Origin of the sequence: Planococcus glaciei, assembly GCF_900099655.1 — a bacterium.
GTDB classification, from domain to species: Bacteria; Bacillota; Bacilli; order Bacillales_A; family Planococcaceae; genus Planococcus; species Planococcus glaciei.
On the sequence record NZ_FNDC01000009.1, the window covers coordinates 1 to 57,671 of the forward strand.

The window sequence follows — 57,671 nt, forward strand, 5'->3', positions numbered from 1 at the left end:
CATTTTTCTTCGTACATCATGCCTTTTTTCGGTTTGATGATCGAAGATGGGAGTTCACTTTCATCGCCATACTTTTTGGCCGTCCGCCAGTTAATTTGAAGGGTATTCGCAATTCGATCGATGCTCAACCCTTTTTCATTTCGTAAGTGTTTGATACAATTGATATCGGACATTGTAAGCATTCCTTTCTAACCTCCACCTGTTATGAGTTCGCACTTTAACAGTAGAGGTTGACTTGGGCGGCTTGCAAGTCCATTTTTATTTGCATGAATTTCTCATGCAGAACTCTGTACAAATTCGTTGCAAAGTTCTGTACTTCTATTTTGCATTACACACCTTCATAAAAAAGCATAAGGAACCTAACCATTACTGGTTTTGCTAGGTTCCTCATGCAAGATTGGTGTATCGTGAATTGTGTTTAACACAGGGGCGCGATTTATTAACTGTTCCCTTTCCATCACGAATCGCCACGCCTTCCCAATAGCTCTCTGCTTCTACTCCAAGTTCTTTGGCCATCTTTCCGTTATAGCACGCCAGACAGATTCGCTCCTCATCGAAATGGGTATAAGCATTGTCCCTTCCACACAGTTGGCATTCCGCCATCCCCGCCACCTCTTTTCACATCTTTTACTCTCTTCTTACCATAAAACAAAGCCGCTCCGCTTACAATTGACCAAAATTGGCTCAATCAAGAGACGGAACTAGTTAGGGACAGGAAAAGCGGCAGTTCTTGGAGAAAAGAGACAATCAGTTTCTGATATTTAGCGAATATTTGAAATAATTTCTATCTAATTCCTTTTTTCCAGCAGTCCCCATTTTGTCCCTGTGTGCGAAACAATTATGGAAATTCTTCGACTCCCATAAACATGCAAAAACCGCAGCTGAAAACCGTTGCGGTTCTTGAGTCCGGTATCTTCTTCAGGCAATTGTCGTGAATAAGCAAAATCTTTTCGTACACAGGGGCGCGATTTTACTAACCACTACCACCTGTTGATTAAGGCGGAGCGGGACCCGCTGCAGAAGATCATGAGCCTCGTCAACAGGCGCTACAGCGCGTCCTACGAGAAACGGTACCGCCACCACGTCGGCCGCATTTACCAGAAGCGCTATTTCGCGAAGGAAGTCGATTCTCGGTTAGGTATTCTCACCGTCAGCAGCTATATCCACCGCAATCCGGTCGAGACGAAGGTGGCGATGGTGGCACGATTAAAGGAGTATCCATACTCTTCGTTTTCCTTGTACTGGGATGATACACTGGAAGCCCCGGCTTTTTGGACCAGCAGCTGCTGCGGGAGATGTTGTCGGAGCCGTTCGAGAAGAAAAACTAGGCGTATTGCGTGTATTGCCTGACGTATGCGCAATACGCAGAAGAAGTCCCGCATGTGGAAGACATGGAGCTGTCAATGCCGGTTTAAATTTGGTTCTTAACAATTTTGTTTGACTTCACTGAAGATGACTTTTTTGCTATACAATTCTAGTGAATACAGAGACGAGACTTTATAAAAAAACTCTTTCCAAAATAATATTCTGGAAAGAGTACCTCATAAAGTTTTTTTCTAGGGAAATATGTTTTATAATGTAAAATTTTTATAATAAAGGAAATCGCGTCTGACAATAGAGTAAGATTTTTTATTGGCAGTACCCATATATGCATTTAATAATCTTTTTCTATATTGCTTATTTCTCATGTTTTCGCGAACCCGGCTTTTTTCACCAAAATTTTTAACGATTTTATCACTTATTGAGTCGCTTTTTGTAAATAGCACTAATTAGTAAAGGTTTATTAAATTTTAAGCTTAGCACCAAAAATAATGTGAAAAATGCAGAATTGACAAAGAAAGAAACCCCTATATTTACTTCGATATAATTAAATAACAATTGGATAAATAAGAGTAACAACCCTATTGACATTGTCAAATATGAATAATTTATTTTAATATACTTTTTTGTATGTACAATTCGTATTATCCATAAAACTAAACTGCTAATCAATGTTGCAATACAGGCCCCTATTAACCCATAGATCGGTATTAAAAGAAAATTTAAAATAATGTTCAAGATACCACCTATAAGAGAAGTATATAAAGCCCCTTGAGGTTTTTTCATTGCTACGTAAGTGGTGCCAATGAAACTAGAAAAACTAGTAAATATCGCTGCTATAACTAAAACTCCAGTATAATTCCAAACTGAATAAAATTCATTAGAAACTAAAATATTCATTATGACTTTATTTAAACTAAGGAATGCAGAGGCTGTTAAAACCATAAGAAAAAAGAAGATATTAAAAACATTAGTGTAGAATAAATCTCTACTGTTATTTTTAACTTCTTCTATAGCAGAAACTTGCCAAGCCTGGAAAAAGACAGAGCTCAAAATTGTAATAATTGAAGAAAAACGTGTGGCCACTGCGTATAAACCTGTTGCTGAAAGTCCTGTAAAATAACTTATCATGTACCTATCAGAAACGCTCATTGTCCACCACATAAGTGTGTTGGGTAAAAACGGCAAACTGTAAAGTACCATCTTCTTAATTATATCTATTTTGATATATTTCATATTAATGAAGCTGGAAAGCTTTATTTTTCTTGAAAGGAAAAATAAATCAAGTAGATAAGCTATGATAATAGAAATAAAATAGCCTTTAATGTCTGTACTTAGTATTAAAATAAAAATAATATTCGAAACAACAAAAACTAAAGTGTATCTTATATCGCTAATCATAAATTCTTTAGTAAAATTTAAAGATCTAGTAAATTGCTTTATTATAGAATGGAAAGTATTTAAACAGAAGATAACATAAAAATAAAAAAAATATTCATTAATAATATCTATTTTAGTTATTAATGGATAAAGAATGCCTAATAAACCTATGCTTAGAAAAACTACTACTACTGAATTACTTATAACATATTTCTCATCGTAATTCTCCTGATCTAAAGTAAAACGTACAACAGCTTCAACTATATTTACAGTCATTATAGGGATTAATAAAGAAATAGTAGTTATTAAAATATCAATAGTGCCAAATTCGGTTTGAGTAAAATAAGTTGTATAGATAGGCAACATTAAAAATGTTATTATTTTAGAACCGAAATTACCTACAGCAAATATTAAAGTATTGTTAACTAATTTTTGATAGATATTCATTTTGAAGATCCATTATTTAAAATTCCGCTTTTGACATTACCTTTTTCAACCATTTCGAATAAAATATTATTTGTTTCGCTCATTTTTTTCAATAATAATTCATTTTTCATATCTTGATTTATTATTTCTGATAGTTGTTCAATATTATTAAAAGCAAACTCTATATTAAACAATTTCTCATCCGAATTTACGACTTTACCAAAACCTATCAGCTTTTCTTGCCATATAAAACCTATAAAAGGTAAAAGTGCTTTTTGAGCAAATATTAAAGAATGCATTCTACCACCAATTAGGAATTGTAATGAATTATAAAATTTAAAAACATCCTCAACTGTCTCGACTTTTTTAATTTCCGATTTAATATTTGCCTCTTTTATTAGCATCTGCTGAAACAATTTAACTGCTTCGAAATCAGAAACCTCCGTAGAAAAGATATAAAATTTTATTTCATTATTTTTTTCTTTTAAATTTAAAGAAAGTTTTACTAACATTTCTAAATATTTTAAATGCAAAGTATTCGACTTAAAACAATGTTGACCCAAAACACATATACCAATATTGATGTCTAAAGTCTCCTTTAATTGTCTCATCGCCTTCCTTCTTTGTACTATAAAATCGCTATTTAAAGAGAAGACCGGATCAACTGTTTGCACAGTCTTACTATTAAAATAAAGATTTTCTGATATTTGATAAGATAAGTTATCTCTGACAGATAATTTATCAACGAGCTCAAAGGCCTTTTTATAAGTTGCGAAGCTTTGATCGTTATTAATTGGTCCTACTCCAATATATAGAACATTAATTTCTTTCTGATGCTTCTTTGCTAATGCACAGTAACTTTTAAATAGAAAAGGCCAATCTATAATTTCATAACCTTTAGTACTATTCAAATCCATAATCATGTTCCCACCAGCAAAAATTACTTTATCAACATTCTTAATACTGGACTCTAACTCTTTCCATTTATTCGAAGTTTTTAATAAGTACAAAAGATATATTTTTTCAATAGTATCCCTTTTCACTAGTTTTAATACAATTCTTTTAATTTTTCTTTTAATAAAAGATTTTAAAAGTGTTTCTTTGTTTATATTTTCATTGCTTATTAATGGAATTTGAATACTTCTTACATTTTCATATACTCTTGAAGTCGTGGGGAAATCAAATTTTATAATATCATAATTTTTATTTATAAAAAGTTTTGTCGCAGCTTCACTTAACGCTAAATCTCCTAAATTTGAACTTTTGAAAAAACTAAACACTACTGCATTCATCATAAAGCACCTCTAATTCCGATAGACTGCTAATTTGTACCATTAGGCAAAAAGATTAAATATTTATAATTTTTTTATAAGAAGTTAAAAAACTACTTTTGAATTTCTTTAATAAACAATAATAGTTTTCTTTTCTCAACTTCAAAGTTATGAAAGTTATTAGTAAAGTACAAATTTTTTTCACCTAAATTAAACCTTAATTTCTCATCTTTTATCACTAAAGTAATTTTCTCACTTAATTCTTTATGACTTTTAGGTGTAAATGTTAAACCATTTATAAAGTTTTGAACATATTCTTTAGTTTGTTTGAAATCCGATATTATTACTGGAATAGAAAAATAGCCAGCTTCATAAGCTGGTCGGGACTGATGAGCAACCGATGAAGGAAATACAAGTATGTCACTTGCCGAATAAGCATTAGACATATTTAATTGATGTCCTATAAACTTTATTTTCTTATTAATTTTTTTATCATTTAATAAAATATTGAGTTTTTTCATATACTCTCTCTCTCTATAGTGAATAAAGAAATTGAATATTTTTTTCATCTTAATATTAGGATTAATGATTTCTTGTTTATAGCCACAAATAATAAATTTTAAATCTTCATCGTTTAAATAATAGATTGAATTTAGAAGAGTATTTAATCCTTTAATTGAAGAAGTACCACCAGCAAATAATATATTGATAGAGTTATTCTCAATCCCCAAATTTTCACAAGCTACTTCACGATCAAATTTTTCAAGACTCCCAGGAGATATACAATCAGCAATTACTGATGTTAAAGGTTTTTTTAAGTTCGCATAGTTCTTATCAAAATTTGAAATAAATAAAACGCCATCAAACCATTCATTAAGCATATATTTCATAAAAGTATTGGATAACGAAAATATATTTTCATTAAAAGTTTCTCTAACAAAGCAAATGCTTTTTGCTCCGATTTTTTTAATTGTAGGTCCTAATAATGCAAGTACAGAAGAATTTACTATTACAATTTCCGGATTTTCTTTAATTAGTAAGGATTCCCACATTTTTATATATCTGTAGCTGTATAAATGTTTCCAAAATGACCTTGAATAGAATTTCGGACCACCACTATATTGATTAAACATAGGTATTGGTATATTAAATGTTTTTACTTTCATATTTAGCTTTTGCATATATTCTTTTAGATCTGGGGGATACTCTGGACAATAAGTAATAACCTCATATTTTTCACTAATCATTTCGACAATATCAGTTAAGCTTATACTCCCTCCTCCAATACTTGCAGAGTGATGGATTATAACTATCTTTTTCAAGTTATCACGTCCTACTTCGTTATTAACAATAGTTCACCTACTTTAACGTTTTCTCTGTATATCTGTTGTATATTTTTCAACAAAAAGTGGATACCAAGTAACGAAAAATAACAAAAATGCTATTATGATATATGAAGTTGCTAAAGTATTAATACTCGCTATAAAACAAAAAACCAAATACGATGCACTTATGCCATTTCGAATATTTTTTGTTTTAGCATTTCGTACAGAAATTTTGTAAGAAAACCAGATAAACAATAAATAAGGTAGGAGGCCCAACAAACCTGTTCCACCTAAAATATCTAAAAATGCTGAATGTCCTGAAAGGGAAAAGTTTGGATTATACATTGTAATTCCAGTTAAAGGGTATTGGAAAAAAGCATCTATAGATTTTTTATATAACTCTAATCTTATTAATGAATCTCCGCTTGTATCATTATATAAAATTAAATTTGCAAGTTGGGATAGTCTTAATGAAATTAATTGAATACTAATATTATTAGCCAAAGACATTAATATTAGATATATTTTATTAGGAGTTAAAATTATAGATAAAAGAATTAATAACAACGGGACAAAAAATAATTTGAATATAATTGATCTACTTAAAATAATATATAAAATAATACCTATAAAAAGAGCAATTAACGCTGTTGTATATGCTGAAAAATAAATAAGAACCATCATAAATATTGTGTAAGTAATCATTAATAATTTAAGTTTTAGTTTAAAGTTTTTTAAGGAAGCAATTAGCAATGGAAAAATAATCACAATACTATAAATGATAGAATAACCTGAAACACCTATAAGGTTAAAAGTGTTGAATTCATCATTTCCGGTGGCCATATTTTTAGAAATTTCGGGATCAATATTTAATGCTCTTAAAGTAATAAAAGCATTAATTATTTGCGAGAACAAAATAATCTTAACTATATTAATTTTTAATGGTATGTTATTTGATACATTTATAGAAAAAAATAATATAAATATACTTATTACTTGTACTAATTGTAAGGTATATATATTTAAACTAATCCCACCAATAATCTCTTCACTTTCATAATTAAGAAAAAATTGATTGACAATAAAATAAAAACTTGCCCAAACCATAAAAAAAATTAACTGAACTAATTGGAGTTTACTTAAATTAATGTTTGAAATTTTATATAAAGCAACAGCAACAATAAATAAAAGTAAAATATAAAAAATAGAACCTCCAAATAATAAGCTAAAGTAATAGAAAAATATTGAGAGACTTGAATTAAGAACTATAATATATATTAATAAATGGTAGAAATTTATTTTTACATTAATGATATTGTTGCTGTATTTTTTCATTTTACATTCCTCTATTATATATTCACATTAATTTTTTTAATTTTTCGGCTTGGATAATATTATTTTTTTCATTGATTACGAATTTTTTAGCATTTTTTCCTTTTTCATGCAGTTCAGTTCTTGATAACATTAAGATGTTTTTTAAAGTCTCTGATAAAGCTTCGATGGTTTCATCATTTATCAAATAAACATATTCTTCATACTCCTCAGGCATCCCAGGCAATTTAGTAGTTAATGTCGGAGTTCCTGAAGCCATATATTCCATATTTTTAGATGGAAAAGAATATTTTGTATATTCTTCATTAACTGGCCTAGGATTTATTAGTAAAGTGGATCTTATTTGTTCAGCTATTATATATTCATTTCTTTTAACACCAAAAAACTTTATATTTTTATTTCTTTTACAAAGTAGTTCTATCTCCTCTTCATAGTCCCCACTTCCATAAATATGCAATTCACTATCACTTACATTTGCTAAGATAAATGCCTTAACTAACTTGTCTATTCCATATACTTTTTTTAAAGAACCAGAATATACACAGACTTTTTTAGTGTATTTTTCTTCAATTTTATTTTCACGAGATTTCATATTTATATCCACATGTCCTTCCATTACAACATATGGCTTATTCTCCGTGTTTACTAACGTATTCATATGTTCAGTTAAAAAAATAAAACTATCATACTTTCTAAGTACTATTTCATTTAAATAGTTTTTAAGCTTTATTATTCTTCTTTTTAAAATACTTTTCTTAGAGAAGTCACTACTTTCCATATGGAAAGTTGGAATATCTGTAACTATTCCTATAGTTTTAATTCTATTGAATTTCCCATATATTACATTAGCAATAGAGGTAGTTAAGTTTAAGACATCCCCTATAATCACACTTTTTTTAGTTTTATCCTTTGACTCTTTATTTAAATAGTATAATGAACAAAAAAAAGCATATGCATTATTTAAGACGGGGAGGTTAAGCAAAGGCAAATATAAAAATTTTATATTATTATAATTTTCAAATTCTGTCTTCATGAATTTTTTACTGTTCTTTTTTAAAATAAGTGGGAGCTTTGAAATAACAACAAGATCGATATTTTTATTAAAAGAAATACCTTCTATCAACATTCTATGGTATTTTTGAATCTGTTGGCTTGACTTTACATTACTTACTTCGTAAAGAAAGGAAAATTTTTTTTCGGAATAGGCTGAAACACTATATATAATTTTAATTTTTTTCATTATAAACTCCAATACTTAAATCCAAGATCCTCAAAATCACTTCTATTTAAAATACTTTTTACATCAATAATAATCTTTTCTTCATTTTTTCCATTGGTATAAAGATTTTTAATTTTATTTATTGATAAAGATTTAAATTCATTATGTGCAACCGCAAATACCACACAATCTGCATAATCTATTTGTTCGATATCAAATAATTCCACTCCATACTCTTGTTTTGCTTCTATTGGATTAGCTTGTGGGTCGACTATTATCGGATTAATACCGAACTCTTTTAATCGCACTATAATATCGTTAACTTTAGAATTTCTAGTATCAGAACAATTCTCTTTAAAAGTTAAACCTAAGATTACAACTTTAGAATCTTTAACTTTTTTTCCTGCCAAAATCAGTTCTTTTATTATTGCGTCCCCAATAAAAATACCCATGCCATCATTAATTTTTCTCCCTGAAAGAACTATCTGCGAATGGTAGCCAAGCTTTTCGGCTTCATATACAAAATAGTATGGATCTACCCCGATACAATGTCCACCTACTAAACCTGGATAAAATCTTAACGCATTCCATTTCGTGTTCATAGCTTCTATAACTTCGTTTGTATTAATTTTCATTTTATCGAACACCATAGCTAACTCGTTCATAAAAGCTATATTTATATCTCTTTGGCTATTTTCCACAACTTTAGCAGCTTCAGCTACTTTTATAGAGCTTGCTTTATGAACTCCCGCCATAATAATAAGCTCATACACTTTAGTGATCTCTTCTAAACTCTCAGTGTCCATCCCGGAAACAATTTTTTTTATGTTTGTTAAAGTATGTTTTTTGTCTCCTGGATTTATTCTTTCAGGAGAATACCCTACTTTAAAATCATAACCACACTTTAAACCTGACTCTCTTTCTAAGATAGGAATGCATATATCTTCCGTCACACCAGGATATACAGTTGATTCAAAAACTACAATTGAACCTCTTACAAGATTTCTGCCAACTATAAGACTAGCATCTTCAACTGGTGATAAATCTGGAGATTTATCAGGATTTATTGGAGTTGGCACTGCAATGATATGAAATTTAGCTTCTTTTAATTTTGTTTCATCATTCGTAAATACAATTGATGATTTTTGAATTTCAATGTTCCCTACTTCTTTAGTAGGGTCAATTCCAGTTTTGTATTGATTAATTTTATTAATATTGTTATCAAATCCAATTACATCTACTTTTTTTGCAAATTCTATGGCTAAAGGCATACCTACATAGCCTAACCCAATTACAGCAATTTTATCTACTTTGTTAATAATATTTGTATAAAGACTCATTTATTTACCTCTATTCATTAGATATACTTTTTTCAGCTATTTTATTGTATGAGAAATTAGCAATTCCTTTAGATTCGGCTTCATGCTTCATTTTATCAAAAACTTCTGGATTCTTAGCAATTAGAGAAATTTTTTCTATTAACTCCTCAATCGTGTTCTCGTATAAAAAATCGCAATTACCGCCTAAATCTACATGTGTGAATCCTTTTATATACCTGAATAAACATGGCTTTCCTAAGCCAACCACTTGTTCCCAAAAAACAGAGTGCAACCCTGGAAATACAACTAAATCTGCAGCATTAAAATACTTATACGTTTCTTTAGAATCAATCCATCCAATAAAATGTACTTGATTGTCAAGTAATTTTAGCATTTCGGTTTTATACTCACTTGCAACTGAACCAAAAACAATTAATTTAAGTTTTTTTATTTCACTCTGTTTAATTGCTTTCATTAGTTTGAGAGTTTCAGGTTTATTGTAATCTATTTTTCCTCCCGTCATGATTAGGAAATCATTTTTATGTATTCCATATTTCTCTCTTATCTTATTCCTTAATTCAAAATTTTTTGCTTCATTAACTTTGTCATCTTCCGCGCCCAAAACTAACAACTCTACTTTTTCCTTTGGCAAACCATATGTTTCAATTAAAAAGTTTACTCTAGCTGGCAATACACCATAAAACTTATTTGTAAAAGGTTCTATTATCTGAGCACAATATTTGTATACAATTTTATGGAGAATATTTAAAGATACCCAATTTTTCGCACTATTCGAGAAATCCGTATGACAATCAACAAAAATTTTCACAGATGGATTTTTTTTTGCATATTTGGCGATAATTCTAATATCAATAAACTGGCAATCATGAATAAAAATTATTTCCGGTTTGAAGGCCAAAATTTCTTTCTCTAGTTTATTGTACATTCTTAACTTACGCATTATTATTTGTGGAAAATATTTTTTATAAGGTAATCTAACAATCGGAATGTTATCTTCTGTAAAATAAGAACCGGGAGAAGTATAACCTAAGTAACTGTTATCGATAAATGTCTCTGTAGAAGCCACTATTTTAACTTCATGACCCTGTTTTTTATGCATTCTTGGTAGAATATTTTCTTGGTAACTATAATTATCTATATAAAAAGCTGCAAGACAACAATGCAAAATTTTCATTTTCTTTCATTTTCCTTTTCGATGAATTCTTCTAAATCAATAAAATATTTACTCAATTCTTCCAACTTTTGATCACTGAAGTCCCACCACTGAATTTCTTTAAGTTTAGAAATTTTGCTATCTTCAAATCTTTTTCTAATTAGTTTAGCGGGATTTCCTGCCCAAACTTCATAGGCTGGAACATCTTTTGTTACCACGCTTCCCATTCCAATAACAGCTCCATCACCAATTTTCACTCCTGCTTTAACTAAGCATTTTGCGCCAATCCAAACATCATTACCTATATATGTTGTTTTTTTATAATCAAATTTATGATAAGAGTATTTTTTCTTTATCTGATCCTTATTTTTATTAAAAACTGGTGAAGTAGATACCCAATCAATCGAATGTGAAGCTCCACCAATTTCACAGTCCCCAGCTATTGAACAAAAAGAACCTATATTGGTGTTTACAATTGTACAATCGTATCCACAAAAAGAGTGCTTGTCCATATGTGAGTTTACAATGACACTACCTGCTCCTATACTTGAACTCTTGTGAATTTCACTGTCCTTAATGGCCCTTAAATGCAGTTTTTTAATTAATTTTGAAATAATATACTCAAAATTTCCGTTCATAATATCCCCACTTTTTTCATCATCGATTATACATAAATTAACCTAATAGATAATTTTTAATATATGTTATTATCAAACAAATCTTTTTCACTAGGAACATTTATTAAAACTGCCTTATGCGGTCCATAATAAACAAACATACTTCCTGCAGCTGCTGCGTGTGCTTTTCCTTCTAAAAGAACCTTCTTGATATCAGCGACATTCTTTGCCCCTCCACATGCAGTTACTGGAATAGTCAATGCATCGACAACTTCTTTGATAATTTCTATATCGTACCCTTGCATCGTTCCGTCTCTATCAATAGAATTTAGAAAAATTTCACCAGCACCATATTCTTGAGCTTTAACTGCAAGTTCGACAGGACCGATTTTTTGCTTTGCTTTTCCGCCATGGCTATAACAAAATCTTTGTCCAAACAGATTCTTTTTATAATCAATGGAAACGACAATACTTTGACTCCCCGCAAAATTAGCTGCTTCTTTAATAAGATTAGGGTTTTCAATAAAACTACTATTTATAATTACTTTCTCATATCCAATATAAAATATTTCTTTTATTTGATTTAAGTTAGTTATTCCGCCACCGTAGCTTAAAGGCATAAAAGCTTCACTAGCAATATCTTTTAAATATCCAAAATTCGGTTCTTTTTTTTTGTAACTCGCATCTATATCTAAAATACATACTTCATCAACACCTTTACCATTGAAAATCTTCAATGCGTTAATTGGATCTCCTAGGTAATTGGGTTTTGAAAACTTAATAGTTTTTACTAACGCATCTTCTTTTAAAAGTAACGTAGGCATTATTCTTGGTCTAAGAGACAAAATTATCTCTCCTAGCAAAATTGTCAAGAATTTTCATGCCGAACTTATGACTCTTTTCGGGATGAAATTGGACACCTAATATATTTTCTAAAAAAACAGCTGAAGCAAATTTGTAGCCGTATATAGATTCTAATAATATATTTTCATTAGATTTACAAACTGCATGAAATGAATGAACAAAGTAAAATCTGAAATCTGAATCTATACTGTTAACCAAATAACTTTCATTAACTTTTCTAACTAAATTCCATCCCATATGAGGGGTTTTTAAGTTATGTTTATCTTCAAAATTAAATTTTTTTGACTCGAATGGAATTAGTGATAAGCCAGCTAATTTTCCTTCTTCGCTTTTTTCACCTAATAATTGCATCCCTAAACAGATACCAAGTAATGGTTTTTTTTCAACTTTTGCATGATTTAAGATTAGTGGTATCAATCCACTTTTTGTTAGTTTTTCAACTCCGGTATCAAAAGAACCCACTCCCGGCAGTATCAATTTTCCGGCTTCTTTTATGATGTTTGGATCGCTTGAAATTACAGATTTATGACCTAACTTTTTAAGCATATTAAGAATTGATCCCACATTACCCATACCATAATCAAGAATTACTATCATAATTCAGCTCCTATCTAAAGTTTCTTTTTTCTACCCCTAATTTTTTTGCCACTTTAATTGAACTCTCTATGATTCCTAAAGAGTTTTTGTAGTCAGAGTATTTTTTGTTTGGTCCATTAATTATATTTTTAAAACTTTCAGGTGTGATTCCCAGTTTTTTTGCAATATATTCCAAATCAGCTTCCATAGTTTCTTTATCATAAGCATTTTCACTGATTTTAATTATGGCTTCTTCTCTGCTCATTTGATCTGCTAAAATCATATTTGAAAAATAAGCTCTTCTTTTGTCAAATCCAAATTTATAAGGTAAGTAATATCCTTCATAAAATCTAGTAAATATATTTTCGTAATGCTTGTTTGCATACTTTTCCCAACCATATAAATCAAAAAGTTCTTTTTCAGCTTTTTCTTTATCATAGTTAATATAATCTAAAGGAGCCAGTCGTTTCATTCCTCTTAAATAAGCGTAATTTAATCTATATTTAAACATTCCACACATCGGCATATTTTTAAGTTTTACTGAACCGTACTGTTTGTGAATGTCTTTGATTAAAGTTAAATCATTTAAATGTACCCACTCTATTGGAGGACGAACAGCTTCTGTAGCAATATTAGAGCCTGTCAAAACGTACTTTATTCCATGTTTAACTGCATAATTATATAAACCCGCAAAAATTACGTGATCTTGTGGTAAGTCTTGATAAGGAACTTGTGATTTAAAGAAGGCCAATTGTAAGTCTTTCATTTCATTCCAATTTACAACTTCAGTATACATATCTAAATCAAGCTTTTTAACAAGTTTTTCAATATTTTCTACTGCAACATTCAAGTTCCAACCTGTATCTACAGTATAAATTAATGGTCTAAGACCCATCTTTTCTTTGGCTATGTAAGCCAAATAAGAGCTATCCACTCCACCACTTAATCCAAGTATACAATCATACTTCTTGCCTTTTCCTGCTTCTTTTATTTTTTTGGCTATAATATTTAATTCTTCCAATTTTTCATTACCTGGTTTCCAATCAGGTAAAATATCGTATTTAAAGCTGTTACAATAATCACAAACTCCACTTTCATCAAATTTAATTTTGCTGTCAGTTGTATCCATAATACAGTTTGTACAGATTTGATATTCTCTTAATTTTTCCATTAATTATTATTCCTCCACACATTTCTGTTGATGTAGTCGGTATAGCTTACTATAATTCTAAGTACCTTATCAGAAACATTCGGCATACTATAGTCTTCAACACTTCTCAGGGTACTATCACTTTGTGTTTCTAAAATTTCTAACCCCTGTAAGACTCTCTCTTTTTTTAATCCCACCATCATAGCAGATGCTTCTTCCATCGCCTCTGGTCTTTCATGGGCTTGTCTAATATTTAATGCTTTAAATCCAAGAATCGAAGACTCCTCATTAATAGTTCCACTATCACTCAAAACAGTTTTAGCTTTCATTTGAAGCTTCACATAATCATTAAAACCTAAAGGTTTCATTGTCTTAATCAAAGAATTAAATTTAATCCCTTTAGCATCTATCATTTTCTGAGTTCTAGGATGAGTACTAATGATTATCGGCATATCATATTGATCTGCGATAGCATTTAAACTATCACATAAATCTAAGAAGTTTTTTTCCGAACTAATATTTTCTTCTCGATGGGCTGATACAACGAAGTATTTATCTTCTTCGAGATTTAACTTCTCCACAATACTTGATTTCTCAATGTCTTCTTTTCTCGAGTTAAGAACTTCAAACATTGGACTGCCCGTTTTAATAATCCGATCAGCCGGCAAACCTTCTCTTAAGAGATATTCTCTGGCAATATCACTGTATGTTAAGTTGATATCAGCAGTATGATCTACAATTTTACGATTTGTTTCTTCAGGTACGCGCTGATCAAAACATCTATTTCCTGCTTCCATATGGAAGATAGGAATCTGTCTTCTTTTAGCAGCAATAGCACAAAGGCAACTATTTGTATCTCCTAGCACTAAAAATGCTTCTGGTTTAACTTCTTCTAAAATAGGATCGATCTTCACTAATATATTTCCAATTGTTTCGATGGCTGTTCCATTTGCAGCATTCAAAAAATAATCTGGTTTTCTTAAATTAAAGTCTCTAAAGAATACTTCATTTAATTCGTAGTCATAGTTTTGCCCTGTATGCACCAGAATATGCTCGATAGCACTTGATTCTTCTAATTTATTTATGACAGCGGATAAACGAATAATTTCAGGTCTAGTCCCTACTACTGTCATTACTTTTAGCTTCTTCATTTCCTAAACCTCCAAAATTATCGTATCCGGTTTGTTTGGATCAAAACTTTCATTTACCCACATAATAGTTACGAGCTCTACTTCTCCTACATTTACTATAGAATGAGTATAGCCAGTAGGAATATCGACTACTTGTAGTTTTTCTCCATTAACTCGATATTCAATAATTTCATCTGAATCAATATTTCTAAATCTAATTAATCCTTCGCCACTTACAACTAAGAACTTTTCGTTCTTAGTATGATGCCAGTGATTCCCCTTAGTAATACCTGGCTTGGAAATATTTACTGATACTTGTCCACGATCGGGGGTACGCAAGAACTCAGTAAATGACCCTCTATTATCCATGTTCATCTTCAAATCATAGGAAAAATCATCTTGAGGCAAGAAACTCAAATATGTGCTATAAAGCTTTTTAGTCAACGGATTACTCATGTTTGGCACATCAAGCGTTATACGACTTTCTTTAAATTCTTTAATAGTACTTGCAAGTTCGCCTAGTTTGATAGAATGTACTACTGGAATTTCACAGTAAGCGCCTATTTTTGAAGGCATTTCTTTAAGAGCTTTTACGAACTCTTCTAAAACATCATCTATATACGCCAACTTCAACTGAGCTTCAGGATTATTAACCTGAATTTCAATATTTCTAGCAACGTTATAACAATAAGTTGCTACAACGGTATTGTAGTTTGGCTTACTCCATTTACCAAATAAGTTTGGCAATCTATAGACAAGCACTTCTGCACCTGTCTCTTGAGAATAGTTAAACAACAACTTTTCTCCAGCCATTTTACTTTTTCCATAAGCATTGTCTTTTTCGGCTTGGATTGAAGAAGTAATCAATACAGGCGAACTATTATTATTTTTCTTTAAGAGTTCTATTAGTTTGGAAGTTAAATTCAAATTACCCTTCATAAATTCCTCTTCATGTTCTGGCCGATTCACACCCGCTAGATGAAAAACGAAATCGCAATGCTTAGTGAACTCTTCTAGCTGTTCCATTGAATTACTTCTATTAAATAGAAATAAATCGTTGTATCCTTGGTTTCTTAATTCAGCAACTAAGTTCTTACCCACGAAACCTGAAGCTCCTGTAACTAAAATTTTCGTCATTGAGTAACACCCATTTTTTCTAATTCTTCTTTCACTACTTCTAACGTTAGCAACAAGTCTTTAATTTCTTGCATGGATAGGCGGTGAGTATTATGAGAATTATATTCCCATCCTTCTGAAATCTCTTCTTCCCCTTCAGTGAAGTACTTGTTGTAGTTGAGATCACGGTTATCAGCTGGAATACGGTAGTACCCGCCCATATCTGTAGCTACAGCCATTTCTTCTCTAGTTAAAAGTGTTTCATATAGCTTTTCCCCATGACGAGTTCCAATTACCTCGATAGGATTATTAGCTTTAAATAATTCCTTAACCGCTTGGGCAAGATCACCGATTGTTGAAGCTGGCGCTTTTTGCACAAAAATATCGCCTTGGTTTGCATTTTTAAAAGCAAATAGAACTAGTTCAACTGCATCTTCTAAGGACATTAAGTATCGTGTCATTTCGGGGTCAGTAATTGTAAGAGGTTTTCCTGATTTAATCTGTTCGATAAAAAGAGGAATAACTGATCCGCGTGAAGCCATTACGTTGCCATACCGAGTGCCGCTAATTGTTGTATCTTCAAAATTTACAGTACGAGATTTAGCTACAGTAACTTTTTCCATCATTGCTTTTGAAATTCCCATAGCATTGATAGGATACACCGCTTTATCAGTAGAAAGGCAAATTACATTTTTCACATTGTGTTGGATAGCAGAATTAAGAACATTTTCTGTCCCTATTACATTTGTTTTAACAGCTTCCATTGGAAAGAATTCACAAGAAGGAACTTGTTTCAAAGCAGCTGCATGGAATACATAATCCACGTTAACCATTGCCGTATTTACACTGTTGATATCACGCACATCGCCGATATAATATTTCACTTTTTTATTATTCAATTGTTTACGGATATCTTCTTGTTTTTTTTCATCTCTCGAAAAAATACGAATTTCTTTAATATCTGTATCCAAAAACCTTTTTAGCACAGCATTCCCGAAAGAACCTGTACCACCAGTAATCAACAAAGTTTTATTAGCGAACATATTACCATCTCCAATTAATTATTTAAGGCTTTACTTAAATTTATAAAATAATTCTCTTTTGAGTAATTTTTCGAGTAAAATTCTTTGGAATTTCTATATAAATATTCTTTATTTTTTATATCTACAAATTTTTCAATTGTTTTAGCTAGAGCATAATGATTTTCAGCTTCTACAATAAAACCGCATTCTGCTTGATTAACCACTTTAGCGGTTTCTCCATTAATTGCTCCGAGGATCGGCTTGCCCGCTGCCATATAAGACTGCACTTTGTTAGGAAGAGTGTATGAAATTGATTTATTATCTTTTAAAGTTATTAAGAAAGCATCTGCAATCGAATAGTAATAAGGCATTTCTTCAAGAGGATGGCTTCCGTGAAATTTAACGTTTTCAAGATGGTACTCTTTCTTGAGTTCTTCGCATCTTTTCTTAGAAGATCCGTCCCCTACTATATGGAAAACAATATCATTACGCTCTTTCAACTCATTAGCTGCCAGCAGAATAGTTTCAACACTTTGCATTTCTCCAATATTCCCTGCAAATAGAAGGTTAATTTCTCCATCTTTTTCTCGTTGAGGTATTGAGCCGAATAAATCTTCAGCATATACAGGAAGATGAGTCATTTGCTTATCAATTTCCAAGTAATCATTGAAATAGTATTTAAACATCTGTGAACTCAGCCAAATTTCATCAGCTTGTTTATATATTTTCTTACTTAATCTTTTTACTGACTTATAGATCGTACCTTTAGATGTGATTCCACCTGAAACAATACTTTCTGGCCAAAGGTCATGAGTATACATGATTAGAGGAATCTTAAATTTCTTCTTAGCTACAATAGCTGGGATAGCCATCGTTACCGGTGAAAGTTGATATACTATTATTTTGTCAAAATTTCCTTTTAGAGATAAAGCTTTTAAAGATGCTGAAATAGCAAATGAAAGATAATTTAAAAATAAGGTCTTATTAGAAGAACCTCTACCTAATAGCCAAGATCTAAAAACTTTCACTCCATTAATTTCTTCATAACGAACTTTTTTATATTCTTCTTTTACAACACCATCCGGATAATTTGGTAAGCCAGTCAAAACTGTTACTTCATGACCTTGTTTTACTAATTCAAAACAAATATCATTTACACGAAACCGTTCTGGATAAAAGTATTGGCAGACTAATAAAATTTTCATTTATCTCTTTCCTTTAGCTTTTAAGTAAAGTTGTACTTCTTCCTGAATACCTTCTTCGAAATCAATCGGATTATACCCGAAATCTCTTTTTGCTTTTTCATAAGAAAATGCTTTATCTTCTTGCATACGTAATACCTGCTCTTCAGAGATAATTGCTTTGGATGTTATTTTGTTATAAATTCTTGCAGAAACAACTGAAAATCTAAGTGGCAAAGAAATAAGTATAGTTTTTTTATTCAATTTTGCAGAGACTGTTTCAATTAACTTTTTATAAGTTATTGGATTCTTGCCAGACAAATTGTAATTGTTGTTCATGGTTACATCGGGATTCATTAATACGTCGTAATATGCATTGCCCAAATCCCTTGCGTGTACGGGCTGCATTAGGTTTTCACCTTTACCGAATAACGGGAAAGCTCTAAAACGATTTAAAAAATCGATTAATTTAATCATATTTCGATCAGCTGCAGACCCGTAAATCATCGTTGGTCTTAAAACAGTAAGGTTAATTTTATCTTTAAGTACTAATAAAGAATCCTCTATTTTAATATATTCTTCAGAAGCACTCTTATATTTCGAAAATCGACCGGTAGTGTGTACTAAGATAGCCCACTTCACATCGTTTTCAATTGCAGCTTCTACTACTTTAGGAGAATGCATAATCCACGAAATATGAATAATAGTCTCTACACCCTTCATAGATTCCTTTAAAAAGGCTAAATCATCTAAATCTCCATATACTTTTTCAATATTGAGCCCTGATTGGTCAATTAGAGAAGTATTGCTTCCTTGTCTAACAACGCATCTTATTGGGCCTTGGTATTTTTCTTTAACTAATCTTTTTAAAAGCCAAGTTCCTGTATGGCCAGTTATTCCAGTAATGTATAACACTCTAATCACCATCTTATTTTATTTACCTTCTTTAACCCCGTCACTCTTCAAAACACTAAAAACAGTTCTTAGAAAAATCTTAAACTCTAAACCAGGACTCTTCTTCTCAACATACTCCCCATCAATTTTAGCCTTTACTTCAATCGGCAACTCATCTCGCCCACTGATTTGCGCTAAACCAGTAAGACCAGGAAGCACATCATTCGCTCTGTACTTATCTCGCTCTGCAATTAAATCATCCTGATTCCAAAGCGCAGGGCGTGGACCGATTAAACTCATTTCACCTTTTAAAATATTAAACAATTGAGGAAGTTCATCCAAACTCGTCTTTCGCAAAAATTTACCAATCTTAGTAATGTAAGAATCGGGTTTATCCAGCATATGAGTCGGCATATCATTTGGCGCATCTATTTTCATCGTTCGGAATTTCAAAATCTCAAACTCTTTCTTATCTTTACCAATCCGGCGCTGCTTAAAGAATACCGGTCCGGGAGATTCGAATTTGATTATGAGTGAAACAATCAGCAAAACGATTGATAATACGATTAGCGTTGTTAGAGATAAAGAAAAATCGATAATTCGTTTGGCCACTGAGAACATATTGTGTTCCCCTTTCTATTTTGTAATTTCAATTATTGATAAAAAAAGAAACTACATATTACCAACCAATAATTTTGATGCTTCTACGTTCTTTCGATTAGCTAATCCTACTAAAGTATGCTTAATCTCTTCATTGGTCATTTCAGGTAGCTTTTCCAGCACATATAGCAACTCCATTTCACTAGCTGGATTTGCTTTCCCAATATAAATCTTAGGAAACACTTGCTTGTTTTGAATTTCATCTTCGTTCAACAGCTCTTCAAACAGCTTTTCTCCAGGACGAATGCCTGAATACTTAATCTCAATTTCATCCTCTGCATATCCAGACAAACGAATCAAGTTCTTTGCAAGATCAACTATCTTCACCGGCTCACCCATATCAAGGACGAATACTTCTCCGCCTCTTGCTAGCGATCCTGCTTGGATTACCAAGCGTGATGCTTCGGGAATGGTCATAAAATAACGTGTCATTTCCGGATCAGTCACTGTAATAGGTCCACCTACTGCAATTTGTTTCTTGAACAATGGAATGACCGAACCACGAGAGCCCAGTACATTCCCGAAACGAACCGCAACAAATTTCGTATCGCTGCGCTTCGCCAAGTTTTGTACAATCATTTCAGCAAATCGTTTGCTTGCACCCATGACGTTCGGCGGGTTAACAGCTTTGTCTGTTGAAATCATGACAAAACTTTCTACTCCGGAAATATGTGCTGCATTTGCGACGTTTTTCGTGCCATAAATATTGTTTTTGACCGCTTCCGTCGGGTTAGCTTCCATGAGCGGCACATGCTTATGTGCAGCCGCATGGTAGACGACGTCCGGTCGGTGCAAGGTCATGACATCCATGATACGGTCATAATCTTGGACGTCTGCAATAATTGGAACCAGTTCCGTGTCAGGCGCAATCGTTTTGCGGAGTTCCATGTCAATTGTGTAAATCGAGTTTTCACCATGACCAAGAAGCAGGAGCTTTTTCGGACCAAAACGTGCAATCTGGCGTGAAATTTCCGAACCTATTGAACCGCCAGCACCGGTAACAAGTACAGTCTTGCCGGTTAATTGGCCTTTGATTTTATTCATATCGAGCTGCACTTCATCGCGTCCAAGCAAATCTTCAATCTTGACGTCTTTGATATCTGTAACAGACAGCTTGCCGGTCATGATGTCTTCAATGAGCGGGATTGTCTGTGTTCGGATTCCCGTATCTACAGCCTTTGATAAAAGTTCAGCGGCCTCTTGCTTGCCGAGTGACGGAATTGCTACGATGATATGTTCAATTTGATGGTCTTTTACAAAATCATTGAGGACTTCTGTACTGCCAACTACTCGGATTCCATAAATTTCAAGACCTTGCTTGTTAACATCATCGTCGACAAAAGCGACTGGCATTAACCCACGGTCTTTGTTATTCAGTAGTTGTCTTGCAACAAGTGTACCTGCCTGGCCGGCACCGATAATCATTGTTCGTTTCTGGTCTGGCAGTTTCTTGCCCATCAGCATATCTCGGAACAATCGCCAGGAAAGGCGAGATCCTCCGATTAGCAGTAAATGCAACATCCATGTGATAGCAAGAGCACGTAATAAAACATTTTCATACATTAGTACTTGAACAGCTGCTACAGCAATAATTGAAAATGTTACAGCTTTAAAGATGGATGTGAGTTCTCCGATTGATGCGTATTCCCATACTTTCCGGTATAAACCATAAGCGAGCGCGAATGCATGGTGAGCAACGAAAATCGTCAATGCGCTCACCAGCAGTTCCTTGTTCACAAATGGATTATTTACCGGTTGTATCAGGAAATTGCCGACAAAAATTGAAAAGAACACGATAAATGAATCTACCAGGATTAATAGAGATATCCGGTTTTTTAATGACAAAGCGAGTCAGCCCTTTCCTGAACATTACTATTTCCTTATTTCCTACTAAGATAATCACGTTTTGGAAATTTCTGTTCTAATTCTAACATACTATTAATTGGAAGGGATAGGGTTTTATTATCATTTTTATACTTTTTTTGCAAATCTATAGAAATAAATTCCACCATTTTCCTTTTTGAATCTTCAAAGGTTCCAGTATGGTCATCGTTTTGTCTTGAATGATGCTTGTGTTATTGGAAAGCAGAATTTCAATCATCTCGTGCCGCTTCTTTTTCTCCAGTACGGCGAGCCCTTCTTTGAAAGCGAACGGCCGTTTCGACATATTGTGGACGTCTGAGCCGTACACATGAATCAAGTTGGCATCAATGAGTGAAAAAGCGGTTTTTTGGATTGCTTTGCCGAAGCTGCCAACGAGTGACCCGGAAGTTACTTGGGCTATTGCACCGTGTCGAAGCAGCCCTTCCAGCCGTTCCGGTTTTTCGATGATGCCTTGATTGCGTTCCGCGTGGGCGATGATCGGCACGTAATTGCTGGCGATGAGCTGCTGGATGATGGGCACCGTGTAAGCCGGCACGCCGGATGAAGGTAGTTCAAGAAGCACATAGCGGGAATCAGCGAGCGTCAAGGCTTGCCCTGCTGCCAGCCGTTCCGGCAGTTTGTCGGATAAGCGGCATTCATTGCCGCTGTACAATTGAATCGGCAAGTTTTGTTCCTTTATATAGTCTTTCGTGAGTGTCAGTTGTGCTTTGGTTTTCTCTACGTCGGTTGGAAAGTTGGGATGGTGGGCATGGGGAGTTGCGATGATGCCAGTCAGGCCTTCTTCCAGGGCTTTATCGAGAAGCTGTTTGGTTTCTTCCATCGTTTCGGCGCCGTCGTCGATGCCGGCCAAGATGTGTGAATGGGTATCAATCATTGTTTTTCCTCCTTTACAAAAAGCAGAAACGACTATCCAGTCTTCATAAACGCTAGATAGTTTAGATGCAAGGTGCTTTTTCCGTACTTTCTCTTTTGAAGCAATATTGAGGGGGTGAGGCCGGGCATCGGTCAAAGAAAAAAGCAAAAAGGGAAAACCTTTTTACTTTTCGGTGCCATAGTATTGGTAATAGTAGCTGTCTTTCGGCGGAACAAAGTTGTTCAATACTGCGCCAATGATGCGGCTGTTTGACGTCGCAATCGCTTCTTTCGCTTTTGCTGCCTGTTCTTTCTCCGTTTTGCCGGAGTTGACAACAAGAATTGTGCCTTCGCATTTGTTGGCAAGGATCTGTCCATCAGCAACCGAAAGGACCGACGGCGCATCGAAGATCACAAGGTCATACATGCCTTTCAACGATTCCAGCATATTGTTCATCTGCTGGGAAGCTAATAATTCTGCCGGGTTAGGGGGAATCGGGCCGCAAGTTAGAAGGTCTAAGCGCTCAACTTCTGTTGGACGGACAGCGTCTTCGATCCGCGCTTGGCGAGTCAAGACATTGGATAAACCTGTCACGTTGTTCATATGGAAGGTATGGTGCGTTGTCGGTTTGCGCATATCGCCGTCTACAAGCAAAACTTTCTTTCCTTCCTGAGCGAATACGACAGCAAGGTTCGCCGCAGCGGTAGATTTCCCCTCTTCAGGCGCAGCGGATGTTACAACGATTGAACGGATGTCGGCATCAGGCGACGAGAAGTTGATGTTCGTACGCAATGTACGGAATTGTTCTACGACAAAGGAGCGCGGATTGGTATGGGCAACCAGTTTTCTGGCGGTTTGCTGCAACTTTCTTCTTTTCTCTTGTTTGCGGTTCTTTAATTTTGCGAACATGCTTACCCCGCCTTTCTATCTGAGTCGGTTTGAGATGCTGTGTCTTCTTTAATAGGAGAAATGACGCCGAGCAGCGGAATGCCGAGAACGTCTTCGATGTCCTGTTCGTTTTTCAGGCTGGTGTCCAAGTACTCTAATAGGAATGCAATTCCAACGCCCAGCATCAAGCCGACGACAGCGGCGATGGCCATATTCAGCATCGGGTTCGGTGCGACCGGTGACGGGTTTTCTTTTACGACAGCTGGAGACAAGATTGAGACGTTGTCGACTTTCATCAATTCCTGAATTTCTTCCTGGAAGACGGCCGCTGTGGTATTGGCGATGTCTACCGCGATGGCCGGGTCTGGATCTTGTACGGAAACGTTGACGACTTGTGAGTTTTCCGCGTTGGTCACGGTGATTTTATTGATCAGCTGCTCTACAGAAAGGCCCAAGTCGAGCTGTTCGGACACTTGATCAAGAATAGCTGGGCTCTTGATGATGACGCTGTATGTATTGATCAGTTGGAGATCGGTTTGGATGTTTTGGTTAAGCAGTTGCGAGGCATCCGTTTTTTCCTGGTTCACGAGAATTTGTGTGTTGGTTTGGTAGATCGGCGTCAGGAAATTGTAGCTAACCACTCCGGCGATGAGGACTGCGAGTACGGTCAGGGCGATGATTAAGGCCAACCTCTTTTTAAGGGTAGCGAACAGTTCTTGTAGCGAGATGGTTTCTTCCATTTGATGAGTGGCTCCTTTGTCAGTAAATTGCTTTTTATAGTATAGCATGAAGTAATTAGGTAGATGAGGTTTTTATTGGAAAAACTTTTTGGGTAATATTGCATATAGAATTTCAAAATTGCTAATTTAACTGGTAATGGTTGTGCTGAAAGATATCCTGGATAGGATTATAGTTCGAATTTTAAAGTTTTTTTACAAAATATTACTAAAAAGAGTCCTTTTCGCTCTATTTTATGGTATTGTGGTTAAAGTATTAGCACTCATTCTATCGCCCTTGCCTTTTGTAATTTTTTATTAAGCTTCAAAAACAGTGTACTGCATGTGATAAAGATATGATAATGTAAAAAGTAGGATTTTATTCAGGAGGAATGTAATGTGAAAAAGTATTGGAAACAAATAACGCTCGGTTTGACGGTTGTTTTGTTGGCTGTCGCAGGTTACCTGGTTTACGCTTTCGAATTCAAGGAATACGAAACAGCGGATAAAGACGTCGATAAAGTGACAGAAGAGAAAATCGAAGTCGACTTGCCGGATGATTCCAAGCTTGTTGTCGATGAAGAAGGCAACGTGACGGAAGAGAAAGACGAAGACAAGGAAGAAGATAAAGAAACAGATAAAGATGCGGACAAGACCGAAGGCACAACTGCTTCTACTGACGCTTCAGCAACAGCTTCCAATAACAGCGGATCGGTGAAAACTGTCGCTGCTGCTACTACAAACAGCCAAACTGCAGGCGCTTCTTCTAACGGGAACTCTTCCAACGGAAAAAGCGATTCGAATAACGGCAAAGCAACAAACGGGAATAACGGCAACAACGGTTCGAACAATGGCAACAATGGTTCAAACAACGGAAACAACAACGGCGGGAACAAAGGCAATAACGGATCGAACAACGGTACGGACCGTGTAACCGTTTCTGAGATCAAAGCGCGTTACGAAACTTCGTTAACTCGTCTTGAAGATACGGCGAACGCAAGAATCGACGGATTGGTCAATGTAGCGAAGAAAGAATACATGGCAGATTCTTCACCAAACTACGCTTACTACTACAACAAGTACACAGGTGCTGCTTCGAAACTTGAAGGCCAAATGGATGCTGCTTTCTACGGCGTGGTTGGCGTGATGAAGAGAGACTTGAAAGCCAATGGCCTTGCTGAGTCTCACGTGAAATCCGTGATCAACGAGTACGAAAACACGAAAAAACAACGCCGCAACGCGTTGATGAAAAAAGCCGCTGGACTTAAATAAGAGACATTTTAAAGACGCTTCCCTTTCGGGGAGCGTCTTTTTTGGTTTATTTTTGATTAGCCAAAGCCGTCATAGGTGTCGTAGACGTCTTCCACTTCCCCTTCGCTCATGGGTTCGGTGGCCCAGCCGTTTAGGAGTTCCATCATCGAGTACATGGGAATGGAGAAGCCGATGGCGTTGCCTTCATTTAACAGAAGCGCGTTGATGCCGATGACTTTGCCGCTATGCGCGTCAATAAGCGGACCGCCGCTTGAGCCCGGGGCAATCTGGGCATCGATCTGGTACATGTCTTTGTACAGGAAGCCGTGGTCAAAGTCGCGGTCGGTGCCGGTTAAATAGCCGATCGCCGCGGTATTTTCCAAGCCGGACGGGCTGCCGAGTGCGATGACTTCTGTGCCGATTTCGGTTGGATTGGTTTCCACAGCAAGCGGTTTGGTGCCGGCGAATGCGTCGACTTGGATAAGTGCGATGTCGAAGGTCTCCGAGATGCCGATGACTTTCCCGGGTTTCTCGACTCCGTCGGTTGTGCGGACGGAAACATCGATGGTGCCGATGATCAAATGAGCGCTGGTGACAACGGTGCCGGTATCAGTGAAAAGAAAGCCGGAGCCGTAAGCGGTATCGGTTTTAATGGTGAATACTTTTTGCTGGGTGTCTTTAATAATGTCGGTTTTGGGTTTGGTGCCATCTTCGTTTGGAGCTTCGGTGTCTTGTGGCGGTGTGGTGGTTTCTGTGACGGTTTGTTCTAGCGGCGGGTTGGTTGAAGGCTGTGCGGCGACTGTATTTTCGACGGGTGCGTCGGGTCGTTCCTTGGTGGGCTGCTGGAAAATCTGGGCAGAGCCGAATCCTGTTCCGAGGAAGAGAATGGCGACGACAAAGAAATTCAAACGCTGGCGTCTTTTGTGTTTTTTGATCCGGGTGGTACGATCCAGTGGCTGGCCGCAGTTGAGGCAGTTTTTGGTCGTTATGCTATTCATGCATCCGCATTTGGAACAGAACATAGCGGCTACCCCCTAGTCGGATTTGTTAGTTTTTGTATACCCGAATGTGTGAAAGCTAGTCTTTTGGGTTTAGGGAATTTTTGTGGGGTTGGGGGGGATATTTGGGTGAGTTGCAACCAATTGGGCGTGAGTTCCTCCCTTTGGGCTGTGGGTTACAACCTTCTGGCTGTGAGTTCCCACCTTTTGGGCGCGAGTTACAACCTCCTCTCATGAAAGCCTTTGGGGAGGGTTGGAAAAGGTCTTGTTTTGTCGCTTTTCGCGTTGGCGAAAAGCATCCATTTGTTTTTTTATTTTTCTGTCTTTTCCTCTTTCAGGATTGGTATACTTGAAAAAAAGGAGAGATGCGATGTTGAAATTTTTAAAGGAACGGACGGCTCCTCACTTGCTGGAGAGTTTGCCGCGATTGATGTATAGGCTGCCAAAAAAACACTTGAGTTATGAAGATGTGGTTTCCGACCATTATAAAGTGAGGGCCGGATTTGGCGGCGAGCAGCATGTCGACCGGCTGCTGAAGCGGATACGCTGGCAGGAGCCGCCAGTTGTCATCGCTGATTTGCAGTTGAGTGATCGCTTTTGCCAGATCGATACGGTGGTATTGACGCCTCATTTTGCTATGATTTTGGAAGTGAAGAATTATTCCGGGACTTTGTCGTTTGATGAAGACAGCCTGCATATGACACAAAGGACGCGGGACGGCAAATTTTTCGGGTTTAATTCCCCTGTGACGCAAGCGTGGAATGCACGTGAAGAATTGCTGGATTTATTCCGCCGGTTATCGGTTTCGTTGCCGGTCTATACCGCTGTCGTTCTGCCTTATTCATCGACGCTGATTGAGCGGGCGCCGAAAGAAATTCCCGTGATTTATGGATACTCCTTGAACCGGTTCTTCTCCTCCCTTTCCCGGACCGGACGGCCGATGCCCCTAGAAGAATTGGCGCGGGTTGGCCAGCTTCTGATTGACCGCCACACCCCTTTCCCCAAGATGGATTATTCCCATGTGTATCAGTTTGAGTTGAAGGATTTGAAAACTGGCGTGCTATGCGATGCGTGCGGATCCCCTTGCATGCGGCAAAGTGAACGGACGCATTTTTGTGTGCGTTGTCAGTTGGTAGTTTTGGACGGCTATTCGCGTGCTTTGGATGATTGGTTCGAGTTTGTGGACCCTGAAATTACAAATCGCCAATGCCGGGAGTTCCTTGGTTTGAAGGATAAATATGCAGCACGGTATTTGCTGCAGAAATTGGGCTATGCTTCTCGCGGCGCATCGGTTCAACGTGTGTATTGGAAAGAGTGAGATTGAAAGGCCAGCTGCTGGTGCAGCTGGCTTTTTTGTATGGTTGGAGAATATTTTGTGAGGAGTTTCTACTATATAATAGGGGTTTTTTTGAGTTGCTATCTTTTGGGTGTGAGTTTCTACTAGTGGGGAGTGGGTTGCCACCTTTTCAGGGTGAGTTCCCATCAATTGCGCTTGAGTTACTACCTTTCTCATAGAGAGCAGTTGAAAAGGGTTTATGGGTTTTTCTTTTGTCGCTTTTCGCCGGGGCGAAAAGCTTGTAATTAGGTCTTTTTTGTCTTTTGCGGGATTTGAAGAGTGGGTTGCTACCTTTTGGGATTGGATTCCCACCAATGGGCTGTGAGTTGCCACTCTTCGTCTTCGAGTTCCCACCAACTTGCCTTGAGTTCCCACTCTCCTCCTTCTTACTGCCTTCTCTTTGTTTATCCATAAGAAAAAGGCATTTGCTCATTAGCAAATGCCTTTTTTCCAGTCCTATTTTAAGTTGATGCCATATTTGGCGAATCCGCCTGTGCTTGCACCGATGTAAGTGATGCCGCTGTCAGCGGGAATCAGGTTTTGCGCATCCGGTGAGGATTCGAATGTTACATTCAAATCAGCAGTTACCGGTGCGAAATCCCAGTTGCCGTCAGCTGTCGGGTTGATGGTTTTCTCTTCTACCATGTAATCGATGATCGCTTGGCGGTTTTCATAGGCAAAGTCGAGTTTCTCGGTTGCATTGACTACGCCTGGGAACGAGCCGCTTGCACGGTAGTTATTTGTAGCAACCAGGAATTCCTGGTTCAAATCGATTGGTGCGCCGTTGAACGTCAAGTTTTTGATGCGGCTGGCCGATGCGTCAACCAGTTTGCCGTCATTGTCGTATTTCGCTGGCTGTGTTACGTCGATTTCGTATTCGACGCCGTCGATGACGTCAAAATTGTACGTGCGGTACTCAGTATCGATCAATGGCTGTTCACCGGTTGCGGATGGATCTACTTGCAGGAACTGCCCTGCAGACATTTCCAGCCATTCTTTTACGTCGGCGCCTTTCATTTTCAAGGCGAATACGGTGTTGTCAAAGACATACAAGTCAGCGACGTTTTTGATTGCCACGGTGCCTTTAGCGATATTCGTGTAGTAGCTGCTGTCGTCGCGCGTGCCCGCTTTGAACGGAGCGGCTGCTGACAGGAGCGGCAGGTCAGCGTTTGCGGTGCCGGCTACTTTATTTTTTACGTACCAAGTTTGGGCATTATTGACGATTTGGACAGATGGATCGTCTTTCACAAGCGAGAAGTACGAGTTGATCGGAGCAGTCGTTTCAGCGACCGGCTGGCGGACATATTCGATTGTCGCTTCGTGTGCTTCTTTTACGGCTTCGACGACTTCTTCAGAGACTTCGTTTGTTGTTTTGTTGATTTCGCGAAGTGCTGCTTTTTCTTTGATGACGTTCCAGTCCTGGCCATGCGGCGCCAGCTGAAGGTCGATGACGCCCAAGTGGCTGCCGAATTTTCCTGGCATCACAACTGGTGTGCCATTAATTGTCCCTTGTTCCGTGTTGACGTCTGGCAAATCTTTGTATTTGCCAGGGAAAGTTTGATGGTTATGCCCCGTGATAATGGCATCGACGCCTTTCAATTTCGTCAATTGATACGTGATGTCTTCTTCCCCGACTTCGTGTACTGCGTCTCCCATACCGGAGTGTGAAAGAACGACCACGATGTCAGCGCCGTCTTTTTCCATTTTCGGCAGGAATTTTTCTACGGTCTGGACTGCATCTTCTGCATAGACTTTGCCTTCCAGGTTCGCGCGGTCCCATTTCATGATGTGCGGAGCAACAACTCCGATGACACCGACTTGGACCGTCACTCGTTTGCCGCGGCCGTCAACAACTTCTTTGTCGATGATTTCATACGGCGTGAAGCGGTTTTTCTTTGTTTTCGCGTCGTAGACGTTGGCGTTCAGGACCGGGAATTCAGCATCGTCCATCACTTCGTCCAAATAGTCGAGGCCGTAGTTGAATTCGTGGTTCCCTAAAGTTGTGCCGTCAAAGTTCAATGCTTCAAGTGCTGCGTATGCCGGGTGCTTTTCGCCGTCTTCAAGCGGATCAACGTTTGCTGAATAGCTGCCAAGCGGCGTTCCTTGGATCAAGTCGCCGTTGTCGAACAATAACGTGTTTTGGTTTTCTTTGCGGGCCTGTTCAATGAGGACGCCTGTTTTAGCCAGACCTAAGCTGTTGGAAACTTTATCTTGGTAATAATCGTAGTTGACAAAGTTCGTGTGCAGGTCGGAAGTTCCGAGAATGCGGAGCGATACTTCTTTCTTTTCCTGTCCTTTGTTTTGCTGCACTGCTTTGGCGCTTGTGTCGTTTGCTGCTTGGGCCGGCAGTGCCGACAAGCTGCTTGCTGTCAACACAAGAGCTGCCAAAGTCATTGCCGCTTTATTGTAAATGGTCATCGTTCCATCTCCTCTGATTTTCGAATCGTCGAACTTTTTCATTATACTTCGGATACGGAAAGAATTGAAGGCGATTACATTCTTAATTTTTCAAAATCTGTTTAAATGATAAAAAAGACAGGGGTAATTCCCTGTCTTTTTAACCATTTCTGTTATTCATATTTTAAATTGCTTTCCTCTCGCAATAGCTGCGTATTTGGTGCCTGCGGCTGGCGCACGGGTTCCAGGTATTTGATTTTTCCTGTGAATAAGCGAGTAATCCGGTTCTGGTAGAACAGGAAAGCTACACCAATGCATGCCGAAACGGTCAAAAACGCGATAATGGCGATATAGACGAAGAAATTTTCCCCGAAGCCAATGGCGAACTTCACGAAATACGGCAAAAAGATCATATGAGTCAAATAGATGAAAAACGAGAAATTGCTGATCATCACCAGCGCTTGGCTGTTCAGATTGAATTTGCGGATTAAGGCAACAAGCAGGAAGAAGATGCTGACCGCATAAAGGAGCATGTCATACCTTTCGCTTGAAAGCCGTGTATATTCCAGCACTTTGTAATTATACATGACCAGTGCAAATGACAACACTGTGGTCAAAGTCGGCAGCCAGATTCTCGCAGTCAGGAAGCTGACCAGCTGTTCGTAGTACTGGCCAATGTAGAAAGCGGTGATGAAATAAAACAGCCAAAACAAAATATGTGTTTTGTACCAGAACGGATATTGTTCGATGATGAAGCTTTGGTAAGTTTCATTATGTACATAGCCGTAGATATGCGCGAATGAAAGGATAAACGAAAGGACAATCGGAATGGCCGGCTTTATACGTGCCAGAAACCCGCCGATCAGCCAGTGCAGGAAGTAGAACTGGAAGATGACGAGGACAAAAAAGCCATACCATTCACCTAAAACAATTTTATTATATGCAACTTCCAAGAACGCTGACCAGTCATTATGGGAAGACTTGTAACTCACAACCAACCCTATTAAAATATATGGCAGCAGGATGAATGCAAACCGTTTTCCCCAAAACCCTTTTTTCAGTTTGCCAGGGTAGTTTTTCGAAATCAATGTCTCCGATAACAGAATAAAAATCGGTGTGGAACACAATAACGCAAAGCGGATATAAATCTGGTACTGTTCATAAGCCACAGAGTCAGCCTCCACATTCCGGAAATAATTTGAGATGGAATGGGTCAGGACGATGGAAATGCACATCAGTGCCCGGATGATGTTGATTTCATTTAAGTTTTTCATGTCGATTCTCCAATATATAGGTTTGATTCAAAATTTTAATGGATAATATTTGTAAAAAAAGATGATTTACAACATTATTAAAGTATAAGATTTCTTTGCGCTGATGTCCATCCTTTCTTTTATTGACAGGACTTGCCAGCGTGTTAGAATTAATAGTTGCGATGAAAAAAAGTGCAGGAGATTGAATAATCCATGATAATCAAAAGATTTTCCAACAAGTTAAAAAGAATGCTCGTGAAACGGGTAGAAGTTAAAAAACATGAATTTAAAGGACAAGACCTGATTTTCCACTTTCAGCTGTCCAATTTTTTTGCGTTGAGACGGCAAATCAAAGTTGAGTGCCATATCGGCGAAGACAGCTACGACGTCCCTTTTCAAATGGTCCAGAACAATTATCTCACAGTAATGATTCCTTTGCATATACTCACTGCTATTGGAGCGAAGGCAACCATCAAACTTACTATCAATGGCCAGACTGCCTGGATTACGAAACACCCTTCTTATAAAGACGGCGATTTCCAGGAAACAATTTTAGTAAACAATAAATACTTGACGACCCATATCAAAAAAAACATTTCAATCACCAACCGCTTCGCTGACTTTTTCTTCATGGAAAAATCCATTGGCGCGTCGGTTCTTTCTACTCAATACGAAACTTTGAAACTGACTTTTGATGAGCCGGAAATCTTCACTGAAAAAGAAGTGGAATTTTACGCTTTCAACAATCGCCAGTTCCGGATCATCACCGGCCAACTGGACCAAAACAAAAAGACTGCCACCATTCATGATTTCCGGGAACTGGCTGCCGGTTTGTGGCGCTTGTTTGTCAGCATCGACAATAAGCTTTATCCATTGGTGCTCGCTGAAGGTGCTGCCCATAGTTTTGAATCGTACCACCACGTGGTCACGGTACTGGAGCGCCGCTCAAAGTTCTACTTGGAATTCGTGCCGCATGCACTTGAAATGGATTCGCTTTCCATTAAAGAAGCGGAGAATCGCTTGTTCCGCTTTACGTTTTCGTCGAACAGCGCGAAACCTGGCATCAGCTACTCCTTGTTGTTTGATGAACCAAAAAGCGGACTTGTCAAAATTTACGATTTAACCCGGCAGCACAATTCGTTCGAAACAGAGGTCTCCGCTGACGACATGCTTGAAAATCTGTTTGCGAAACGATTTTTTGTCATTGAGCAAAGCGACACGCCGAAAGTGTTCCGTTTCAGCATTGAGCGCCAACTGCTCGAGTCTTTCCAAACGCATTACAAAATCGTCTCAAATTCGCAGTTCGTTAAAATGAAATTCTACCGCCGGAAAGATTTATCGCTTGGTCTGGCATTGACGCCCGCCAAATTGAAAAAATCCATCCGTTCGGTCGAAGACTTCCAGATTAACGGCGTCATTGGTTCGGTAGAAGAATTTATCGGCTCGACCGCTTATTTGCTGATCGAAGACCGCTGGTCGCTTGAATCGCTGCAAGTGCCGATCTCCGGCGAATTCCACATCGATTTGAACGCTTTGGATTTGCTGAGCATCAAGAGCAAGGACAAAACCGTACTCGACCTTTTCGTCGTCATTGAAAACGCGGAAGGCGCCGTTATCCGGAAAGAGAAAATCCGGTATTCACGCGCCCGCTACAAAAAAGACAATTTCTACAGCCATAAAAAAATCCATGACGCTGAAAACAATGAACACCATTTCATGATTACCACAACGCCTTTCAATAACGTCAAAATCGAGTCGTTCACCATCCAGAACCATATCGAGCTGCCGGCAAATCCGGAGCTAAAAGATCCGAACATCTGGCTCGTGGGGGAACGGACGAATACGGCTCAGGACAACGGCATTGTCTTCTTTAAATGGCTGCAGCAGCATACCGATATCGAGGCGTATTACGTCATTGAGGAAGATTCGCCTGATTACGAAGCGATCAGGCACAATCCGAATGTCCTGATCTTCGGATCACCCAAGCATTTTGCAATCGCCTTTAAAGCGAAAGTGCTGCTTGGCACACACGACCTTGAGAACCTTCTCCCTTACAAGCCGGCAAAAGGATTTTTCGGCTACGAGCATACGGTGAAGGTCTTCCTGCAGCACGGGGTATTGGGCCGCAAAAATGTGGAATACCATAAAAAGAACTACGATATGCCGTTTGATTTGTTTATCGTCTCTAGCGATCCTGAAAAGCAGGTCATTGTCATGGATGAAATGGGCTATTCCGATGAAGAAGTCGTCGCTACCGGCCTGGCCCGTTTCGACAACCTTGTACAGCGGAACAAACCGAAAGACATTCTGCTTATGCCGACTTGGCGCGACTGGATCAACACCGATGAGCAGTTCCTGAAAAGCGAGTATTTCCTTGCTTATTCCAACTTGATCCAAAACGAAAAGCTGTTAGGCTTACTCGAAGAATACAACGTCAACTTGAATTTCTATCCGCATTACCGGGCTCAGAACTATTTCGAGAACGAGGTAGAACAACTTCACCCAAACATCAAGTTCATTCCGCTCGGTTCGCAGACGGTACAGCAATTGCTGATTGACCATGCTTTGTTGATCACGGATTACAGCAGCGTCAGCTTTGACTTTACTTTGCTCGGCAAACCGGTTGTCTATTATCACTTTGACGTCGACCGCTTTTTCCGTAAAGGCATTCTGCGTCCGGTGGAAGAAACGTTCATCGGCGGCATTGGTACCTATGAAGAAGAATTGGTGTCGATTATCGAAGACCGCATTAAAAACAATTTTGCGGATTTTGAATACGACATTACCGGCATCATCAAATATACCGATCAAAACAATTGCCAGCGCATTTTCAACGAAGTCCAGAAATTGCTCGAAGTTCCTGTCGAACTATCTGCAAAATAAAAAACAGCGTCTGCTTTTCCCTAACGGATGAGCAGGCGCTGTTTTTTTGGGTTTGCTTTTACGGCTGGATCGCCGCTTCGCCTTTGTTGCCGGCGGCGTCGGTGACGATGATGGTTAAGGAATCGGTTTCGGCGTTGAAGTTTTCCAGTTCAACGTTGAATTTTCCGTCTTGTTCCAGGCCGAACGGCACGGCTTCCTGCTCCCCATCGCTGCGGGTCACGACGTACGACGCATTCAGTTTGGCGTTGAGGTCAAACTGCAGGCCGTATTTTGTGAGCTCGGTGTTGTAGGCGAGGTATTTGTCTTCCACTTTGCCGCTGAGTTGATTGCCATTGCGGGCTGCGGTGATTACCGGGTCGGTCGATTTGACGAATACTGGGAACACATTGGCGCCGACAAACGGCGGGCTGGCGGAAGCCGGGATGCCCAGGAAGTCGAACGAGTACATGCCATCCGGAATGGTCGTTTCCGGTGCGCCGGTCCACGGCCGGTATTTGCCGGTGATCGGGATTTTCACTTTGCCGGCTTTCAAGGAATCGGCGGAATGGATATAGCCGATATAGCCGTCTTCAAAGCCGCCGCTTCTCGGGTTCATGATGTCCCAGATTTCGAGCGAATTTTTCGCCAGGGCACCGGTCAAGTTGAACGTGTACTCTGCTTTGTCGTTAAAGCCGTCGCCGTCGAACGACAGATCCATCCCCGTCATTTCGGGCGTCTGGAGTTCGGTCAGGAATTCGCCGCTCAAGTCTGCTGCGAATGGCAAGGACATCGTCGTTGTGCCGTTTGAGATGCGGATCCATCCGATGATTTCATCGCCATAAGCCGCATTGGCATTCTTTGAAGCAGTTAACGTAAGTTTCAGCTCCTGCTGTTTGGACAAGGTAAATGTGGACTTGTCGACCGTGAGTTTGGCGTTCCCCGCTTTTTTCTTCACATCGATCGCCACTTTGTAGTTGCCGCCTTTTCCGGTAATGTCTTTCACCAGGATTTTCTTGGTGGCGGAGATGTTCTTTTGTTTGATGGGCTGCGGACCGAATGTCACGGAGCCTTTCGTGTTGTCCACTTGGGTACCGCTTTGGTTCTGCACAGCTTTGTCCTGGGAATAGGCAAGGGCTGCCGGATGCGCTGCGCCGTAAGCCTGGACGCGTCCCGCACCTTGTGCAAAGACATCGTATTTTGCCGGATCAAGCACTTTCGCCGAGTTCGCCAGCGCCACTTTGATGTCAAACGGTGTCCAGTTTGGATGCGCTTGTTTGATCAAGGCTGCGATGCCGGCAATGTGCGGCGCAGACATCGACGTGCCGGATTCCCGGAAGTAGGCTTCTTTGTAGTCAGCATTTGGGAAATCGGTTTTGTACATCGGTTTTGCCGACAGGATGTTCATGCCGGGCGCCACGACGTCCGGCTTAATGTCGAAGTTCGGCGTCGACGGGCCGCTCGAACTGCTTTCGGCTATGGCGTCGCCTGCTGTGGTCGTTGTTTTGATATTGCTGAATGTGACCGTTCCTTTTTCCTTGGCGAGTGCCAGTCGCAGCGCTTCGCCGTCCGCACGGGACAAATCGAACGCCGGGATAAAGTCGAACGAATCGCCGAAGTAGATGCCCATCGGCCCTTCGCCTTCAAAAGCGTTTCGGATGTTGTGGATCAATACCGCTTTCGCGCCTTGTTCTTTGGCGGCTTTGATCTTATCGGGGAACGGTATTTCACCGCGCGCCACGACGACGACTTTCCCTTTGACGCTCAGCCCTTTGTAGTCCGCGGTCGCGCCGGCTCCCGGAACGGCTGCGAGTTCAAATGTGCCTTTCAACTGTGCGGCCGGGTCTTGTTTCAACGTTGTCGCCATCAGGTTGTGGGCTTTCGCCAGTTTGTGCTTGCCGACGGCGGCGTTGATGGTGCCGCTGTAATGCATTTCCGGCAAGGTTGAATTCCCGACGGCGATGCCGAGGCGCGACGTAGCCGGTGTGCCGATTGAACCGCGGAACAAGCCGTTGTTGCCGGCTGCGGATACGGCAATCGTGCCGCCGAGCATGGCGTTGTTCAGTGCGAACGCCATGGCGTCTGCTTCGGAAGCGTTAAATGCACCGAGCGACAAGTTGATGATGTCCATGTCCTGGATGACCGCTTCTTCAATGCCGGCGAGGATGCTTGAGAATTCACCGCCGGTATAGGCGCCGAGCACCCGGTACGCGTACAAATCGACTTTCGGCGCGATGCCTTTAAAGCCGAAATCGTTGGCGCCGGTTGCGGCAATGATGCCGGAGACGTGTGTGCCGTGCGTTGTCGCGAACGGCATGCCGACTTCATTTTTCTCCGGGGTGGTTTTCGGGCGTTCAGACGGCTTTGTTTCAGAAGCGTCGTCTTTGGCCCGCGGTTTTGCGTACTTCGACGAATGCGGCACAAAGTTGCGGCCGCCTTTGTAGATGCCTTTGAATTCCGGATGGTCCGGGTCGATGCCCGTATCGAGCACCGCGATTTTGATGCCTTTGCCGTCAAGCCCTTCTGCCCACAGTTTGTCGACACCGAGGAACGATGAGCTCGACTTAAACGCGGCAGTGGCGGCAAGCTGTTTCGGCACTTCCGGAATGCTGTCGATGTGGATGTCCGGTTCGATCAACGTAACGCCTTGAATCGCGAGCAGCTTTTTCAGCTCGCCTGCTTTCACCGTCGCCGAAAAGCCGTTCAGGACAGTGTTGTAGGAAAAGCCCTGGGTGACGGACAGCTTTTGCGCCTGGATGGCTCCCTTTACGGACGCCTGCTGGGCGACGACCGCCGCTTTCGCTTCCCCTACTTGTGCGGCGGAAAAGCCTTTGCCTTGTGCCGCCTGGACTCCCTGCTCAAGAGCAACAGGGCGCTCCGACAAATGGACGATGACGCTGACGGTTTTATCAGCCGGCAAGCCTTCCAAGTCTTTATGGAGCTTCGGCCCTCCCTGCAGCAGTTTCGTCTGTTCGGCGATTGCCGAGCGGATTTGGAACTGGCTTTCATTTTGTGCCGGTTTGAAGGGGCTGGTGTCTTTCGCTTGTGTGGAAGCCGGGAACGGGAATAACAGGGACAATACTAGGACAAATGCGAGCAGCGGGCTGAAAACTTTCCAAAACGTCTGTTTCTCCAAAATCAACGTCCTCCTTCGGGTTGCGTTATGTAGGTATCTGAAATATCAGATAGTTAGATTTTAGCACGTTTTTTTGTTAATGGACGTCCTTTTGATAAATAATTACCATATTTGTCAGGAAAGTTGATGGCAGGTGCGATGGCTTTATTCGAAGAAATAAAAAAGCGGAGAAAAGAGTCTTTTCTCCGCCCGGTTAATTTACGGTGCTTGTTTCGTAATCGTGAAGTTGACCGGCGTCCGGTGGCCGGCAATATCTTCCACGACAAGCGTAAATTTATTGGCGCCGTTGTTCGGGACCTGGATCGTTTCGGTGATTGTTTCATCAAACGCCACCATATCGTTCCGGCTCAACGGATGGTAGTAGATTTCGCTGTCGATCAAGTAGACCCGGATCTGGTCGAAATTGTCTTTCACCCGGAACGTGATTTCCGCTTCACCGGTTCCGGCCGGAATGCTTGTCGGCACATCAATGAGCTCAATGCTCGCTCCCACCGTATCGACAAAGATTTGCCGGCGGATTTCCAAATCGTTGCCGGCTGCATCAACGGCTTTCACGGTGATGTAGCGTGAGCCGTCATCGAGCGTCACGGTGTGTTTGAACACCGAGCCGTTGAATTCTCTCGGCGTTTGTCCGTTGACGGTGAGCGATGTGACTTTGGAGGCGTCTTCCACGCGCCCGGTCACTTCAACGGGTTTCGTTTTATGGACCGACAGGACGGCTGGCGTATCGATGAAGATGACCGGTTCGGTTTCATCGGCTACCGGAGCCGGCGTTGCCGTTACGGCGAGCGCCACTTCGGTTTTATTGCCTGCGACGTCGTAGAACACGGCGGTCAGTTTGTCGCTAGCTTTCAGTGCAGCGGTGACGGTGTAGCTTGTCGTGCTTGGTGCCAGCGATTCGTTTTCCGGCGTCGCGGTATTTTCGGTCAGTTCGGTGCCGTTCAAGAACACTTCCCAGCGGTCCGCAGCCGTATTGTCGGTAAAGCTCGCGACTTGCACCGTTTTTGTTTCCGCGTTGAATGTTGCTTTTGCGGCCGGTTTTACGGTGTCGACGATGATCGGGAAATCGACTGCTTGCCATTCCGCCCCATCGTAATCAATGACAGCGCGCAGCTGGATGCGGTATTTGCCGTCCGCTGCCCGTTTGCCTAAGATGTTGCCGTCCCAGGCGTAAGCCGGATTCAAGATATAAGGCGTATTCGGTGCCGTTGCCGAGAAGTTTTTCGACAGTTCCTGGTCGGTTCGGATGGTCCGCAGTTTTTCTCCCGCTTCATTCAAGATGTTCACTTCCAATTGCTTGGCGTTCCGGAGCAGTGAGAATACCGGAATGACGGCATCCTGTACGCCGTCCCCGTTCGGTGAAAAGGCGAAGCGCTCCGGCTGGTAGCCGGTTGAATGGCTGTTGCCGTTCAGGATGTTGCCGGCCGGGTCAACGAGCAGTGTGCGCCCGTAAAACGTATTCGGGTCCCAGGCGAAGCGGTCAAAGATCGGCGCATCGTCCCATTCGCCGTTAAAGCCGAAGTACGGCACGGCGAGCATCGTGTTGCCCGTGACGTCTTCCGCATCATCGGTCAAGGTCACGAAGCCGTCGACAAAATAGCCGTTCGGGAAATTGCTCTCGAGCTGTTCCGCCGCTCCTAAGATATTGACGCTTATCGGGATGTCGACGCTGCCGTTCGCCGGTACGGTGACCGTTTCTGGTGCGGTGATGTCGGCGTCTGCTGTGATATTAAGTGAACCCGTGTCATTCGGCGAAGTGACGACTTTGCCGTTGGCATTGCTCACGGCATCCACTTGGACGTTTATGGCCACTTGGAATTCGGCTGCCTGGCCGGATAAATTGTCGGCGGTCAAAGTCATCGTAAATTGGTCGTTGCTGATTTCTTTGAGAGCTACCGTTCCAAGGCCGGTGATTTTATTCGTCACCATAATGCGAGTGGAGAGTGCATCGTGCAGCTGCATCAGCCCTGCTCCTTGGCGGCGCGGCGATACGAACTGGCCTTCTTTGAATACAACGGGGTTCGCCGTATTCGTCATCAGGTTTTTCGCATAGTCGACGCGGTCGCGGCCGCTAAGATTCAACTCTTTAATGCGTTCAAACAGCAAGGCTGCTCCGCCGGAGACATGCGGCGCGGCCATCGACGTACCGCTCATCAAGCCGTACTTGTCATCGTTGAGCGTTGAGAAGATGTTGCCGCCGGGCGCTGTGATTTCCGGTTTGAAATCGAGGTTCGGCGTCGGTCCCCAAGACGTGAACGCGCTCATTTTGCCGGCGGTTTCGCTCGGTGCATCGAAATACTGGCCGTCAAAGGTCACCGTTACCGGCTGGTTGGCATCAAGCCCTGCTTTCATGGCCAGCCCGACCGATTGCAGCGTCGACATGTATGGAATGGTGATCGCCGGATCGCTTAGCATCGAAACGGTGCCGGTCGTGTTGTTGTAGATGATGACGGCGACCGCCCCCGCTTTTTGAGCATTCAAGCCTTTCTCGGTGAACGGGATTGTGCCCCTGGCGACGAGCGCCACTTTGCCGCTAAAGTCTTTTCCTGCAAAGTCGGCAGGCGTCCCAAGTCCGGCATCCATCACCGGATACGTGTCCTGCGGCAAATCGACCGGATCGGCGTTATTTCCCAGGAAATAAATGCCGCGCTCTGCTTCCCCGTTTGCAATGCGGTAGGCGAAGCTTTGGGCAGTGATGACATCGTTTTCAAACGATGCCACGCCGAGTGAATCCGGCGACACGCTCGGGGATCCGGTCAGTCCGTAGTCCGGGTTTTCTGCAAATGGATTGAAATGCCCCGAGCCGAACAGGTTCGAATTCCCGGCAGAAATGGAAACGAGTATGCCGTTATTGGTGGCGCGTTCCACTGCCTGCTGCTCGGGATCGGTCGAATCAACGAAACCGGCTGTCGCACCGAGCGACATATTGATGACGTCGGCTCCGAGTTTGATGGCATCGTCCATCGCTTTGATGTAAATGTCGCCGTATGTCGAGTTATAGGACGGATCGTTGCCGAATACTTTCAGAGCGAGCAACTGCGTTTCGGGTGCGACGCCGCGGATGCCCCCGTTTTCTTCATTGCCATTGGCGCCGACGGTTCCGGCGACGTGCATGCCGTGCATCGATGCATTCGGGCCAAGGTCGCGGATTTCGTTATTGGCGTCGAAATAGTTGAAGCCGAACGGTACTTTGGCGGTGAAGAACCCTCCGCCTTGCAGCGAACCGTCCGCACGCAGTGCATCCACTTCCGCTTTGGTGATTTCACCGGTGGCGTTGTCGGTCAGGACCATGTCTTTGTGGCCCGGGTCGATGCCGGTATCAATGACGCCGACGACCATCCCTTCGCCTTTAAAGCCGTAATCGTTCCAGACCCTTTGTGCCTGGACAAGTTCTTTGGAGTACTTCATTTCGGGCTTCGGTTCCGGACGCAGGTATTCGGTTGCTTCGTAAACCGCTTTGACACCTTTTTGCTCAGCGATTTTCTCTACTGCGCCGGCTGGGACAATGGCGGAAAAACCGTTAAAGACGGTCGTGAAGTTTTGTTTGTATTTGATTGTTGGAGCGGCTTTCGTGACAGCGGCTTTTACAGTTTTCTGATTGGCTGCGACGGCTGCTTCCAGGTTGTCTTTTGTGGCATTCGGCAGTTCGTTGTACAGAATGCCTTTTTTCGTGGCGCTTTCAATGGCCGGTGCTTTGTCGAGTTCCACGATGATGCGCACTTCTTTCTTCGGCTGCGCGGGCTTCAACAGTTCTTCCGGGACGGTGGCGGGTTTGTCGGGATCCGGGACGCTGGCATTCTGGGGATTGGCGGTTTGGGCGGAGCCGAACGCCATCGAACCCAACACCAGGACAACAATCAGCACAAACATGAATAAGGCCTGCCGGTTCTTCAAGATTTTTCCTCCTTTAAATTAATAGTAATATTTAAAGAAAATTCATAATTTATTGATAACTTTAATTTACCATAGTTATTCATTTATGAGGGTAAAATATCTTGTCGATTTGGATTTTATTTTACATGGGCAGAAAAATACCGTCCGCCTTATGGGGCGAACGGTTTTAGGGGACGATTTGCCGGACCACCGGAATTTTCTGCAGCAGCCGGATGATCAGGAACGACAGGAAGAACAGGATGAGCCAGGTAAGCGGCAGGCCGATCAGGACGCTTCCGGTGTTTTCATTGATATTGAAGAATTTATTCAGGTAGACCTGGAGCAGCGGATGGATGACGTATATGCCGAGCGTCGCGTTGCTCATGCGGGTGATCCAGCGGTTGCGCCCGATTTTCCCGGCGAGGTGCCGGAAGCCGACATAGACAAACAGCGTAATGGCGAGCGTATTCGGCCGGTAATGTTCGTAGTAGAAATCGTCGAATTCGCCATTCTGGTTGGTCAGGCTCAAGGTGCCAAACACGGTGATGAAGTAGCCCGCGAGTGCCAGCAGCGCTAAATGCGGCAGCCGTTTTTTCGGAATCGGGTAATAAAACAGATACGCCCCCAGCATGAAATAGCCGATATACGGTTCGAACAGGCCGGCGGTGATCGCCGGTTCAAAATCGAAATATTTCGGTGCGAACGGCAGGAGGCCGGAAAAGATGAACCAGAACACCAGGAAGTACAGGAAAGTCTTTTGCGTCATGTGGTGGACGAGAATCCGCAGAAACGGCGCCATCAAATACAGGCCGATGATGACGTACATGAACCACAGGTGGTAATAGACGTCGTCGCTGAGGAACAGCTTGATCATTTCCTCCCACGTGTAGGATTCTCCGAGTTCGTAGACATTGTAAGCTGTGTAGACCGCGCTCCAGAATAGGAGCGGGATGAGTGCTTTCGCCAGCCTTCTTTTGAGGAACTCCCCTACCGGTTCATCGGGGCGCCGGGTGAGGAGAAGGGCGCCGCTCAACATGAAAAAGACCGGTACGCACCAGCGGAGAGCCGAGTCGATGGCGTTGGCAAACTGCCATTCCCAGTCCGCCGGCGAGCTGGTATTGATGATTTTCGAACAGACATGGATGCCGACTACGACAAAAATCGAAATCACGCGCAGCCAGTCCATGTAATCGTAACGCTTCGCCATTCTCCGCTGGTCCCCTTTCTTTTTGTGGTGGGCTCTTTAGATGTCCATTCCCCTGCATGTGGAGAATTGAAACTTGCTGGAGGGGTGAGTTGTCACCTTTGGTGCGTGGGTTGCCACCTATTGCGGATGAGTTCCCACCTTTACAGGCTGAATAACTACCTATTGAATGTGAGTTCCCACCTGTTCTTGAAAGTAGCCTCCATCTTGGATATTTTTTCTTTGTCGCTTTTCGCCGGGGCGAAAAGCAGGCAATTAGGGGGTTGGAAGAGTGAGTGATCCTTTGGCTAAGGCGAGTTCCCACGAATCAAGCGTGAGTTATCGCCTATCGCCGCTGAGTTGCCACCCACTCCCGGAAGCAACCCCTCTCTTGGATGTTTTTTCTTTTTCGCTTTTCGCCGGGGCGAAAAGCAGGCAATTAGGGGGGTGGAAGAGTGAGTGATCCTTTGGCTAAGGCGAGTTCCCACCAATCAGGCGTGAGTTCCCACCTTTTGGCGATGAGTTCCCACCAATTCGTGCTGAGTTACTACTTATGGGATATGAGTTGCCACCCACTCCCGGCAGCAACCCCTCTCTTGGATGTTTTCTTCTTTTTCGCTTTTCGCCGGGGCGAAAAGCAGGCAATTAGGGGGGTTGAAAAGTGAGTGATCTTTTGTCTAAGGCGAGTTCCCACGTATCAGGCGTGAGTTCCCACCTTTTGGCGATGGGTTCCCACCCATTCGTGCTGAGTTATCAACTATCGCCGCTGAGTTCCCACCTTATCCATGACAGTTCTCCCTCAATAGAAATCCCTTCTACAAGGCATTCATTGCTTCACAGTAAACACTTTCCTTCTATAGATACTACCTCATTAGCTGCTCGCACAGTTTGTCGAGTTTGGCTTGATTCGCTTTGTCGCGGATGATGCCGATGCCGAGCGCTTCGAGTTTCTCCATATTAAAGGCGTCGGAGTTGTCGATGTGTTCGGTGTCCCGGCCGAGTTCCGCCTGGAAGCGGTAATAGCGCGCTTCGCCGTTTCTCGGCATGACGATTTGCCGGAGCTGGTAGTCGACCGAATCGGAGTTGCCGTCCATCATGATGTTCAGCATACGCCGCGACCAGCCGATATGCCCCCAATTGACCGCTTCCTCGTATGGAATAGGCGCATTCGCTTCCCCGGTGCCGAGCGACACGACGAGAAAATCGGTTTCCTCCTGGAAAATAGCCCGCGCTTCGGCATACGCGCACATCGCCGGGTTATTGGCATAGACGCCGCCGTCGATAAACGCCATGTCCGGCAGGGTTTCGATTTTTTCGGGCGTAAAGTAGGTTGGAGCCGCGGAAGTCGCCCGCGCTACGTCTTTCATCAACACGTCAATCTGCGTCGGGTGCTCGGACGTCACTTTCGCACTCTTGAAAAATTCCGGATTGCGCTTTTCGATTTCATAGGCTGGTATGAGGACGTCCGTCAGCGCATCGGAAATCATGGCATCCCGGAAGTATTTCTCCAGCACAAATTCAATGCCGTCATCCGGATATCTTCTATATACATAGCGTCCTCCGGGGATCCGATACAGAATCGATTTATCAAAAATGATATGGGCGTCTTTTTTAATTAGCTCCGCCAGCCGCTTGGCGGTATACCTTGGCACCAGGTTGTCCGCCTTATGCTGTTCCGGCACGACCAGGCCAAGCGCTAAAATGCCGCCTGCTGAAGTTCCGGAAATCAAATTGAACAATTCACAGATCGGCTTCCCAGTACGCTTTTCGATTTCCACCAGCACAATGGCCGGTATGATGCTGCGCACACCGCCCCCATCGATTGCCAGAATTTTAATCATTGCGTCCTTCCTCCTCCGGTCAATTTTAAATGGAATATTCTGAATAATTAAAGGGTAGTTTATCCGGACCGTTTTGTCAAAAAGCGCTATTTGCTCTTCACAGACTAGAGTTGTAGCAGTAAAAAGCCTACATTATACCAATGTAGAATTTTCAGAATAAAAGACATCTTTTTATGATGTTTATTAATTATTTTAGAAAATAGAAAAAGTTCTTATTTACTTTATTTGTAAATAAAATATTCTCAATATTTAATCATCTGTATAGTTTTTCTGCAAGTTTTATTACTTTTCTGCTTTTTCCTTAAAATAAATTTTAATGTTTTATTAAAAATTTTAGGGCCTTTTTTTGACATAAATCGTCATTATCCGACTTGAAAATGCATTAAACCGAAAAATAAAACCCATTTTTCATATTTTTAAACCTTTTCTCGTTTTTTATAAAGCAGCACAAACCCTTGCGGTTACTGGTTTTATTCTCCAGAAATATTTTTGTTATACATTTGTAATATAACTGCAATCGAATTGACGTTGTTATTAATATGCTCTCCCTTTATAGTAAGTAACAGATTGAACAACAAACTTTAATCCTATTGAAGGATAACAAAAAATGTTAGGAGAAAAACAATGAAAAAATTAGTCTTCACTCTTTTCGCAGCTAGTTCATTGATATTTACTAACTCAGCTGTTGATGCAGAGGCAGCGTTTAACTCAAATACAACTACTACATCGGTGATCGAGTCTTCTCATACAGAACAAACAGCTTCTTTGGAAGTTGAGCCAGTTGCAGCAGCAAAAGCAACTGCTAAAAAAGGCACATTCAAAACAAAATACAATTCCAACATCCGCGTGGATGCTGGCACTAAATATAAAGTTGTAACACTTGCTAAAAAAGGCACAAAAGTTACTGCAACTCACCAGAAAAAAGTCGGTTCTCAAACTTGGTACAAAGTAAAAGCCGGCAAGAAAACGGGCTGGATCCTTAGCTCATTATTGACTTCAACTTCTGCCAAAGTGGTAAAAGCGTCTAACTCAGCTTCCAACTCTGGTGTTGTTTCAGCAGCATTGTCTCTTAAAGGCATTCCTTACAGATTCGGCGGCACGACAACTAGCGGATTTGACTGCAGCGGATTCACGCAATATGCATTCAAAAAAGCTGGAAAATCGATTTCACGCACAACTGGCACTCAGTTTGCACAGTCAACAACAGTAAGTTCACCGGTACCTGGAGACTTGATCTTCTTCGCAAACACGTATAAAGCTGGAATCTCACATGTTGGGATCTACATCGGCAACGGCCAATTCGTCCATGCCGGCGGTTCTAAAGCTGAAGTGAAAAGCGTCAACGACCCATATTGGGGCAAGAAATTCCACAGCTACAAACGCGTAAACTAATTTAGATAATGAAGCACTCCAGTCTGTTGACTGGAGTGCTTTTTGTTTAGCTGTCATTGCCGGATTTTGCTGAACGTGCAAAGAAACGTCTTAAGCGCGCATATATCTCCGTGAGCGCGCATATTTTCTGCTGGACGCGCATAAAATTTTCTAAACGTGCATAACTTCTCCTGTAAAGGATTTAATCAACGATTGCCAAAAGAAATTGCGCTTTTCGTAGGCGAAAAGCAGCTAACCACATTTCAACTTTCTTCTATATAAATAGAGAACACAAAAAATCCATCTTCGCACTGTGCGAAGATGGATTTCTTGTTTTATTTGCTGACCATGTTGTTGATCTGGTAATCGCCGAATTCATCGATGACGACGGTGTAAATTGTCGTTTCGCTTTCGGTGTAGGTCTGGTTGGTCGCTTTGTCGTGGTACATGTATTCAGCTGTTGCTTCGACGGTGGACTCTTCATCACCGATTTCTACGTTGAGGATGTCGACTTTATTGACGTTATAGACTTTATTGGCGTCTGTGCGCGCTTCTACGCGCTTGATGCCTTCTGTCTCCCCTTCACTGCCTGGCAGCAGGTACGACTGGTAGTACGTCAATTCCGGCTCGTTCAGCGAGTACGGGATTAACTCGTAGTACGACTGGATGAACGTGCCGAGCAGTTCTTTGTCAAAATAGGCATCTTTGACGTCCGGCAGCACGACTTCATCGTCGTATTCAATCGGATTGGCCACCCAGGCGTTCACTTCGTCCAGCACTTTGTAAATCGGAAGGGCGTAGCCGGTTTCCGGGCTGTCTTCCAGGATGATCGAGTTGATGCCTAGGACTTGTTCGTTTTCGGTGTCAATCAATGGGCCGCCGCTGGAACCTTTTTTCAGGATGGCGGTGCTTTCAATCATATTGGTGTATTCGTAGGCGTCGGAAAAGCTGGCGCCGGTTGCGGTGACTTCGCCTTCCGTTGCGGTGTTTGCCTGGTCTTGCGGAGATCCGATGGCAACGACATTCGTACCCACTTCCGGATCTTTAGAAGCCATTGGCATCGGCGTTTTGCCGGCCAGTTCCTTCACGCGTACGAGCGCAACGTCTTCCGTTTCCGAAATGCCGATGACATAGCCGTTGAATTCCTGGCCGTCACTGTTTTTCAGCGTCACATAGGACGCGTCTTTGACGACATGGGCATTGGTGAGGACATCGCCTTGTTCGTTAAATAAGAAGCCAGAGCCCTGCTCCAGGTCCGTATAGAGCGTATAGACATGCGTCTTGGCGTTGGCAATCATCAGTGACAGGTCTTTTTCCGGCGCTTCGACCGGCTCTTCCGGCGTGATCACGACGGGTTCTTCTTCTACTATGATTTCTTCAGCCGGTTCTTCTGCAGGTTCTTCTTCCCGGTGGTCTTCCACCGTGCCTTCCGGCGGCGCCGGTTCAACCGGTTTTTCGACCGGATTTGCCTGGAACCCGGAATAGCTTTTGCCTACAAAGGCTTCTTGTTGGCTGCCTGCCGTTGATGACGCAGTGCTTCCCGGCTGTGCAACAAGGAAATAGCTGCCGACGGCGACAGCTCCCAGCAACATCAGAAACAGGACGGAAATCAACAAACGTTTTTTAGTTTTTGCAGCCGAGCTGCGTTGTACTCTGCGGTTGTCCATAAATTCAACTCACTTCTTTGGATAGTATTTATATAAGACGAAAAAGACGGAGATTGGTTACAGGAAATGGCAGGAAATTTGAACAAGTGCCAGGCACACGCACAACTTCTGCACAATTCTTTCTTATTATAGCAAGCCGCACGGAAAAGTTCCGCTTCGAAGGGGTTTGAGGCAAAAGAAAAAAACCGGGAAAGGATTCCCGGTTTTTGGGTGCAGCATTATTTCAATAGGTCCAGCTTATCAAGGCCGCGGTAAAGGACAACTGCCGTTTCCGCACGTTTGATTTCTGCAGTCGGTTCAAACATATTGCCTGAACGTCCGTTGATCAATCCCAGTTCTGCAGCTTGAGCGACAGCTTTCTTCGCATAGTCAGCCGTTTTTGATGCATCTTTAAAGTTGTTCGTGCCGTTTACGCCTTTTAGAAGATCCGCATTTTCAAATTCAATTGTACGGATCATCATGACAGCCGTATCCTGGCGGGAAATGTTCGCTTTCGGATTGAATTTCGATCCGCCAACGCCATTGATCAAGCCGGCTTTAGCCGCTGCTTCGATTTCTTTGTGTGCCCAGTGTTTAGCCGTTACATCGGCAAATGTGCCTTTGTGGTTTTCAAGCGGCAAGTCAAGTGCACGCACGAGCAATACAGCCATTTGTTCACGCGTCAATTTGCTTTCAGGCGCAAACAATGTTGCTGTTTTCCCTTGGATGATGCCGCGTGACGCCAATTCTTCGATTTCCTTTTTAGCCCAGTGGGTTTGGATATCAGAGAACGTTACGACTGCTTTTGCTTCTTTTGTAATCGTGAATGTTTTAACTGTCTCGTGCCCAGCTGCATCCTTGATCACAAATTTGTATTCATTTGCTCCTTCTTCCGTGACAGGAACTTTGAACGTAATGTCCTGGTTGAATGATTTCGCTCCGTATGGCTCAGAAAGTTCTTTTCTGAATACTTCGCTGTCGTACAAGTAAGCGTAGATCTGATCGAAGTTGTCTTTTACGTTGAACGTAACTTCCACTTCTTTCTGGTCATGCTTCACTGTAGTTGGAACTTTCACGTCTGTGATGGTTGCCGGTTTTGAATCTACCAGTACCTGGCGGCGAAGTTCCATTTCGTTGCCGAACTCGTCAACCGCTTTAACGGAAACGTGCTGTGAACCGTCTGGCAATTTGACGGTGTGCTTGAATTTCGTGCCGTCAAACTCAGCCGCTTTCTCGCCGTTCACTGTGAGAGATACGATTTTCGAAGCATCTTCTACTGTTCCGGATACGACAACTTCGTTTGTTTTATGGAAAGAAAGGACGCCCGGCGAATCAAAGAAGATAACCGGTTCTGTTGTTTCAGGAGTAGCGACTGAAAGAGCCACTTCTGTTTTATTGCCAGCTGTATCGTAGAATACCGCTTTCAGGTCATCGCCTTTTTTCAGCTCCGGTTTCACCGCAAAGCTCGTTGTTGCAGGAGACAACGATTCAACTGTTGCTGCAGTTGCAGCATTGTCAGTAATCGCTACGCCGTTCAAGTAAACTTCCCAGCGGTCTGTCGCGATATTGTCCGTGAAGCTTGCCACGTCAACCGATTTTGTTGCTGCGTTGTATTTCGCTTGTGCTTCCGGTTTCACTGTGTCGATTTTGACCGGGAACTCGACTGTCTGCCATTCAGCGCCTTCGTAGTCGATGACTGCGCGAAGCTGAATCTGGTAGTCGCCGTCTTTTGCCAATTTGCCCAATACTTTTCCGTCCCATGCGTTAAGCGCTGTGAACGTGTACGGCAAGTTTGGTGAAGTTGCTGAGTAATGCTTGGTGAAATCAGTTCCTGTACGGATCGTACGCAGTTTGTTGCCTGCTGCATCCAATACATTCACTTCAAAACGCTTCGCATTGCGGAGCAATGAGTAAACCGGGATGACCTGGTCTCTTGATCCGTCACCGTTTGGAGAAAATGCGAATTTCTCTGGCACAAAGTCTTTTTCGTGCGTACCGCCGTCAATAAAGCTGCCTTTTTCATCCGCCAACAGCGTCATGCCGTAGAATGATTCTTTGTCCCATGCTACTTTGTCGATGACATTGGCATCGTCCCAGCCGCCGTTAAAGCCGAAGAACGGAACGTTCAAGCGCGGGTTGTTCGTCACATCTTCGTTGTCGTCATCCAAAGTAACGAAACCGTCAACGAAATAGCCGTTTTTATAGATTGCATCAAGTTCTGCATCCAAAGCAGCCGGAATTTCAACTGTTACGGGAATATCAATTGTTCCATTTGCAGGAACTGTTACGGTTTCCTGAGTCGAAATGGTTACGTCTTTCGTGATGTCAACTGAACCCAACACGTTTGGCGCATTGACTACTTCGCCAGTCGTAGTTTGAGCCGGCTCGTCAACCAGGACACTCAGGTCGACATTGTATTCCACTGCTTCGTTCGAGAAGTTTTCAGCAGTCAATGTGAACGTCAATTTATTGTCGACTTCTTTCAAAGCCACTTTTGCTTCGTCTGTTCCTTTGTTCGTTACAATGACGTCCGTTGAAAGAGCATCATGCAATTGCATCAATCCTGCCCCTTGGCGGCGCGGTGACACGTATTCGCCTGCTTGCAATTCAACCGGATCCGCTGTGTTCATGATCAGGTTTTTCGCCATTTGGACGCGCTCTTCGCCGTCAAAGCCAAGTTCGTTCAAACGTTCGAATACTAGTGCCGTACCGCCGGCTACGTGAGGAGCTGCCATGGATGTACCGCTCATCAAGCCGTATTCATTGTCGTTCAATGTCGAGAAGATGTTGCCGCCTGGAGCTGTGATTTCCGGTTTGAAATCAAGGTTTGGCGTTGGCCCCCAAGACGTGAAATCGCTCATTTTTCCAGCTGACGGGTTCTGCGTTTCCAAATATTGTCCGTCAAATGATACTGTTACCGGGTCGCCTGCTGCCAATTCCGCTTTCATTGCCAAGCCGTCTGATTGAAGAGCCGACATGAAAGGAATCTTGATGGCTGGATCTGACGCCATGCTGATTGTACCTGTCGTGTTGTTGTAGACGATAACCGCTGCTGCGCCTGCTGCTTGGGCGTTTTTGCCTTTTTCAACGAAGTTGATTTCTCCGCGGGAAACAAGCGCCACTTTCCCAGTCAAGTCTTTGCCAGCGTAATCAGCTACTGTACCTAAACCGGCATCCACTACTTCATACGAAGCAGCCGGCAAGTCGCGTGGATCCGCATCGTTTGCCAACAAGTACAAGCCGCGTTGTTGAGCAGCGTCGATGGAATATCCGAAGCTAAGCGCCGTAATCACGTCGTTTTCAAAAGAAGCGACGCCGAATGAATCTTCAGAAACACTTGGAGAACCGGTCAAGCCGTAATCCTGGTTGGCCACGGACGGGTTCGCATAGCCGGAACCGAACAAGTTCGAGTTCCCTGCAGAAATGGAAACCAAAATGCCGTTTTCTGTCGCGCGTGAAACTGCTTCTTGTTCTGGGTTTGAAGAATCCACGAATCCGGCAGTAGAACCCAGTGACATGTTGATGACATCAGCGCCAAGCTTGATGGAATCGTCGATCGCTTTGATGTAGATATCGCCATATGTCGACGGGTATTTCGGATCGTTTCCGAATACTTTCAGCGCCAAGACTTGCGCTTCCGGAGCAACCCCTTGGATGCCGCCGTTTTCTTCATTGCCGTTTGCCACTACGGTACCGGCAACGTGCATGCCGTGCATCGAAGCATCCGGACCCAGATCCAGGATTTCATCGTTGCCGTCCATATAGTTATAGCCGAATGGCACTTTTGCTGTGAAGTATTTCCCGTTATCAAGGGACTTATCCGCAAGAAGCCCATCGACTTCCGATTTTGTGATGGCGCCTGTAGAATCATCAGTCAATACCATGTCCTTGTGGCTTGGATCAACTCCGGTATCGATGACGCCGATGACCATTTCTTCACCCGTGTAACCGTAATCATTCCAGACTTGCTGTGCTTGCACCAATTCTTTTGAATACTTCATCTCCGGTTTTACTTCCGGACGCTGGTATTCGGTTGACTCGTAAACGGCTTTGACGCCGTTCAAGTTGGCGATTTTTTCAACTTGTCCGGCTTCCACGGTCGCAGAGAAGCCGTTGAAGACAGTCGTGAAGTTTTCTAGATAAGTAATTTTAGGCGCCACTTGGGCAATGCTTGCCTGCACAGATTTCTGGTTGCTTTCAACTGCACTTTCCAGGGACGCACGCTGAGTTTCAGGGAGGCTCTTATATAAAACACCTTTTTTCGTTGCTTCTTCAATGGCCGGCGCTTTTTCAAGCTCGATGATTACACGAACTTCTTCCTTCGGGCTTTCCGGATTCACAAATTTAGCCGGTAGATTAGCTGCCGGTTTTTGCGTATCCAATGTCACCATGTTGATCGGGCTTGTGTTGGCCGCTGATACATTTCCAGCGCCGTACCCCGCAGAAGTCAATGCCAGAACAGCTGTCATTGTCACTACGGAAAGAGATTTTAACTTTTTCAAACTTTTTCCCCCTCAGGTCTTTTTTTGCAATTACAACAATTGTTGCAATTGCGTAACAACTTAAATTTACCATATTATTTCGAGAATGCAAATAATTTTCAGATACTTTTAACTCTTTTTTTGGAATTACATTACATATTTTTATGTATCAGTGTTCTTTTGGCTCATAGGTCCTTTGTTTTGCTTAGGTTATTCCTGCCGGTTCCTAGTATGCACAAAATTCCACTGTCCTTTGCTGGGGTGTGGCGGAGTACGAGGGCAATTTAAGGAAAAATAAAAAAGCATCCGCCGGAGCGGATGCTTTGGATCTTACTTTTTCGCTTGCCCTTTGTTTGTCACGACCGTGTAATTGCCGAATTCGTTAATGCTTAGTGTGAAGATGCTGCCATCCAATTTCCCTTGGATGATTTTCCATTTGCCTTTGGCATCTTCGCGTGCGCCGAATTGTACTTTAACGTCGGTTGTGTCAAAACTCAAAATCACGCTTGAAGTGAATTTCACTTCAACTTCCTTGCCTTCAGCGTCTGTAATGGTGAAGTCAATCTGGTCTGCCAGTGCCGGGCGGCCGTCTACTGCTGCCGCGTCGTCCACTGCAAGTTCCAAGTTGAATCCTTCGCCTGCCGCATCAGCAAGCTGCTTCAAGTTCTCAGTCGAAAGCGTCAAGTCTGCAGCCGGAAGATCGATCAACAAATCTTTGCCGCTTGCAATGAGTTTATCCACCGTGCCTTCAGAGAAACTGATATCCAGCGTGCCGTCAGCATCAAATTCGCCTGTCTCAAGGACGGCTGTTTCGCCTGTCATGTCGGGATCCGCTTCCTGCTCACCTGGTACAACTGGATCCGCGAAAGTGATTTGTGCCAAAAGCGGATCGTGGTCAGACGCGCGGCCATGCTGTTCCATGAACATCGCATTGATGTGGACCATATCCAATTCTGTTTTGGCTGCCAAGTTGTTGGTCACAAGCAAATGGTCAAGCACTTGTGAGTTGCCTTGGTAGTAATAAGAGAAGCGATCGTCCAAAGGTACATCTTCGACTTTATTCGTCAAGATGCCGCCTTTTAATGCATCAAGAGCCGGTGTGAATTCGAAATCATTCATGTCGCCCGCAACAATGACGTTCAAGTCAGGGTTTTGTTCTAGCCCTTCTTGGATAAAGCCGTTGATCGCTGTAGCCAGTTCAATTCGTTCTGCCACTGAGCCCAGGAATGGCGGCTGGTTCTTGCCGAACAAGCCCTGGTCTCCGCCTTTTGAGTTCAAGTGGGAGCCGATTACGACAATCTGCTCGCCTTGGAATTCAAATTGCGCTGCTACGGGTTTGCGTGTACCCGGCATCGGAATCGGCTGCACGCGTCCTGGGTTAAGCGACAATTCGCCGTTTACCCATTCTACGTCCTCTGTCGCTGTTCCCTTTGTGCCTTCAGAAAGTGTTACGCGTTCCGGATTATAAAGGAAACCGACACGGATGTTCCCGCCTGGCTCTCCTCCGTCTTTATTGTACTCTGGCGCAATGTCCGTCCATTTATAAGTCGGTCCGCCTGCTGCTTCGATTGAAGCAATAAGCCGCTCATAACTTGCTGTTGCATCAGAGTTGCCAGATGCAATCGGGCCATCGTTGTCTTGCACTTCGACCATTGTGATAATGTCCGGCGAGTTTAAGTCTTTCACAAATGATTCACCTACACGCGCCGCTTTTTCATTGCTCGTGTGGCTCGGGTCTGCAGAGAAGTTCTCTACATTGTATGAAGCAACTGTCAATTTGTCTTCTGCTTTTTGGATCCAAGTTTGTTCCGGCTTGGTGCCGCCGTCAACAATTGCCGGCAGTTCGTTTGGATTTGTCCAGATCTGGTAGTTTCCGAAGCCGTAGCCAAGGACACCGACTGGCGCTTCAGCAAATGTGTCGCCTGATTTTGCGATGACACCTTCACCTGTTGAAACGGTAATGCGTTCCGGGTTGTAATCATCTTCAGCGATCAAGATGCCGCCCAGTTTGTGGAATTTATTGTTTGTCGCGTTTTTCGATACGACAAACACTTCGCCGTAATCCTGCGGCCCGACGATTTGAGCATCAGCGACGCCAACGCGCATCAATTCAAGCGATTCCCAGAAATCAACACCGTCTTCTTCCGGATTGAATTGGGTCAATCCGTCATTGTCGATGTTCTTCGTCGGCGGGAAAACGTCCTTGCCAATCATTAATGGAGCAGGAAGTTCGGCCGTACCGGTTTTCACAACTTCCGTCGAGCGGATGCGTGTAAGCGGGAGGTCGTTGTCTTTCATGTCGGAATAGCCTTTATAGAACCATTCTTCCACTGTACCGGCAACCGTTACCACATCGCCCACCTTGAAAGAACTGCTCGCACTTGAGCGGTTGACGATAATGGCTTCAGACGTTTTCCAGTCGCTGTCTGCGTTCGGATCTTGAATCACAAAGTTTGCGCCGTTGTAGAAATGCGTGATGACGCCAGTGATTTCATTCACTGTCACATTTTCGTAGTTGGTGAAATGCTTTTTGCCCTGGATATCACGGATTTTCAGGTCCGCTGTTTTCAGGACGGTGTATTCAAATGTGAAGACTTCCGATGTTTCGGCGCCAATTGCGATGGCTTTGATCACCGCGTCTTCAGTTAGCGTAATCGGACCTGTGTATTTTGTGCTTGCAGCTGTTGGTGCTGAACCGTCAAGCGTGTAGTAGATGGCTGCATCTTCCCAGCCAGATGCCAGGGTGATTTTCGTCCCTTGGGAAACGACGCCCGGGAAGACATCTGCATAGACCGCCGGTTTGTTGACCAGGTCAAAACTTTCGATGCCGAGCGTTTTCACTTGGTAGGTGTCATTGAATTTCGAGGCAATCCCCGAAACATGGACCAGATCGCCTTCTTTGTATTGTTGAAGAAAGCGCTCGTACGTCAGTCCGTTGCGGTTGTCGTTGCGAATGACGACGGTTTCGCCGTTTTCAGCTTTCGCTGTAAATTCGAACGTGCCGAAGTTGTTGACTGCGGCAAGGCCTGTGATTGCAACATTTTTCAGTTCAATCAATTCGCCTTGTGTTTCTTCATTAACTCCGGCTGGTGTGATGGTTTGCACCGCTGGAAGTTCGTTGTTTGAAGAAATTACTTCTATAGTAGTGGGCTGCAATTGAAGCTCACCCGAATAAGCGGATACGGTACCAATCAGGCGCACATTGTCGCCAGGCGCTACTTTAGCGCTTGTGGTATAGACGTAGATTCCGGCTGTCTCGTCCTGGATATAGAATGCGTTGCCGCCCCAGAATCCAGTGCCGGTGGTTACGGTGCCTTCAACTTGGATCAGTTCACCCGGCATGGTGCGTGCTTTAGCCAGCGTATCGACTGCTGTCGGTTCAGGCGGTGCCGGTGGTTCTTCGCCTGCGGAAATAATGGTGTATGCAGTTGGCGATTTAAGTCCTGGCATACTGAAGTATGCTTCAAGTTTACCAGTAATCGTTATTTGCGCTTTAAAATTTGTTGGATTATCCACAAGATTCAATCCTGCACGGACAGCGCCTGATGGCAACTGAACTGGCAAAATCTTCGCAGGATTCGTTTCATCCGGCGAATCCGCCAAGCCGACATTTGTTGCAATTGTAAAAGGAACTTCTTGATCATAGTTCGTGCCGCTCACAGCTGCTCCGACAATATATCCTTTCACCGTCGCTGTTCCGGTATTATTAGCAATTGCATCTGCCACCGTAATCGGTTCTGCAGCATCAGCTTGCGCCATATAAGGGAAAACGGCGGACAAAATCAGTAAAAGACTTAAAAAGATCTTACTGAAAACACTCTTGGTCAAATTACTCCACTCCTTGGATTTTTTTGAGGTGCAGGATTAATTATACATTTCGATTGTAAGCGCTACATTAAGAATTTGTAATAATTCAAAATCATTGCCCTTTTGATATGTGTATGTGTTAAAAAATTGAAAATATCACGAAATTAGTTTTACGTTTTATACAGGTTCAAAAAAGAGAGTGCGCACGAAGCATGCACACTCTCTCTACTTAATTCATTATCGCACCGCTTTTACCAGATGGACTCTGCCCATTCCGGATGGTCAACGAACGGATTGCGGTTTCCTTGGAAATCTTCAATTTTTTCGTTGCGCTGCTTTTCCCAAGTGCTGACCGGATCTTGTGCATGCCATTGAAGCAGAACGGATAATTTTCCGTGGTACGGCGCAGTTCCGTTGTTCAATACATTGTTCAATTCCAAATCTACAGGATCACCCGGCTCGTAGCGGACAGCCATGTAAAACAGCATGCGGGCCACATCGCCTTTTACGTTGTTCGGCGGCTCCCAGGAAGTGGATGTGCGCAAGCAGCCGGTGCAGCCGCTCACTGTGCTGCCGCCGTAGTCAAAGTCCAAATTGCCGCGCAGTCCGTTGATCTGCACATCGCTCGGACGCACATGATGGATATCGGTTCCTGCCCCGTTGCTTGTTCCGAAATCGCCGTGCGATTTCGCCCATGTGTGTTCACGGTTCCAGTCGCCGATATCTCCGCCGTTCAACGATTTCGAACGGGATTCGCCGGTGTAAAGCAAAATGACGTTATTCGGATTGTTCGGGTCTTCATCGGTCACCTTGAGTGCATCCCATACAGCTGAATAGCTGAGCTGTTTGTGGTCGTCGATGATTTCGTGGAGCTCTGCTTTTAATGCCGCACCTTGAAGTCCTGCCGCTGTTGCGTAATAGCCATCCGTACTTGGAGCAGCCGCCGTGACTGTGACGGAGAAGGATCGGGTGATGCTTTGGCTGCCGTCGCTTGCCGTCACACCGACAATATGCGTGCCTTCAGCAAGTTTCAATGTCAGCGTAGAACCGGAAATCGTCCCTTTCGTTGCAGTAAAGGAGAGTGTCTGCCCTTCCGGATCTGAGAAATAATTGCGCAGATCGTATTGAAGTGTTGCGCCCGCCTGCACTTGTTCATTGGCAAATGCCTTTATCGCAACCGGCGCTCCGTTCGGCGCGGTCACGCTGCCATTCATCACATGCGCTCCGAGTTTGCTGAACGTATCCGTCGGATAAGTTGTCCACTGGGTCGAGGGAGTGAACGCATCGTTAATGATGCGGTCGCCTGAAGCCACAGCTGCATTCCGCACCAAGGTAAGGTCCGCCAGATTGTTGACAAGCTTCCCTGTCTGGCCAACAGAATCGATGGCGGTGCCCGATTTCTCCAACACCAAGGCATCATCTCCGTTGAAATTGATGACGCTGTCGCTCCGCAAATCGCCTTGGGCTTTGATGGCTGTTCCGGCGCTGCCGTTGTAGACGACAAAGGTTTCGCCGTTTGCGAGGGTACCAGCCAGATTCACTTTACTTTGGGGAGAGGTGCTGCCATTTGAATACAAAGACAGCGAATAGGAACTTAAATTCACCGCAGCCCCTGTACCGTTATAAAGCTCGATTGCTTTGTTCATGCTGCTGCCTTCGATGTATTCGGAAATAAAGAGATCGCTTGCGGTGGTTGCCGCTTCGGCAGTTGTTGCACCAGTCGGCATCCAGAGGCCTGCCGCCATTCCGATGGATAACAGGACTTTCATGGGCTTGCTCCATTTTTTCTTCGCCATTTACTTTGTTCCTCCCCGTTTCTAATTGCTTGGTGCAGTCGAACAGATACTGGATTAAACTTGTTAAATAATAATTGTAAATTATTTACTTTAAAATATAATAATTTACAATTATTATCTACTGAC

The 57,671-nt window shown here is 42.4% G+C and carries 38 protein-coding genes and 1 pseudogene; 5 read left to right on the forward strand and 34 right to left on the reverse strand.

Annotated elements, in window-relative coordinates; translation table 11 throughout:
- Together BLQ32_RS11575 and BLQ32_RS11580 are read right to left on the reverse strand one after the other, a co-directional pair.
- Window positions 1-182, reverse strand: a pseudogene (locus BLQ32_RS11575) (IS21 family transposase); the annotation flags it as partial.
- A gap of 205 nt (window positions 183-387) precedes the next feature.
- Complete coding sequence (locus tag BLQ32_RS11580; RefSeq protein ID WP_074510446.1) at window positions 388-603, reverse strand: DUF7685 domain-containing protein; 216 nt, start codon at window positions 601-603, stop codon at window positions 388-390.
- Window positions 604-1,026: 423 nt separating this feature from the next.
- On the opposite strand from BLQ32_RS11580, the gene BLQ32_RS11585 reads away from it, so the two are divergent.
- Window positions 1,027-1,350, forward strand: a complete 324-nt coding sequence (locus BLQ32_RS11585) for a hypothetical protein (RefSeq protein WP_244890351.1) — start codon at window positions 1,027-1,029, stop codon at window positions 1,348-1,350.
- Window positions 1,351-1,734: 384 nt separating this feature from the next.
- Here the strand turns inward: BLQ32_RS11585 and BLQ32_RS11590 are convergent, their stop codons facing one another.
- From BLQ32_RS11590 to BLQ32_RS11690, 21 genes are all read right to left on the reverse strand, one after another.
- Window positions 1,735-3,147 (reverse strand): lipopolysaccharide biosynthesis protein, encoded by a 1,413-nt coding sequence (locus BLQ32_RS11590; protein WP_074510447.1) that lies wholly within the window; start codon window positions 3,145-3,147, stop codon window positions 1,735-1,737.
- On the reverse strand, window positions 3,144-4,421 hold the full coding sequence (locus BLQ32_RS11595) for a polysaccharide pyruvyl transferase family protein (RefSeq protein WP_074510448.1): 1,278 nt from the start codon (window positions 4,419-4,421) through the stop codon (window positions 3,144-3,146). Before BLQ32_RS11595 ends, BLQ32_RS11590 begins: the two co-directional genes overlap by 4 nt.
- An 89-nt stretch (window positions 4,422-4,510) precedes the next feature.
- The gene (locus tag BLQ32_RS11600; RefSeq protein WP_139150539.1) at window positions 4,511-5,719 is read right to left on the reverse strand and encodes a glycosyltransferase family 4 protein; all 1,209 of its coding nucleotides are present in this window, start codon (window positions 5,717-5,719) and stop codon (window positions 4,511-4,513) included.
- A 42-nt stretch (window positions 5,720-5,761) separates the two neighbouring features.
- On the reverse strand, window positions 5,762-7,057 hold the full coding sequence (locus BLQ32_RS11605; RefSeq protein ID WP_074510450.1) for an O-antigen ligase family protein: 1,296 nt from the start codon (window positions 7,055-7,057) through the stop codon (window positions 5,762-5,764).
- 22 nt (window positions 7,058-7,079) lie between these two features.
- Window positions 7,080-8,294, reverse strand: a complete 1,215-nt coding sequence (locus BLQ32_RS11610) for a glycosyltransferase (RefSeq protein ID WP_083335320.1) — start codon at window positions 8,292-8,294, stop codon at window positions 7,080-7,082.
- Window positions 8,294-9,613 (reverse strand): nucleotide sugar dehydrogenase, encoded by a 1,320-nt coding sequence (locus tag BLQ32_RS11615; RefSeq protein ID WP_074510451.1) that lies wholly within the window; start codon window positions 9,611-9,613, stop codon window positions 8,294-8,296. The genes BLQ32_RS11610 and BLQ32_RS11615 overlap by 1 nt, the downstream gene beginning before the upstream one ends.
- A gap of 10 nt (window positions 9,614-9,623) precedes the next feature.
- A complete protein-coding gene (locus BLQ32_RS11620; protein WP_074510452.1) occupies window positions 9,624-10,787 on the reverse strand; it encodes a glycosyltransferase family 4 protein in 1,164 nt (387 codons plus the stop codon).
- Window positions 10,784-11,404, reverse strand: coding sequence for a CatB-related O-acetyltransferase (locus BLQ32_RS11625; RefSeq protein WP_074510453.1), 621 nt, complete (start codon window positions 11,402-11,404; stop codon window positions 10,784-10,786). Before BLQ32_RS11625 ends, BLQ32_RS11620 begins: the two co-directional genes overlap by 4 nt.
- Before the next feature lie 56 nt (window positions 11,405-11,460).
- Entirely contained in the window at window positions 11,461-12,228 is a 768-nt protein-coding gene (locus tag BLQ32_RS11630) for an AglZ/HisF2 family acetamidino modification protein (RefSeq protein WP_139150540.1), read from the reverse strand.
- Window positions 12,218-12,844 (reverse strand): imidazole glycerol phosphate synthase subunit HisH, encoded by a 627-nt coding sequence (gene hisH / locus BLQ32_RS11635; protein WP_074510454.1) that lies wholly within the window; start codon window positions 12,842-12,844, stop codon window positions 12,218-12,220. The genes BLQ32_RS11630 and hisH overlap by 11 nt, the downstream gene beginning before the upstream one ends.
- Before the next feature lie 10 nt (window positions 12,845-12,854).
- Window positions 12,855-13,994 (reverse strand): N-acetyl sugar amidotransferase, encoded by a 1,140-nt coding sequence (locus BLQ32_RS11640; RefSeq protein WP_074510455.1) that lies wholly within the window; start codon window positions 13,992-13,994, stop codon window positions 12,855-12,857.
- Window positions 13,994-15,124, reverse strand: coding sequence for a non-hydrolyzing UDP-N-acetylglucosamine 2-epimerase (gene wecB / locus BLQ32_RS11645; RefSeq protein WP_074510456.1), 1,131 nt, complete (start codon window positions 15,122-15,124; stop codon window positions 13,994-13,996). The genes BLQ32_RS11640 and wecB overlap by 1 nt, the downstream gene beginning before the upstream one ends.
- Before the next feature lie 3 nt (window positions 15,125-15,127).
- Complete coding sequence (locus tag BLQ32_RS11650) at window positions 15,128-16,240, reverse strand: polysaccharide biosynthesis C-terminal domain-containing protein (RefSeq protein ID WP_074510457.1); 1,113 nt, start codon at window positions 16,238-16,240, stop codon at window positions 15,128-15,130.
- Complete coding sequence (locus BLQ32_RS11655; RefSeq protein ID WP_074510458.1) at window positions 16,237-17,262, reverse strand: nucleoside-diphosphate sugar epimerase/dehydratase; 1,026 nt, start codon at window positions 17,260-17,262, stop codon at window positions 16,237-16,239. The genes BLQ32_RS11650 and BLQ32_RS11655 overlap by 4 nt, the downstream gene beginning before the upstream one ends.
- A gap of 14 nt (window positions 17,263-17,276) precedes the next feature.
- Entirely contained in the window at window positions 17,277-18,446 is a 1,170-nt protein-coding gene (locus tag BLQ32_RS11660) for a glycosyltransferase family 4 protein (RefSeq protein WP_074510459.1), read from the reverse strand.
- Window positions 18,447-19,349, reverse strand: a complete 903-nt coding sequence (locus BLQ32_RS11665; RefSeq protein WP_074510460.1) for an NAD-dependent epimerase/dehydratase family protein — start codon at window positions 19,347-19,349, stop codon at window positions 18,447-18,449.
- A 6-nt stretch (window positions 19,350-19,355) separates the two neighbouring features.
- Window positions 19,356-19,937 carry a sugar transferase gene (locus BLQ32_RS11670; protein WP_074510461.1) on the reverse strand — a complete coding sequence of 194 codons (582 nt, stop codon included), beginning with the start codon at window positions 19,935-19,937 and terminating at the stop codon, window positions 19,356-19,358.
- Window positions 19,938-19,988: 51 nt separating this feature from the next.
- Window positions 19,989-21,821 (reverse strand): polysaccharide biosynthesis protein, encoded by a 1,833-nt coding sequence (locus BLQ32_RS11675; RefSeq protein ID WP_074510462.1) that lies wholly within the window; start codon window positions 21,819-21,821, stop codon window positions 19,989-19,991.
- A 145-nt stretch (window positions 21,822-21,966) separates the two neighbouring features.
- A complete protein-coding gene (locus BLQ32_RS11680) occupies window positions 21,967-22,734 on the reverse strand; it encodes a tyrosine-protein phosphatase (protein ID WP_074510463.1) in 768 nt (255 codons plus the stop codon).
- Window positions 22,735-22,896: 162 nt separating this feature from the next.
- Window positions 22,897-23,622 (reverse strand): CpsD/CapB family tyrosine-protein kinase, encoded by a 726-nt coding sequence (locus BLQ32_RS11685; RefSeq protein WP_074510464.1) that lies wholly within the window; start codon window positions 23,620-23,622, stop codon window positions 22,897-22,899.
- Between the two features lie 2 nt (window positions 23,623-23,624).
- Complete coding sequence (locus tag BLQ32_RS11690) at window positions 23,625-24,341, reverse strand: YveK family protein (RefSeq protein ID WP_074510465.1); 717 nt, start codon at window positions 24,339-24,341, stop codon at window positions 23,625-23,627.
- Window positions 24,342-24,716: 375 nt separating this feature from the next.
- Here BLQ32_RS11690 and BLQ32_RS11695 point away from each other — a divergent pair, with 375 nt between their 5' ends.
- Entirely contained in the window at window positions 24,717-25,589 is an 873-nt protein-coding gene (locus BLQ32_RS11695) for a hypothetical protein (RefSeq protein ID WP_074510466.1), read from the forward strand.
- Window positions 25,590-25,645: 56 nt separating this feature from the next.
- Here the strand turns inward: BLQ32_RS11695 and BLQ32_RS11700 are convergent, their stop codons facing one another.
- On the reverse strand, window positions 25,646-26,590 hold the full coding sequence (locus BLQ32_RS11700; protein WP_074510467.1) for a S1C family serine protease: 945 nt from the start codon (window positions 26,588-26,590) through the stop codon (window positions 25,646-25,648).
- 346 nt (window positions 26,591-26,936) lie between these two features.
- Between BLQ32_RS11700 and BLQ32_RS11705 the strand changes: the two genes are divergently transcribed.
- Window positions 26,937-27,884, forward strand: coding sequence for an NERD domain-containing protein (locus BLQ32_RS11705; protein ID WP_074510468.1), 948 nt, complete (start codon window positions 26,937-26,939; stop codon window positions 27,882-27,884).
- 474 nt (window positions 27,885-28,358) lie between these two features.
- Here BLQ32_RS11705 and BLQ32_RS11715 read toward each other — a convergent pair whose 3' ends face one another.
- Both BLQ32_RS11715 and BLQ32_RS11720 read right to left on the reverse strand, forming a co-directional pair.
- Window positions 28,359-30,320 carry a bifunctional 2',3'-cyclic-nucleotide 2'-phosphodiesterase/3'-nucleotidase gene (locus tag BLQ32_RS11715; protein ID WP_244890352.1) on the reverse strand — a complete coding sequence of 654 codons (1,962 nt, stop codon included), beginning with the start codon at window positions 30,318-30,320 and terminating at the stop codon, window positions 28,359-28,361.
- A gap of 152 nt (window positions 30,321-30,472) precedes the next feature.
- Window positions 30,473-31,573 carry an acyltransferase family protein gene (locus BLQ32_RS11720; protein ID WP_074510470.1) on the reverse strand — a complete coding sequence of 367 codons (1,101 nt, stop codon included), beginning with the start codon at window positions 31,571-31,573 and terminating at the stop codon, window positions 30,473-30,475.
- Between the two features lie 192 nt (window positions 31,574-31,765).
- On the opposite strand from BLQ32_RS11720, the gene BLQ32_RS11725 reads away from it, so the two are divergent.
- Window positions 31,766-34,435, forward strand: coding sequence for a CDP-glycerol glycerophosphotransferase family protein (locus tag BLQ32_RS11725; RefSeq protein ID WP_074510471.1), 2,670 nt, complete (start codon window positions 31,766-31,768; stop codon window positions 34,433-34,435).
- A gap of 58 nt (window positions 34,436-34,493) precedes the next feature.
- Here BLQ32_RS11725 and BLQ32_RS11730 read toward each other — a convergent pair whose 3' ends face one another.
- The 4 genes from BLQ32_RS11730 to BLQ32_RS11750 form a co-directional block, all read right to left on the reverse strand.
- Window positions 34,494-37,547, reverse strand: a complete 3,054-nt coding sequence (locus tag BLQ32_RS11730; protein WP_074510472.1) for a S8 family serine peptidase — start codon at window positions 37,545-37,547, stop codon at window positions 34,494-34,496.
- 198 nt (window positions 37,548-37,745) lie between these two features.
- Complete coding sequence (locus tag BLQ32_RS11735) at window positions 37,746-41,441, reverse strand: S8 family serine peptidase (protein WP_244890353.1); 3,696 nt, start codon at window positions 41,439-41,441, stop codon at window positions 37,746-37,748.
- A gap of 166 nt (window positions 41,442-41,607) precedes the next feature.
- Entirely contained in the window at window positions 41,608-42,627 is a 1,020-nt protein-coding gene (locus BLQ32_RS11740; protein ID WP_074510473.1) for an acyltransferase, read from the reverse strand.
- 839 nt (window positions 42,628-43,466) lie between these two features.
- Complete coding sequence (locus BLQ32_RS11750; RefSeq protein WP_074510475.1) at window positions 43,467-44,444, reverse strand: patatin-like phospholipase family protein; 978 nt, start codon at window positions 44,442-44,444, stop codon at window positions 43,467-43,469.
- 624 nt (window positions 44,445-45,068) lie between these two features.
- Here BLQ32_RS11750 and BLQ32_RS11755 point away from each other — a divergent pair.
- A complete protein-coding gene (locus BLQ32_RS11755) occupies window positions 45,069-45,836 on the forward strand; it encodes a C40 family peptidase (RefSeq protein ID WP_074510476.1) in 768 nt (255 codons plus the stop codon).
- Between the two features lie 314 nt (window positions 45,837-46,150).
- Here BLQ32_RS11755 and BLQ32_RS11760 read toward each other — a convergent pair whose 3' ends face one another.
- From BLQ32_RS11760 to BLQ32_RS20040, 4 genes are all read right to left on the reverse strand, one after another.
- On the reverse strand, window positions 46,151-47,482 hold the full coding sequence (locus BLQ32_RS11760; RefSeq protein WP_074510477.1) for a trypsin-like peptidase domain-containing protein: 1,332 nt from the start codon (window positions 47,480-47,482) through the stop codon (window positions 46,151-46,153).
- A gap of 218 nt (window positions 47,483-47,700) precedes the next feature.
- Window positions 47,701-51,963 (reverse strand): S8 family serine peptidase, encoded by a 4,263-nt coding sequence (locus tag BLQ32_RS11765; protein WP_074510478.1) that lies wholly within the window; start codon window positions 51,961-51,963, stop codon window positions 47,701-47,703.
- A 309-nt stretch (window positions 51,964-52,272) separates the two neighbouring features.
- Window positions 52,273-55,770, reverse strand: coding sequence for a DUF6359 domain-containing protein (locus BLQ32_RS11770; protein WP_074510479.1), 3,498 nt, complete (start codon window positions 55,768-55,770; stop codon window positions 52,273-52,275).
- Window positions 55,771-56,000: 230 nt separating this feature from the next.
- On the reverse strand, window positions 56,001-57,545 hold the full coding sequence (locus tag BLQ32_RS20040; protein ID WP_244890354.1) for an endonuclease: 1,545 nt from the start codon (window positions 57,543-57,545) through the stop codon (window positions 56,001-56,003).
- Window positions 57,546-57,671: the final 126 nt, after the last annotated feature.

Coding starts and splice junctions, on each gene's coding strand:
- BLQ32_RS11580 (WP_074510446.1), bottom strand. CDS start 603: ATGGCGGAATGCCAACTGTGTGGAAGGGACAATGCTTATACCCATTTC.
- BLQ32_RS11585 (WP_244890351.1), top strand. CDS start 1,027: ATGAGCCTCGTCAACAGGCGCTACAGCGCGTCCTACGAGAAACGGTAC.
- BLQ32_RS11590 (WP_074510447.1), bottom strand. CDS start 3,147: ATGAATATCTATCAAAAATTAGTTAACAATACTTTAATATTTGCTGTA.
- BLQ32_RS11595 (WP_074510448.1), bottom strand. CDS start 4,421: ATGATGAATGCAGTAGTGTTTAGTTTTTTCAAAAGTTCAAATTTAGGA.
- BLQ32_RS11605 (WP_074510450.1), bottom strand. CDS start 7,057: ATGAAAAAATACAGCAACAATATCATTAATGTAAAAATAAATTTCTAC.
- BLQ32_RS11610 (WP_083335320.1), bottom strand. CDS start 8,294: ATGAAAAAAATTAAAATTATATATAGTGTTTCAGCCTATTCCGAAAAA.
- BLQ32_RS11615 (WP_074510451.1), bottom strand. CDS start 9,613: ATGAGTCTTTATACAAATATTATTAACAAAGTAGATAAAATTGCTGTA.
- BLQ32_RS11620 (WP_074510452.1), bottom strand. CDS start 10,787: ATGAAAATTTTGCATTGTTGTCTTGCAGCTTTTTATATAGATAATTAT.
- BLQ32_RS11625 (WP_074510453.1), bottom strand. CDS start 11,404: ATGAACGGAAATTTTGAGTATATTATTTCAAAATTAATTAAAAAACTG.
- hisH (WP_074510454.1), bottom strand. CDS start 12,844: ATGATAGTAATTCTTGATTATGGTATGGGTAATGTGGGATCAATTCTT.
- BLQ32_RS11640 (WP_074510455.1), bottom strand. CDS start 13,994: ATGGAAAAATTAAGAGAATATCAAATCTGTACAAACTGTATTATGGAT.
- wecB (WP_074510456.1), bottom strand. CDS start 15,124: ATGAAGAAGCTAAAAGTAATGACAGTAGTAGGGACTAGACCTGAAATT.
- BLQ32_RS11650 (WP_074510457.1), bottom strand. CDS start 16,240: ATGACGAAAATTTTAGTTACAGGAGCTTCAGGTTTCGTGGGTAAGAAC.
- BLQ32_RS11655 (WP_074510458.1), bottom strand. CDS start 17,262: ATGTTCGCTAATAAAACTTTGTTGATTACTGGTGGTACAGGTTCTTTC.
- BLQ32_RS11660 (WP_074510459.1), bottom strand. CDS start 18,446: ATGAAAATTTTATTAGTCTGCCAATACTTTTATCCAGAACGGTTTCGT.
- BLQ32_RS11665 (WP_074510460.1), bottom strand. CDS start 19,349: ATGGTGATTAGAGTGTTATACATTACTGGAATAACTGGCCATACAGGA.
- BLQ32_RS11670 (WP_074510461.1), bottom strand. CDS start 19,937: ATGTTCTCAGTGGCCAAACGAATTATCGATTTTTCTTTATCTCTAACA.
- BLQ32_RS11680 (WP_074510463.1), bottom strand. CDS start 22,734: ATGATTGATACCCATTCACACATCTTGGCCGGCATCGACGACGGCGCC.
- BLQ32_RS11685 (WP_074510464.1), bottom strand. CDS start 23,622: ATGTTCGCAAAATTAAAGAACCGCAAACAAGAGAAAAGAAGAAAGTTG.
- BLQ32_RS11690 (WP_074510465.1), bottom strand. CDS start 24,341: ATGGAAGAAACCATCTCGCTACAAGAACTGTTCGCTACCCTTAAAAAG.
- BLQ32_RS11700 (WP_074510467.1), bottom strand. CDS start 26,590: ATGTTCTGTTCCAAATGCGGATGCATGAATAGCATAACGACCAAAAAC.
- BLQ32_RS11705 (WP_074510468.1), top strand. CDS start 26,937: ATGTTGAAATTTTTAAAGGAACGGACGGCTCCTCACTTGCTGGAGAGT.
- BLQ32_RS11715 (WP_244890352.1), bottom strand. CDS start 30,320: ATGACCATTTACAATAAAGCGGCAATGACTTTGGCAGCTCTTGTGTTG.
- BLQ32_RS11720 (WP_074510470.1), bottom strand. CDS start 31,573: ATGAAAAACTTAAATGAAATCAACATCATCCGGGCACTGATGTGCATT.
- BLQ32_RS11725 (WP_074510471.1), top strand. CDS start 31,766: ATGATAATCAAAAGATTTTCCAACAAGTTAAAAAGAATGCTCGTGAAA.
- BLQ32_RS11740 (WP_074510473.1), bottom strand. CDS start 42,627: ATGGCGAAGCGTTACGATTACATGGACTGGCTGCGCGTGATTTCGATT.
- BLQ32_RS11750 (WP_074510475.1), bottom strand. CDS start 44,444: ATGATTAAAATTCTGGCAATCGATGGGGGCGGTGTGCGCAGCATCATA.
- BLQ32_RS11755 (WP_074510476.1), top strand. CDS start 45,069: ATGAAAAAATTAGTCTTCACTCTTTTCGCAGCTAGTTCATTGATATTT.
- BLQ32_RS11760 (WP_074510477.1), bottom strand. CDS start 47,482: ATGGACAACCGCAGAGTACAACGCAGCTCGGCTGCAAAAACTAAAAAA.
- BLQ32_RS20040 (WP_244890354.1), bottom strand. CDS start 57,545: ATGGCGAAGAAAAAATGGAGCAAGCCCATGAAAGTCCTGTTATCCATC.